Here is a 57,671-nt window from a genome sequence, read left to right on the forward strand (position 1 = left end):
TGTCCGGAATCAATGACCTGACGGTTCTGGACAGTTCAGGGCTTTCTCTCGCGTGGCGCGATCACCCGGTTCGCGAGCGCGGCAGCATTGGCGATCTCGTGCGCCAGGCTGCGGCTGTGACGCCCGGCAAGATCGCGCTTCTGTCCGACACCGGCAGGCTCACCTATGGCGAACTGGTCCTCGCCGCCAGCGCCGTTCACAGCGCGCTTCAACGCAGGGGCGCGCGGCGCGGCGACACGGTCGTCGTCCTCGGCGGTCGGAGCCTTCATCTTCCAGCCCTGCTGCTCGGCACGCTCGATGCGGGCTGCGCCTATGTACCGATTGCGCCGGACCTGCCCGCGCGCTTCATCGACAGCGTCATCTCGGCCGCGCGGCCGCGCTTCATTCTTGTCGCGCCGGGCGATGCTGCCCGCGTGCCGCACGGCTGGCAGGACCGCGTCATCGCCCTTGATGAGGAGGCGCCGCACCTGCCGCCTGTGCCGACAGGTCCGGTCGATCTCGCCTACATCATCTTCACCTCCGGCTCGACCGGTGCGCCGAAGGGTGTCGCGGTCCGCCACGGCAACGTAACCCGCCTGATGGTCGCGCCCGGATACGCCACCATCACCGCAGGCAGCGTCGCGCTGGCGCTCTCGACACCGACCTTTGATGCTTCGGTCTTCGATCTCTGGCCCTTCCTGGCCAATGGCGCGACGGTCGCCATCCATCCGGGCGAGACGCCGACGCCCGATAGCATTGCCGGCGCGGTGACACGCCACGGGGTCACCACCGCCTTTGTCACCACCGGCCTGTTCAACCGCATTGCCGAGGATCGCCCGGACGCCCTTCGGGGCGTCGAGGTGTTGACCGGCGGCGAGCGGGGGCTGGCGGCCAATGCCCGCCGCATGCTGGAGGCCGGCGCCCGGGCGATCGTCCATTGCTACGGCCCGACCGAGACCGCGGTCTTCGCCACCGCCGCGCGCTTCACCGCACGGGACGCCATCGACGACACTTTCCCGGTCGGCGGGCCGATTGCCGGCACCGCCTGCTATGTCCTCGATGCCGAGCGCCGCCCCGTACCCATCGGCGGGCATGGCGAGCTCTGGATCGGCGGCGAAGCCGTGGCCCAAGGCTACGCCAACGATGACGCGCTGACGGCGGAGCGGTTCCTGCCCGATCCGTTCAGGCCCGAAGGGCGCTTCTATCGCAGCGGCGATCTCGTCGTGATGGACGAGCATGGCGCCCTGACCTTCCTTGACCGGCTGGACGACCAGATCAAGATCCGGGGCCATCGCGTCGAGCCCGGCGCCATCGCGCGGGCGCTGGAATCCATCGCCCCGGTGCGCCAGGCCATCGTGCTGGCGAGCGAGCCGGCGCCGGGCGAGCGTCGGCTTCACGCCGTCGTCGAGGCGCCCGCCGCACCGCCCGGTTTCGGCGAGACCTTGCGCCGGCGCCTTCAGGACGCCTTTCCGCCAGCCCTCGTTCCAGCCCGCATCGTGGTCGTTCCGGCCTTTCCGCTGGCCCCCAATGGCAAGACCGACCGCAAGGCGCTCGAGGCCCTGCTGGTCGAGCAGAAGACGGAGGCCAGTCACTGGGCGGATGAAGGCCAGAAGCGGATCGCCACGCTCTTTCACGCGATCCTCGGCCTTGTCCCGCAGGGGCCGGATGAGGACTTCTTCGACCTCGGCGGCGACTCGCTGCTCGCCATGCGCCTCGTCAGGGACCTGCGCTCCGAGCTCGGCATCAGTGTCGCCCTGCGCGACCTCTACCAGGACGCAACCATTGCCGGCCTGGCAGCCCGCAGCGTCGATGTCCTGCCGGAGTTCGAGGCTGGGACATTGTGACCCCGGCAGATCCCGTCGACTTTCTGCTGCAGGATCTGCGCGCCGCCGGCATCCGGCTGTTTCTGGATGGCCAGATCTTGCGCTTCGAGGCCCCGCCCGGTGCACTCACGCCGGATCTGCGCAGCCGGATCGCCTTGGCGCGGCCAGTCCTGATCGAGCACCTCGGTTCTTTGGCGGCGGCACCGGCCGTGTCGCCGCGCCAGTCCCGTCTCTGGTTCGCCTGCCGGCTGGCACCGGAGGAAGCGCCCTACAATGTCGCGGCGGCCTTCCGCCTTTCGGGGCCGCTCGACATCGCCGCGCTTGAGGCGGCACTTGGCGACGTGATCGCCGGCCATCCCGCCTTGCGCACCGGCTTTCGCGAGCAGGACGGCGAGCCCCAGGCCTTCCTCCGGCCAGAGGCGCCCTTCCGCCTCGAGAGGATCGATGCCGGTCATGTCGAGCCGGGAGAGCGGGATGCCTTTGGCAGGGCTCTGGCCGAGCGTTTGTCGCGCGAGCCGATCGCGCTGGACGCCCCGCCCCTTCTGCGCGAGACGCTGGTCCGCTTCGCCCCCGACGATCATCTGCTGATCCATGTGATCCACCACATCGTCACCGATGGCTGGTCGCACGGCCTGTTCTGCCGTGACCTCTCCGATGCCTATCGGCAGCGGCTGTCTGGCAAGGCCTGGCGGAACCATGCGCGATCGACGTCGCCCGCGCGAACCATCGGGAGCCAGCCATCGGGCGGCGCGCGCGCGCCGGTGAAGCCAGCGCCCCTGCCACATGATGTCGCGATCACCGGTGGCCGCCGCTATGATGGGGCGACCCTCTCGATGCGCCTGCCACCCGCCATTCGCGATCAGGTCGCGGCCATGGCACGGCGCGAGCGCACCAGTCCGGCGGCGGTGCTGCTGGCCGTGCAATTGCTGTTCGTCGCCCGTCTCGCCGGGACCGCCAGCCCGGTCGTGGCAGTCCCGGCGGCGGCGGGCCGCACCTCTGCCAATGCCGATGAGATCGGCTATTTCGTCGATACCGTGACGGTGCCGGTGGATCGGGTGGACAGCGATACGTTCCAGTCCTTCCTGGCGCGGGTCCATCTCACCTTCACCGGCACGCTGGACGCGGCATCGCGCGGCAGCTCCGATGAGGTCGGCCCGGCGGCCTTGCAAGACCCGGCCTTGCAAGACCCGGGCTTGAACGATCCAGCGCTGACAAGCTTCGCCTATCAGGCGACGCCGGATGCGGCCCTCGACCTCGACGGGGTCGCCGCGACAGCCCTCGGCTTCGAGCGCGGCACGACGCGGTTCGATCTGGAACTGCACGTCTGGCCGCAGTCCGGGCACGCGACATCGGCGCTGCTCGAACCGCCGCCCGAGAGCGAAGTTCCCTATCCCGGCGCTCCGGATCTTGCGACGGGCCCGGCCGCAGGCTTCCGGCTGATGCTCGCCTATCGGCGTACCAGCTTCGAGCCGGCGACCGCCGCGCGCTTCCTGCGCCAATTCTCCACACTGCTCTCCGCCTGTCTCGCCTCGCCGGATGTCGCGGTGGACGATCTGGCCCTGATCCCTGAAGCCGAGTCGGCGGATCTCGCGCGCCTGCTGGAACGCCCGCGCCCCTGCCCTGCCGGGGGACGCTCGGTCGCGGACCTGTTCGAGGAGACAGCCCGCCGTTTCGCCGGCCGGCCGGCGCTGGAGACGAGCGACGGCTCCAGCTTGACCTATGCCGACCTCGACCGCGCGAGCGCCGCGCTGGCCGCCCGTCTGACCGGCCTTGGCCTGCGTCCGGGCGCCATTGTTGGTGTGCTGATGGAGCGCTCCGAAGCCGCGATCATCGCGCTTCTGGCCGTCATCCGGGCCGGCGGCGCCTATCTGCCGCTCGACCCCGCTTTGCCGGACGAGCGCCTGGCCCTGATGATCGCCGATGCCGGCGTGGCCCATCTGGTGACGACACCGGCGCTCGGCCATCGGATCGCCGCCGGTCCGGCCGTGCTGCTCGTCGACGGCCTGACCGGCGCGCCTCTGGGCGATGGCCCCTCGGCCCCCCTGCCTGCACCCGACACGCTCGGCCCCGACAGCCCGGCCTATGTCAACTTCACCTCCGGCTCCACCGGCAGGCCCAAGGGCATTCTGGTGCCCCATGGCGCCATCGCCAATCTGGTGCTCGACACTGACTACGCGGCACTTGGCCCCGCCGACCGGATCGCCCAGGCCGCCACCCTCTCCTTCGATGCCGCGACCTTCGAGATCTGGGGCGCCCTGCTCAACGGCGCCTGCCTCGTGCCGCTCGCCCGCGAGACCCTGCTCGATACCGCCGCGCTGACCGATGCGCTGGCAACCCGCCGCATCTCCACGATGTTCCTGACTACCGCGCTGTTCAACCAGATGGCGCAGGCGCAACCGGCGGGGTTCTCATCCCTCAGGCTCGTCCTGTTCGGCGGCGAGGCGGTCAACCCTGACCGTGTCCGCCAGGTCAGGGCCGCCTGCCCCGGCCTGCAACTGACCCATGTCTATGGCCCGACCGAGACGACCACGTTTGCGACCTTTCACCCGGTCGAGACCGTCCCTGAGGCCGCCGCCACCGTGCCCATCGGCCGCCCCTTGGCCGGCGTCATCTGCCGCATCCTCGATGTGGGACTTCGGCCCGTGCCGCCCGGCGCCACCGGCGAATTGTATCTTGGCGGGCGCGGCCTCGCGCTCGGCTATCTCGGCCAGCCGGAGGCAACGGCCGCGCGCTTCATCACGCGGGCCGGTGAACGGCTCTACCGCACCGGCGATCTCGTCCGCCTCGGCCCCGGCAATGCCATCGAGTTCGTCGGCCGCGCCGACAACCAGGTGAAGATCCGCGGCCATCGCATCGAACCCGAGGAGATCGAGATCGCGCTCGCCGCCCACCCGGCGGTGACCGAAGCCGCCGTCATCGTCCGTGGCACCGACCAGGACCGCCGCCTCCATGCCTTCGTCGCGGTGGGCGAAGCCGGCGCGGCGGCGGACATCGCCCCGTGGCTGCGCCAGCGCCTGCCCGATTACATGGTCCCGGCGCGGATCGAGGCCCTGCCGCACCTGCCGATGACCAGCCATGGCAAGGTCGACCGCGCAGCGCTCCGCGCGCTGGCCGAGAAGGCCGCGCCGGAGCCCGTCGTGACGGAGCCTGCGGCGAGCGATCTGGAGCGGCAGGTCATGGCCATCTGGTCCGACCTGCTTCAGACGGCAGTTGGGCCGGACAGCGACTTTTTCGACATTGGCGGACATTCCCTGCTGGCAACCCGCGTGGCGGCACGTCTCCTCCAGGCAACCGGCCTTGCCGTGCCGCTCCGCCTGCTGTTCGAGCAGCGCACGCCGCGCGACCTCGCCCTGGCGCTGTCGGCTCTTGAGCGGCCGGCGGCCGACGAGGCCGAGCCGCCTCTGGTGGTGCGCGCGCCCGGCGGGCCGACCGCGCTCTCCTTCGCCCAGCAGCGGCTCTGGTTCCTCGAACGGCTCGACCCGGGAACCGCCGGGTACAATGTCCCGCTGGCCTATGAGCTCGACGGCCGGATCGACATGGCCGCGCTGCAGAAGGCGCTCGACCGGCTGATCGAGCGTCATGACACCCTGCGCAGCCGCATCTTCGACCGGGATGGGCAGTCCTGGCAGGAGCCCCTGGCGCCGATGGCCTGCCCGCTCGCGCTTGTCGATCTCGGCCATCTGCCGATCGGCATCGGCACGGAGCGCGCCCGCGACCTGATCCGCGCAGCAGCCCTGGCGCCGTTCGATCTGGCGCGGCCGCCGCTGATCCGCGCACATCTGTTCCGCCTGTCAGAAGATCGCTCGATCCTGCTGCTGGTCCTGCACCACATTGCCAGCGACGGCTGGTCGCTGACCGTTCTGGCGCGTGACCTCTCGCTGCTTGTTGCCAATCGGACGGCAAAGCCGCTGCCCATCCGATATGCCGATTTCGCCCTGTGGCAGCGCGACTGGTTCCAGGGCGAACGGGCACAGCAACAGCTGGCGGCCTGGACCGAACGGCTCACCGACCTGCCCGACCTGCGCCTGCCCACCGACAGGCGCAGGCCGCAACGCCAGTCCTATCGCGGCGGCACCGTGCCGATCGCCATCAGCGGCGCCGAGACCGAAGCGCTGCGTGCGCTAGCGGCCGCCTGCAATGCCACCCCCTTCATGGTGCTCCTGGCGATCTTCGGCGCCACGATCGGCCGCGCTGCGGCGCAGATGGATTTCGCCATTGCCTGCCCGGTCGCCAACCGTCATCGGCCGGAGACCGAGGGGCTCATCGGCTTCTTCGTCAACACGCTGGCCATGCGCCTCGATCGGAGTGGGGGACCGTCGCTGCGCCAACTCATCGGCCGCATCCGTGCCGTCGCGCTCGATGCGTTCCAGAACCAGGACCTGCCATTCGAGCAGGTGGTGGAGACGCTGCATCCCGACCGCGATCCCGCCCGCAACCCACTGGTGCAGGTGGCATTCGCCCTGCAGAACGCGACGGACGAACGCCTTGACATCCCAGGCATCGTCACGCGCCTCTACGCCCCCGACATCCGCACGACCCGCTTCGATCTCGAAATGCACCTGTTCGAGCGTGGTACCGGCATCGAGGGCATTCTGGTCTTCGCAACCGACCTGTTCGAGCCGGCGACCGCCGAGAGGCTGGCGGGCCAGTTCTCCACACTGCTCTCCGCCTGCCTCACCTCGCCGGATGTCGCGGTGGACGATCTGGCCCTGATCCCTGAAGCCGAGTCGGCGGATCTCGCGCGCCTGCTGGAACGCCCGCGCCCCTGCCCTGCCGGGGGACGCTCGGTCGCGGACCTGTTCGAGGAGACAGCCCGCCGTTTCGCCGACCGACCGGCGCTGGAGGCGGCCGACGGCTCCAGCCTGACCTATGCCGACCTCGACCGCGCGAGCGCCGCGCTGACCGCCCGTCTGACCGGCCTTGGCCTGCGTCCGGGCGCCATTGTTGGTGTGCTGATGGAGCGCTCCGAAGCCGCGATCATCGCGCTTCTGGCCGTCATCCGGGCCGGCGGCGCCTATCTGCCGCTCGACCCCGCTTTGCCGGACGAGCGCCTGGCCCTGATGATCGCCGATGCCGGCGTGGCCCATCTGGTGACGACACCGGCGCTCGGCCATCGGATCGCCGCCGGTCCGGCCGTGCTGCTCGTCGACGGCCTGACCGGCGCGCCTCTGGGCGATGGCCCCGCGGCCCCCCTGCCTGCACCCGACACGCTCGGCCCCGACAGCCCGGCCTATGTCAACTTCACCTCCGGCTCCACCGGCAGGCCCAAGGGCATTCTGGTGCCCCATGGCGCCATCGCCAATCTGGTGCTCGACACTGACTACGCGGCACTTGGCCCCGCCGACCGGATCGCCCAGGCCGCCACCCTCTCCTTCGATGCCGCGACCTTCGAGATCTGGGGCGCCCTGCTCAACGGCGCCTGCCTGGTGCCGCTCGCCCGCGAGACCCTGCTCGATACCGCCGCGCTGACCGATGCGCTGGCAACCCGCCGCATCTCTACGATGTTCCTGACCACCGCGCTGTTCAACCAGGTCGCCCAGGCACAACCAGCAGGCTTCGCACCCCTCAGGCTCGTCCTGTTCGGCGGCGAGGCGGTCAACCCTGACCGTGTCCGCCAGGTCAGGGCCGCCTGCCCCGGCCTGCAACTGACCCATGTCTATGGCCCGACCGAGACGACCACGTTTGCGACCTTTCACCCGGTCGAGACCGTCCCTGAGGCCGCCGCCACCGTGCCCATCGGCCGCCCCTTGGCCGGCGTCATCTGCCGCATCCTCGATGTGGGACTTCGGCCCGTGCCGCCCGGCGCCACCGGCGAATTGTATCTTGGCGGGCGCGGCCTCGCGCTCGGCTATCTCGGCCAGCCGGAGGCGACGGCCGCGCGCTTCATCGCCCGTGCAGGTGAACGGCTCTACCGCACCGGCGATCTCGTCCGCCTCGGCCCCGGCAATGCCATCGAGTTCGTCGGCCGCGCCGACAACCAGGTGAAGATCCGCGGCCATCGCATCGAACCCGAGGAGATCGAGATCGCGCTCGCCGCCCACCCGGCGGTGACCGAAGCCGCCGTCATCGTCCGTGGCACCGACCAGGACCGCCGCCTCCATGCCTTCGTCGCGGTGGGCGACAGCAACGCCGCGCTGTCGGGCCGTGACAGCCAGGCCTTCGTCGCGGACTGGCTTGAGCTCTACGAGGACACCTACAAGGGCGATGGCGCCGGGACGGATGCCGATCTCGCCGGCTGGAACGACAGCTATACCGGCCAGCCTCTGCCGGTGGCCGAAATGCGCGAGTGGCAGGAGGCGACGGTTGCGGCGCTGCTGGCCGGAAAGCCCCGCCACGTGCTGGAGATCGGCTGCGGCACCGGGCTCCTGCTGAAGCGGCTGGCCGATGCCGTCGAAAGCTATCGCGGCACTGACTTCTCGCCCTCGGCTGTCGCCCGCACGGGCGCCCTCGCGCGGCGGGCCGGCTGGTCCCACGTGTCCATCGAGCACCGCCAGGGCGACGACGCCGAGGGCCTGCCCCGGCATGCCTTCGACCTCATCGTCCTCAATTCCGTCATCCAGTATTTCCCGGGCGAGGACTATCTCCGCCGGGTGATCCGCAACGCCTTCGACTGCCTGGCGCCCGGCGGGCGGCTGTTCATCGGCGACATCCGGTCGCTGCCGCTGCAGCGCATGTTCGCCGCCTCGGTCGAGGCGCGAAGGGGCACGGCCGACCGCGCCGTCCTGGAGCGCGCCGTGGCGACCCGGATCCGTCTCGACAAGGAACTGGTGCTCGACCCCGCCTTCTTCCTGCATGTGGCGCGAGACCACGCGCCGGACGCGCGCGTCGAGATCGCAATGAAGCGCGGCTGGGCGATCAACGAACTGACCAAATACCGCTACGACGTCATGATCGAGACCGGCGGCGGCGAGCGCCCCGCCACCCGCATGATCCGGTTGTCCGACCGGCCGGACGAGCGCCCCACGGTGGAGGCTCTCGTCGCCATGGCGCATGCAGGCGCCGAGCCGCTCTGCATCGTCGGTCTGCCGGACGCGCGATTGGCGCGGGACCTTCGCATTCTCGCCGAGCTGGACGCAGCTGACGGTCCGGCCATTGTGGCACCAGCGCCGCATCCCGAGGAGATCGCGTCATCGCTCGAAGCCGCCGGTTTCTGCGTGTCATTCGCGGTGCCCGAGCGCCCCGAGGAGGGCCGCTTCGACCTCCTCGTCCATCGCCGCGGGTCACCAAGGCCCGCATCCCCCCTGGAGGCGTCGGTCCTCGCGGCCACGCCAGCCCGCCCGCTCGCCAACAATCCGCTGCGGGCCATTGCCGGACGGAACCTCATCCCGGACATCAAGGCCCACCTCGCCCGCCATCTGCCGGACTACATGGTGCCCTCGAGCATTTCCGTGCTGGAGCGGCTGCCGATGAACCGCAGCGGCAAGATCGATCGCCGCGCCCTGGTCCCCGACAATCTGGCCGAGACCGTTGCGCCGGACACCCTGCCTGTGGGCAAGGCGGAGGCGGCGGTGCAACAGATCTGGTGTGATCTCCTCCAAGTAGACATGATGGGCCGGACGACCAATTTCTTCGATGCCGGCGGACATTCCCTGCTGCTCGTGCAGTTGCTGCACAGGATCAATGCCCGCTTCGGCTGCCAGCTGAGCCTTATCGACATGTTCAGGGCTACGACCATCGCGGCGCAGGCGGAGATGGCGACGGCGAGGCAGGCACCGCCAGCGGCGCCCGATATTGCCGATCGCGCCGATCGCGCCCGCCACGCGCTCGCCGGACGACGGGATGCGCGGCGATGACGGGGCCTGTGGAAGGCGGGCCGGACCGGAGCGATCTGCTGACAAGGCTCGACATTGGCGCGGGCGAGGTGAAGGCGCGGGTGCGCGAGTTCTATTCCGCTCTCAACAGCTATCTCGCGAAGACCGCGCTCGACGATTACGTTCAGTTCTTCAACTGGGGCTACCAGCCGCTTCCCGGCCGCCCGGATGACTGGGCTGGCACCCTTCCCGCCGCGATGATCGACCGCGACGCCGTGCGGCTGGTTCTGGAACTGATCGGCCCGCTGGCCGTCGACGGACGGGACATTCTCGACGTCGGCTGCGGCCGGGGCGGCACGCTCTCAACCCTTGCCAGCCGGTTCGCCCCGCGCAAGCTGGTGGGGGTCGATCTCAATCCCCAGAGCATCGCCCATTGCCGCGGAAGCCAGAGCGATCCCCGCGTCCAGTTCTTCCAGGGCGATGCCGAGGATCTGGCCTTCGGCGATGCCTCATTCGACATCGTCACCAATATCGAGTCCTCGAATGCCTATCCCGCCATCGACCGGTTCTACCGTGAGGTGAACCGGGTTCTGCGAGTGGGCGGCGCCTTTGCCTATACCGACCTCCTGCGTCCGGACCAGTTCGACCACGCCCGCCGGTTCCTCACAGCGAACGGGTTTGCCCTCGACAGCGACCGTGACATCACCGCCAACGTTCTCGCCGCGCGCCGCCAGAGCGCCGACACCCAGTTACGCGCCTTCAATGCGGCGGACGGCGCGCAGGCAGACGCAACCCATGATGCCCTGATGGCCTATTTCCTGGCGCCCGAAGGCTCGGCCTTCTTCGACAGCGTCCAGGAGGGCCGCTTCGAATATCGCATCCTGCGGTTCCGCAAGACCTCCGACTGCAGCGAGCTTTGACGTCGATGAGCGCCCCCGACGATCAGGCCTATGACCTGCCGGACAAGGCAACCGATCCCGGCGGCTTCAAGACCCGCATCCAGCGCTTCTACGGCTTCTGGAACCGGCGGATCGGCAGCTCGGACTTCGCCGAACTCTCGCTGTTCATGAACTGGGGCTATCTGCCGGGTCTCTCGGACGAAGCCGTGCTCGCCCCGCGCCCGGACGCGATCAATGCGAGTTCCGTCCGGCTCATCCTCGAACTTGTCGGGCCAAGCGCCATTGCCGGCGCCGACATTCTCGATGTCGGCTGCGGCCGGGGCGGCACCGTCGATACGCTGCTCGGCTATTACCAACCGCGCCACGTCACTGGCCTAGACCTGACACCGGAAAACATCGCGTTCTGCCAGAGCGCCGTGCGCTCGGAGCGATGCCGGTTCCTCGAGGGTGACGCCGAGAACCTGCCGTTCGACGATGCCCGCTTCGATATCGTCACCAATGTCGAGAGCTCGCATTGCTATCCCGATATCCGCCGGTTCTACCGGCAGGTGGCGCGGGTCCTGAAGCCCGGCGGGCTGTTCCTCTACACCGATGTCTTCGACACCGCCGACGTGGCCCAGCGGATGATCGATCTCGCCGATTGCGGACTGGATATCCTAAGCGATCGCGACATCACGCCCAATGTGCTGATGGCGCGCGAGGCGGAGGGCGATCCGCAACTGGTCGAGATGGACAAGGCGGCCGGGACCGGCTCGCCCGACGACGCCGACGAGCGCGTGCTCGATCTGGTCGTCGCCCGGCCAGGCTCCCAGATGCATGTCGCCATGCAGGCGGGCCGGCTCAGCTATCGCATCCTGCGTGCCCGCAAGCGCATGGCCACCGGCGCCACGGGGCTTGGCCGCATCGCCGCGCGCGCCCAGGCACGGCGCGGGACCTGAGGCGAGCCGTCAGGCAAGCAGCGCGGCGGCCTCTCTGCGGTGGAGCGCGATCGCTCCGCCATCGCCCTCGACGGCGAGCGACCAGACGCCGCCGTCGATCTCGCCACCCGCGAGATGCCACGTTCCAGGCAAGCCGCCGATCTCCGCCCTGGGGAGGCTCTCCTCGGCGAGCGCGATATGGGCAAGACTGAGCGACTGAAGAGCCCGGCGCGTGATGCCTTCGCCTGTCGCTTTCAGGATCGCCTCCTTGAGGGTCCAGTACCGCAGGAACAGCGCCTCGCGGCGGGTCGGATCGACAGCGTCGAGAGTGATGCGCTCGGCCGGGCTGAGAACGCTCGAAAGCAGGCTTGAATCCTGTGCGAGATCGCGTGGCCGCTCGACATCGATGCCCACCACCACGCCCCGTCCAACCGCCACTGCCACGACGTCGCGCGAATGGCTGAGCGAGATGCCGAACCCCTCCGGCGCACCGGCAAGGAAGGGCTGGCCACCGGGGCGGTAGGCGAGACGGATATCGGCGGCGGCAAGGCCCGTCACCCCCGAGATCAGGCGCCGCAGCAGGCCATGCGCCATGGCATAGGCTGCGCGGTCGTCGGCGCGCATCAGCCGGGCGATCCGCTCATACTCGAAGGGTTCGAGGTCGTGCCAGTCTGTTGGCAAGCGATCGACCGCAGCGACGGCGATGTCGACCTGGCCTGCCGAGCTCACGACCGCCCCCGGCTGCTGCCGAGCACGCAGCCCGCCTGCAGGACACGGCTCGGCGCACCCTCGTCCGGCGCGATCTCCACCTTGGTCAGCCGCACCAGCCCGTCGCCGGCCACCACGTCGGCGCCCCGTTCGGACAGGCCGACAACCTGGCCAGGCGGAAGCCCTGATGGCCGAGGCCCGGCCCTTTCCGCTCGCCAGACCAGCACGGGGACCCCACCATCGATCCAGCTGCGTGCCGGCAGGAACGGGCTGAGCGCCCGCACGCGGCGCAGGATGGCCTCGGCCGGCAGCGCCCAGTCGAGCACGTGATCGGCAGGGGTCAGCGCGGGAAAGTAGCGCGAAGGACCGTCGCCCGGCTTGCCGGCCTCACCCGCCAGCACCGACAGGATGGCCGATGCATAGAAAGCCGCCGCGCCATCGCGCAGCCGCTCCTCCACGGCGTCGCGATAGGGATCGTCGTCGATAGGGACCGCGCGCGTCGCGATGATCGGCCCGTCATCGAGCCGCACCGACATCCGGTGGACCGTCTGGGTGATCGTCGGCCACCCTTCGACCATCGCACCGAACACGGGTTCGAGCCCGCGGGCGCCGGGAATGGCGCCGGGATGCAGGTTGAGAACGCCGAGGCGCGCCGCAGCCAGCACCGCTGCGACGAAGCGTTCTCCATGGCCCCAGTTGACGAAGAGATCGCAGCCAAGCGCTGCCAGGCGGCGAATGGTCTCAGCGTCATTGATCGAACCACCGACTTCCAGCAAGGGCAGGCCGGCCGACGCGGAACGGCGCTGAATACCGGAGCCGATGGGGCCGCGCGGCGGGACCATCGCGCCGATATCGGCGCCCGCGGACAACAGCCGCTCCGCAAGCTCGAAACAGGCGACCGATGCCCCGAGAATGGCGATCCTGGGTCGGGACACGGCGGCGAGCTCCACATGTCGGAAAGGGTCCGCGCGGCGTCAGCCCCGCCGCTTGATCGAGACTTACCTCTGCAATGGCCGCTCGCGGCTGACAAGCCGGGAAACACCGGCCTTTCACCGCGAGCCGACAAGCAACGCGCTGGCTCCCAAGGGTTTCTTAGCATTGTGATGGAATGCTTGGCCCTCGATGAACCCCAGCGACCTTGCGGCACAGATGAAGCGGATGTTGCAGTTCCGGTCCACCTCACTGGCGCGCGGGATCGCGCTTGGCATCTCGGCTCTGGTCCTCACTGCGCTCGCCGTACTGGCGATTGACGTCCGCGGCCTCGCCGAAACCGTCGATGTACGGGCCAGCGAGCGGGAGACCAGCGACGTCCGGCACGGGCTGTTCGTTCTGGCCGAGGCGACTGTTGCCGAACATCTTGTCTTTGCCGGCTCGTCGGAAGCCTCCGCGCTGGTGCGCTCCGGCTTCGACAATGCCGCGACCCGCAACAGGTTCTGGGACAATGTCATCCTCGATCCGGCCGAGCATGCCTATGTCCTGGATTCTCGCGGCGAGACGATCCTCTCCGAAAGCAGCGCGCCCGACCTCCCGAACTCTGCCCGCCTGACAGACCTTCGCTCCATTGCGCCGGTCATCGCCCGGTTGCGCGAACGGCATCGGGCCGCCAGCGACGAGACCGCCGGCAGGGCCATCTTTCCGGGCGCCTATGTCCACGAGGTCGCGGGGGTCGCGGGCAAGCCGTCACTGGTATCGGCCATCGCGATCGCCCCGTCGCATGCGGCCGGAAGCAACGAACAGCCGCCGGTTCTCGTTCATGTGACGCCACTGGACCGCCGTGTTATCGGCCAGCTCGCCAATATCGCGCGTCTGCCCGATCTTGCCCTGTCGGAGACCGCCAGTCCCGGCGCCGCAACCGCGCGGATGGCACTCGCCGGATCCGACGGGCGAGTGCTCGCCCATCTCACATGGGTCACCGCCCGTCCCGGCTGGACGGTGCTCGGCGCGCTGCTGCCGATCGTCCTCCTGTCGGCCATGGTCGTCGGCATGCAGGGGCTGGCCACCGCCCGCTCGCTGTCGCGCTCCGCGGCAAGGCTCGCAGCCAGCGAGGCCGAAGCGCTGCGCCAGTCGCGCAGCGACGCCTCCACCGGTCTTGCCAATCGGGTGTGGTTCGAGGCCTGCTTTGCCGAACAGACCCGAGCCCTGGCCGATCAGAACTTCGGACTGGTCCTGATCGATCTCGACTTCTTCAAGTCGATCAACGACACGCTTGGACACGGAGCTGGCGATGCCGTCATTGCGGCCGTCGCCGAGCGCCTCAAGGCCTTGCCTTTGCCCGCCACCTTCGTCGCCGCGCGGCTGGGCGGCGACGAATTCGCCGTCATGACATCGGCCCTCCAGGACGGCGAGGATCTCAGCAGCATCTGCGGGGCGATCCTTGCGTCAATCATGGCGCCTGTCGTCTTCGAGACAACGACGATTCCGGTCAGTGCCAGCATCGGGGCCGCGCTCTGGCCAGTCGACGGCAGGGACCTGTCCTCTCTGATGAAGTCCGCCGACCTTGCCCTCTACCGGTCGAAGCGGGAGGGCCGGGGGCGTTTCCACATCCACGACCTCGCCGAGGATTGCGCAGGCTCATTGCGTCTGGCGGCGGCCGGGCATCTGGCTGGCGGAACGCCGCCGCGTGCCGTCAGGGGTCAAGCGCGCTCGGCCTGACTGGCCCAAGCGCGCATTCCGGGAGGCCGCACCCGTTCGGCAACTCAGGATGCGCCCTTGAACGGTGGACCAAAGCCGCACTAAGCTCCTCCCAATGATAAAAATATGGGGAGGAATGAACATGGAGCGGTCCTGGCTCAAGAACTATCCCGCTGGCGTGCCCGCGGATGTCGACATCCAGCAATATCCCTCGGTCGTCGCCCTTTTGGAGGAAAGCTTCCAGAAGTACCGCGACGACAAGGCCTATATCTGCATGGACAAGGCGATGACCTTTGGCGAGGTCGACCGCATGTCGGTGGCGCTCGGCGCCTACCTGCAGGGCAAGGGCCTGAAGAAGGGCGACCGCGTCGCCATCATGATGCCCAACGTCCTGCAATATCCGGTGGCGGTGGCTGCCGTGATGCGGGCGGGCTTCATCGTGGTCAACGTCAACCCGCTCTACACGCCGCGCGAGCTGGAGCACCAGCTCAAGGATTCCGGCGCCCAGGCCATCATCATCCTGGAGAATTTCGCCAACACCCTTGAGCAGGTCCTGCCCGCGACGCCAATCAAGCACATCGTGCTGGCCTCTGTGGGCGACCTCCTCGGCTTCCCCAAGGGCGTGATCGTCAATTTCGTGCTGCGCAGCGTCAAGAAGGCGATCCCCGCCTTCTCGCTGCCATCAGCCGTGCGTTTCAACCAGGCCATATCCGAGGGCCGCGGCCTGACGCTGACCAGGCCGGACATCACCCCTCAGGATGTCGCCGTGCTCCAATATACCGGCGGCACGACCGGCGTCTCCAAGGGCGCGACGCTGCTGCACCAGACGATCATCGCCAATCTCCTGGCCTCCGAAGCCTGGTGCAAGCCGGGGCTGCGCAAGGAGATCGAGGGCCAGCCGGTCTTCATCTGCGCGCTGCCGCTCTATCACGTCTTCGCCTTCATCTCCTGCGGCCTGCTCGCCATGCGGATGGGCGGCGTGAACGTGCTGATCCCCAACCCGCGCGACATCCCGGGTCTGGTCAAGGAGATGGGCAAGTACAAGTTCAACATCATGCCGGGCGTCAACACACTGTTCAACGCGCTGACCAACAACCCGGATTTCGCCAAGCTCGACTTCTCTAACCTGATGATCGCCAATGGCGGTGGCATGGCGGTGCAGGAGGCGGTGGCCCGCAAATGGCTCGCCATCACCAATTGCCCGATCGTCGAGGGCTATGGCCTGTCGGAAACCTCGTCCGGCATCACCTGCAACCCGACCAACTCGACCGCCTATACCGGCACGATCGGCCTGCCCATGCCCAATGTCGAGGTGCGCATCCTCGACGATGACGGCCGCGACGTGCCGCTCGGCACACCGGGCGAGATCGCCATCAAGGGCCCGCAGGTGATGGCCGGCTATTGGCAGCGCCCCGACGAGACCGCCAAGGTCATGACCCCGGACGGCTTCTTCAAGTCGGGCGATGTCGGCGTGATGGATGATCGCGGCTATATCAAGATCGTCGACCGGAAGAAGGACATGATCCTGGTCTCCGGCTTCAACGTCTATCCGAACGAGGTCGAGGCGGTGGCGGTCGAGCATCCGGGCGTTCTCGAATGCGCCGTGGTGGGCGTGCCCGACAAGAATTCCGGCGAGGCCGTGATGATGTACGTCGTCCGCAAGGACCCGAACCTCACCAAGGACGAGCTGATGGAGTTCTGCGCCAAGAACCTCACCGGTTACAAGAAGCCCAAATATATCGAGTTCCGGACCGATCTGCCGCGCACCAATGTCGGCAAGATCCTGCGCCGCGAACTGCGTGACGAGGCCGTGAGAGACATGAGCAAGGCGGCCTGAGGCCGCCCACTCACGCCCTTTCCGCATCACGCACCCGAACAGGGAGATGGACCATGGCCGGAACCACCCGCCGCAGCACCACCGACGGCGCCGCTGAACCTGCCGCGAAATCGCTGACCGACCAGATCGCGGAGGAGGCCTCGCAGAACACGCTGGCGCTCAATCCGCTGGTCGGCATGCGCTCGGAAGACCTCCTGTCGGCGGCGGGCACCGTGATCAGCGCGCTGGCCTCCCACCCCCAGGTGGTCGCCCAGAGCTGGGTCGGCTTCATGGGGGAAATGGGCCGGATCCTGACCGGCAAATCCGATATCGGCGCCGATGCCAAGGACAAGCGTTTTGCCCATCCGGCGTGGAGCGAGAGCGCTCTGCATCGCGGCCTGATGCAGTCCTACACGGCCTGGGCGAAGGCCGTGACCGATGCCGTCGGCAAGACCGAACTGTCCGACAAGGACTCAGCCCGCGCCCGGCTCGTGACCTCGATCTTCGTCGATGCCATGGCACCGTCGAACAACCTCATCGCCAACCCGCTGGCCTTGAAACAGGCGGTCGACACCAAGGGACAGAGCCTCGTCGAGGGCTTCAAGAACTTCATCGGCGACATGACCAAGAATGGCGGCCTGCCGAGCCAGGTCGACATGACAAAATTCAAGGTCGGCGAGAACCTCGCCAACACCCCGGGTACGGTGGTGTTCCGCAACGACGTGCTGGAACTGATCCTCTACACGCCGACAACCGAGAAGGTGTTCAAGCGCCCGCTGCTGATCGTGCCGCCGCAGATCAACAAATACTATGCGGTCGACATGTCGCCCTCGAAGAGCATGATCCGCTTCCTGCTCTCGCAGGGCATCCAGCCCTTCTGCATTTCCTGGCGCAATCCGACCGAGAAGCAGCGCGACTGGGGCCTCGACACCTATATCGCCGCCCTCGACGAGGCGGTGGATGCGGCGCTCGAGATCACCGGATCGAAGAGCCTGAACGTCATGGGCTCCTGCTCAGGCGGCATCACGGTCTCCACCTATGCCGGCTGGCTCGCGGGCCAGGGCCTGACCAAGCTCAACGGCATCATCCTCGCCGTCTGCGTGATCGATACCGAAGCCTCCACCGACACCGATTTCGCGGCGCTGGTGACTCCGGAATCGGTGCTGGCGGCCAAGCAGATGTCGGCGATGCGCGGCGTGCTCGACGGGCAGGACATGGCCAAGATGTTCGCGTGGATGCGGCCGAACGACCTGATCTGGAACTATTGGGTCAACAATTACCTGATGGGCAACCAGCCGCCGGCCTTCGACATCCTCTACTGGAATGCCGACACGACGCGCCTGCCGGCCCGCCTGCACGGCGATTTCCTCGACCTGATCTTCACCAATCCCTTCGTCAATGCCGGCAAGATGGTGATCCATGGCACGCCGATCGACATGGGCAAGGTCAAGGCCGACACCTATGTGATCGGCGGCACCACCGACCACATCACGCCCTGGAAGGCGGTCTACCAGACCGCCCGCATCTATGGCCCGGAGACGACCTTCGTCCTCTCCAATTCCGGCCACCTGCAGAGCCTCCTGAACCCGCCCGGCAACCCCAAGGCCTGGTATGTCACCGCCAAGGCCAAGCCCGCCGATGCCGACCAATGGGCCGCCACCGGCAAGAAGCATGAGGGCTCGTGGTGGACCGACTGGGCCGCCTGGATCAAGGAGCGCGGCGACAAGCAGGTCGCCGCCCCCAAGGCTGCCGGCAGCAAGAAGCACCCGCCGCTCGGCGCGGCGCCAGGAACCTATGTGTTCGAGCCGTGAGGGGCCGCGTCTCGGCCCCTCTCCGCCACTGACCCGCAACCGCTATCGCGTTCGCTTGATCGTGATCTCGGCCGTGCCGGAATTGTTCCGGTAGAACAGGTCATAGAGCCCCGGAATAGCGATCACGGCGTCGTTGACGTAGAAGAACAGCTCGCCGTTCAGCTTGGGCACGATCGGCACTTCCAGCGTCCGTTCATTGATCGTGGCGGGCAGGTCCGGATCCGGGTCATAGAAGGCTTCCTCGCCGCCCGTTTCCCCATAACGTCCGACAAGCCGCATCCACGGCCTGATCCACACGCGCCGCAGCGGCGTGCCCAGCATCAGTGCCGCGCCCTGCCACCATGTTGGCGCATCAAGCGTGTGCAACCCGTCCACGCCGGTTGGAATGCCGCCATCAAGCCAGAGATCCTTCTCCTTGATGGTGACCACGTAGCGGCGGCCCCGTTGCAGGAACACACCGCTGGCCTGACAAAGCGAGCGTGTCTCGAAGGTAAAGACCTGGCTCTCGCCGACGTTCAGAACACGCTGGGGCGGCGCGGGTGTCGATGAGCAGGTGAGCCCGGCCGTGTCCTGCCAGATGAAGACGACGTGATTGACCAACGCGATCGCCAGATACAGGAACAGCGCCGCGAACAGGCCCGGCGCAACCCGGAACTTCAGGACGCGCAGCGTGGCTTGATAGAGGCGCGCTGTGCGCAGGTTCATCACGAGACGGTCGAGCCAGCCCAAAGGCTTCGGTGTCGTCCGCCCATCCGTCCAGATGCCCACCATCCGGCTGGCAATTGCCGACGCCAGCGCCGAGCCGATCAGCAGCAGCACGACGACTAGGCCGGCGCTGATCAGGAATTGACCCGGACTGCGGGCATAGCCATTGACCCAGGTATCGGCGAAGGATGGCAGGAACGCTCCGACGATCCGGATCAGGTCCGACACCCAGCGCAACACGTTCGAATATTCATCCGAGCGCGGCCGTGCAGCCAGAAGCGGATAGATCAGCAGCATCAGCGTTGCGGCCACAGTGGCGAAATAGACCACACGCCTCCACCAGACGAGATTCCATATCCCCTCGGTCCGGGCCACCCGCACTCTGGCCTCCACGGGTTTCTCGTAAGGGTTGGCCTGAGGCGGCAGGATCTCCCCCTTGTCGTTGACCACCGCATAGGTGGCAGGCAGGCCCAGCGGGCCATAGGCCTGGGCCTTGTTCGTGATCCGCCGCAGCACGCTCTCATGGACCTTGGGCAGGGGGATGAAGACGTCGCTCCCCTTGGTCCCGGGACGTGTGTCATTGCACAAGTGCTCCAGCCGGCGCGGTCCATAGCGGTAATACCCGCCTAGACCTGACCGTGAATCGTAGATCCGGCCATCCTTGTCCCGCGCGGTCTCGGCCATCAGCACGCTGTCGGGTTCCGCACCTGGGGCGGTCTTGAAGACCAGCCCGCATGCCTCCGCCTCCTTCAGGATCCAGTAGAATGGCAGATGGGCCAGCGAATCCTCGGGATAGCCGCCCCCGACATTGGAATGAACGCCGGCGAACCAGACCTGGCTGATCCGTTCGTTCTTGGTCAGCAACCGCCCTTCACCGTCCGGCTGAACAGGCGCCTCGTTCCGCTCGTTCCAGAGCACGGGATGAAAGGTCGTCCGTTCGTCGTCGAGCGACAGAGCATGACAGGCGCGCTGAACGCGTGAGCTCAGATCATGATCGGGCAGGGCCAGGGGCCAGAGCCACTTGCTCACGCCCTGCGTCATCTCGTCGATCGGCAACCCATAGGCGGCGACCGTGTCCCAAAGACCGAGGAAACGGATATTCTCGACCTGCCGGTTGCGCGTCTTGGAATAGGTGGGCTTCGAGCGATGCAGAAGCCGCAGCCCGATATCCCTTATCCCTCGAAAAAGGGACTCGATACCCGTCACTGTGTGGAATTTCTCCGCCCTGTACGCCCGATAGGCCGCCCGTGCGAGCCGCTCCAGTTCGCTCTCGCTGTCGGCTTTGACCAGCCCCTGGTTGAGGATCAGGCCGTTGACGATACGGATCGTGAAGGCGCCGCGGCTGAAGCCGAAGGCGAAGATCTCGTCCTCAGGCCCGGAATAGTTGCGGCAGGCGAACTTGTAGAGGTCAAGCACGTTGCGTTTGAGGCCATAGCCAAAGGCGCCGCCGAGAACGGCGAGCGGCTTGAAGGCCGAAGTGCCCACGCCGTCATCGTAGATGGCCACCTGGTCATTGCCGCGCAGGTCGAGCGCCTCGAATGTGCGCCACACATTGGTCCGCCAGACCTTGGCCGACGAGTTGCCGGTGCCATCCGACAAGAGAACAATTCGCTTTGACATTTCGCGCCCCCACACGATGGGCGGCCGCCTGGAGCGGCTTCTGCCCGCCAGCCATAGTGGCGAAGACAGATGGTTAAATCAACCCTAGGTAGCTACAACTTGAATAACTGATCATATGGTTGCACCTCTTGCCACGCCTTCGAGCGCCTCTGCTAAGCTGCCAGCAAAGCCGGCGAGGAATCACCGGGCCTCGAAGGAGCCTCGACAATGACAAGCATCGCCGCCGCTTCCCGCTCCACAGCGCTTGATGTCCGCATGATCGACATCGGCGGACAGATGCTGCGTGTCGGCATCAAGCCCGGCTCGGCCGACCGCCCGCCACTCCTGATGTTCAACGGAATCGGCGCCAATCTCGAACTGGCGGCGCCGTTCTTCGAGGCGCTGGGCGATACCGAGGCGGTGATCTTCGATGTCCCCGGCATTGGCGGATCGCCCGCGCCGACGCTCCCCTATCGTCCCTCGACGCTCGCCAAGCTCGCCCATGACCTGATGCGCCAGCTCGGATATGACGGCCAGATCGATGTCTCAGGCGTCTCCTGGGGCGGTGGGGCCGCGCAGCAATTCGCCTTTCAATATCCAAAGGTCTGCCGACGGCTCATTCTGGTCGCCACCACCGCCGGGACGATCATGGTCCCGGGCGGCGCCAGCGTCTTGATGAAGATGGCGAGCCCCAAGCGCTATGTCGACAAGGGCTACATGCGCTCCATCGCCGCCGAGATCTATGGCGGTGCGTTCCGCGCCGACCCGACCCTCATCGAGAAACATGCCGCCGCCATGCGCGGCTCCACTCAATATGGCTACACCCTGCAGCTCCTCGCCATGCTCGGCTGGACCAGCCTGCCCTGGCTCTGGATGCTGCAGCAGCCAACCCTGATCCTGTCCGGCACGGACGACCCGCTGATTCCGGTGATCAATGCCAAGGTGCTGGAAAAGATGATCCCGAAATCGACCCTGGAACTGGTCGATGATGGCCACCTCTTCGTGGTGACCAATCCCGTGCCCCATGCCGCCCGCGTCGAGGCGTTCCTCTCCGAGGGCTGACGGACCGGCCTGTTCCCAATGATCACCCAAAGATCAGGGGCTATGGCGCGCTATAACCGCCGCTGAAACAGAGGTGATATGGCGCGCAACAATTGATCGAACTCATCCAAATAATTGATCGATCAAAGACGAACCTTTCCAATCGCGAATGAGACCCATGGTCGAACCCGGCTGATCGGCATGTCGCCGCCCTGTCGACCCTCATCCGAATGGAGACCACCATGACCACCCTGACCACGTCCGCCTTCCCGGCCACTCTCGATGCGGGCAAGGCCTCGCCCTCTCTGACCAAGGCCATTTCCGCCATCGTCGGCCCCATCGCCGCCTACATGCGGACGCGCCGCAACCTGCGCGAACTGGAAGGCCTGAGCGAGGAAGCCCTGAAGGATATCGGCCTCAGCCGGTCCGATCTGCCCCGCGTGGCCCGCTGGGGCCACTGACACGCTACGGGCGCGCCGTCACTCGGCGGCGTGCCCGCGGGCGGCCGCGATGTCCTCGCGCTCGGCCTCAGCCTGCAGGGCGAGGATCCGGTCGGCCAGGGAGAGATCGGCCTTGCGGCGCGGCTTGCCCCCGGCCGCGGTACGCTGGGCATAATCCGCGAGGATCGCATCGATCCGCGAGCCCGGCCCGTCCAGCAGCATGGCGACCTTGGCGACATCCAGCGCCACGTCGTCGATCCGCTGGCGCAATTTCAGCTGCTCCTTGCCATCGCGCCCATCAGCGCTGGCGGCGCTGCGCTTCAGGCCGGCGATCTCGCGCTGGATCGCGTCGCGCTCCTCGCGCGCATGAGCCAGGGCTCCTTCCGCCATTCCCTTGTCGGCGCGCAATGTCTCGACCTCCGCCTGCAATGCACGCTGCGTCTCCGCCGCCTGCTCCTTGAGCCTGGCGAGTTCGGCGCGCGCCTTGTCGCGCTCGGTCTCGCGCTTGGCAGTGGCCTTCTCCGCCACATCGCGCGAGGCCTGTTCGCGGCTGGTCTTCTCGGCTTCCTCGGCGAGGCGCACGTTGAGCGCGGACATCTCGTCACGCAGCCGGGCAGTGGTTGCGGTCTCGTTGGCCAGACGCTCTTCCAGCCGCTCGATGTCGCCGGACAGCCCGGCGGCCCGGCGCCGCTCGTCCGACAGAAGCGTCGAGGTCTCGGCAAAGGAGAGCCGGTGGCCGGCCAGATCCCGCTGGGCCTCCTCCAGGTCGCGCGACAGCTGCGTGGTCAGCGACTTCAGATTGTCGATCTGTGTGCGCAGCGCCACGCTCTCGACGCGCAGGCTGTCATTGTCGACCTTCTGGCCCGCCAGTTCGTGGTCCAGCGCGGCGAATTCCTCTTCCTTCTGCCGCAGAACCTCGGCCCCGACCCGCAGATCGGTCTCGCGGTCGGCAAGGTCGGTCCGCAGCTTGCCAAGCACGTCCTCAAGGCCGGCCTTGTCGGCCTCCAGCGATCCGATCCGCGCGACATGGCCTGCGATCTCGCTGCGCAGGTCGCGCATGGTCTCGTGGCCCTGCGCGAGCGCGATCGCCTGCCCATTGACCTTGTCGGCGAGGCCTTCGGCGCGAACCTCGAGCCTGCGGGCAACAACCGCATGTTCGGCGCGCAACTGGTCCTTCTCGGCCTTGATCTCGGCCATCGACATCGGCACGGAATTCTCGACGCGCCGGGTGGTCAGGCGCACCGCGCGCTTCCAGACAGCCCCCATCAACGCCAGCGACATGAGTGCCGCAGCCAGAAATCCCAGTACGAAGACCATTGCGGTCTCAATCGTCACGGGCGGTTGCCTCCGTTGCCGATTCCCGGGATGCAACGCCCCGGGAGCCGGACTTCTTTTGCCATGTGGCAACGGCCGCGCAAAGGGGCACGGCCGTTCAATTCATCATGTGCCGCCTGTAGTGAGGCACAAGGCCCCTCGGTTCAGAAGGGGTTCCAGGTCGCCGACGGCGTGAACTTGAGATAGCCGCCATTGACACCCAGGCGCGCGCCGACGCCGGTCCGGATCGGCACGATCAGCATGTTGTCGGCGCCAAGCGCCGTCATGCCGAGGCCGCCGACCAGATAGGCCGAGCCGTCGATCCCGACAAACCGGCGATAGAGGTCGCGCGGCCCGCGGACCCGGTAGGCCAGCATCATGGTGCGAGCACCGTCGCCGCCGAAATCGAAGCCAAGCGACGGGCCTTGCCAGAACACTTTCGTGTCACCGCCGTCCTTGGTGTAGAGCATGCCCTCGCCATAGCGCAGGCCGGCCACGAAGGCACCGCTGCCCTCCTGCCCCAGGATATAGGCGGTCGGGTGGCCCCATTGCTGGGTTGCACGCTCCACAAGGTTCGCCAGACCCCGGCTCGTCGTACCGAAAAAGCGGTGTCCGGCGGTCACGACTTCGTTGGGGGAGAAGGTGCGCGGCGATTCCCGGTTGTAGCTCTGGGCGGCCGCCGGACCGGCCAGGCCGACGAGGCCGGCGGCACCGAGGCCGGCAAGGACGTCACGACGATTGGGGACGATGGGACGGTTCATTCTCACCTCGAACGTGGTAACAGCGCGGTTTACGGCGGGCTCGTATGGTCAAGAGAGCTTAAGCTGCGAAGGTAACCATTTGGTCACCAGCGCGAGATTTAGGCCGGTCTGGTAAGATTCTGGTCACCCTCTCTTGCCAAGGTTCCGCCACGCGACGGCGGCAAGATTCGGGGAAGAACATGTCGGTGATGAGGCAATTCGTGCGCCCTCTTGCCTGGACTCTGGCAGTGACCGCTCTTTACGCAGGGGTCGCCGTGGGCATTTCGCTGCTCGGCGGCGAGACCACCAGCCGGGCCGCCACCACCGAGCGGATCGTGACCGACCGGCTGACCGGGCTCGCCCTCTATGGCTTCGACCCCGTCGCCTATTTCACCGATCGCGGGCCGCGTGAGGGCATTTCCACCTATGAGCTCCCCTGGGCCGGCGTGACCTGGCGCTTCGTCAATGAAGGCAACCGCGACGCCTTCATGCAGAACCCCGACGTCTATGAACCGCGCTTCGGCGGTTATGATCCGATGGCGGTCAGCGAAGGCCTGCCGGCAACCGGCCATCCCTCGGTCTGGGCTATCCACCACGACCGGCTCTATGTGTTCCATTCGGAAGCCAACCGCGCCCGCTTCCTGACCGACCCCGACGCGGCGATCCGCAATGCCGACCGGCGCTGGCCGCAGGTGCGTTCGGCCCTGGTACCCTGATCGTCTAGCGGCTCTTGTCGCGGAAGAACGCCCAGATTTCCTCGGCTGCGTCGATGTCCCGGTTCTGGCGGCCAAGCGCCGGTCCGCGCAAGCTCAGCGGCGGCTGCTCCACGAGCCCCGGCACCCGGTGGCCGCCGCCCTCGATATGGTAGAGCCGGAGAGACACCCTGCAGCCGGCGCCCTCCATCACCACCACCTTCGATCCGTCCTCGGCCGTCCGGTCGGGCACGGCACGCCCCTCCGCGCCCCGGCAGGAATGCCGCTCGCGAAAAAAGGCGAAGGTCGCTTCGCTTGAGAGAGTTGCCCCCTCGCCGCCCTGCCGGCCGGGATTGCCGCCCCAGGGCGACAGCGGATCTTCCGTTCCGGCCATGATCATGAGGGGCACCGGCGCCCCCCGGCAGTCGCGGACAAGGCTTGCGGGAAGCGTGGCGAGGAGGGCGGCAGCAGCACCGAACACGTCACCTGCATCGCAGGCCAGCCGGTAGACCAGCCGCCCGCCCTGGCCGACACCCGCGACATAGACCCGCCGGCGGTCAACCTTGCCCTGCGCCACGAGATCGCCGACCAGCCGGCGCAGAAAGGCGATGTCGTCAGCCCGGGCGCCGGATGCCACGATGGCACCGTCCGGCCTGGCGTCGTTCCAGACCTGTCTGAGGCCCTGCGGATAGGCGACGATCAGGCCGTCGCGCGCCGCAATTGCATCCCAGGTCATCGAGCGGCGGACCAGTTCCGAGCTTCCCAGCGCATCATGCAGCACAATGACGAGAGGCGCCGGCCGGCCGCGGCCATGATCCGTCACGAGCATCGTGCGGTTGCCGTCGGCCGTCTGGAACGAGGCGGTCGAAGTCTGAGCGCCTGACGGCGTGATCGGCATGACAAGGCTGGCCATGGTCAGTGCCATGGCCCCGAGCATCGTCGCGGGGGTTCCCCTGTGCCGATGTCCCATCAAGCAGCCGCCTCAGATCACGCCATTGACCAGGTCCTCGCCACGCTGCAGGCGGCCGATATTCTCGATCAGGAAATCGATGATCCGCCGCTCATAGGAGGCCGTCTCGCCACCGGTATGCGGCGTGATCAGCACGTTCTCGAAGTCCCACAGCGGGGATGACGCCGGCAGCGGCTCCTCGCGGGTCACGTCGAGGCCGGCTCCCGCAATGCCGCCAGCTCTCAGCGTGGCGATCAGCGCGTCCTCGTCCACCACCTTGCCTCTGGCGCAATTGATCAGCAGCGCCGACGGTTTCATCGCAGCCAGGCGCTCGGCATTGATCAGGTTCTCGGTCTCCGGCGTCAGCGGGCAGGTCAGCGCCACGATATCGGCCGAGCCCAGGGCCTTGGTCAGCTGGTCCGGCGACACAAGGCCATCCACGCCCGCGATTGCCTGGGAGACATCGCGCTTGACGCCGATCACCGTCATCTCGAAGGCCTTGGCGAAGCGCGCAAGCTTGAGCCCGATACCGCCAAGCCCAACGATCAGCATGGTCTTGCCGGCAAGCTCGTCCTCACGCTCGGCAGGATCGCCGATCATGCCGCGCCAGACCTTCTTGGCCTGGTTGTCCCTGGCCGTATGGATCTTGCGGGCGAGCGCCAGCACCAGACCGATCGCATGTTCGGCAACCGCGGTCGCATTGGCGCCCTTGGCGCTGGCGAGCCGGATGCCGCGGGCCTTCATCGCTGCGAGATCGTAGACATCGATGCCCGCGCTGATCGACTGGACGAATTTCAGCTTTCCGGCCTTCTCCAGCGGGACCCCGCGCCACATGCCCGACACGACGGCAATGTCGGCCTCGCCGATGCGGGCATGAAACGCCGCCGTCTCGCGCTCCTCGAAGAACCGGATGCCGGTGTTGCGGCGGGCGAATTCCTCGCCCAGACGATAGGCGGAATGGCCGAAGGCGATGGTCAGGTCGGAGGAAGCGGGGAGCACGCTGGTCATTGTCTGTCCGGATGGAGGAGGATTCGTCGCGCCCGATCATGGCGAGACCTGCGCGGAAGGCAATCCGCCGCAAGCGCTGAGGCGCCCTGCCCGCGGCATGCCGCTTGCGTCCGAACCTTGCTCCCGACAAGGGTAGCCACCTCCTTCTCATTGCCGGACCGTCCATGCCGAACACCCCGACCGCCGCCCTGCCCACCCATGGCCGCTACGCCTATTCGCCCATTCGCGGCCGGCCCACCTACGACTGGCCGGACGGCAAGCGGCTAGCCGTCTATCTCGGCGTCAATCTGGAGCATTTCGCCTTCGGGACCGGGCTTGGCGCCGAACTGGCCCCCGGCGGTCCGCAGCCGGACATCCTCAATTTCGCCTGGCGCGACTATGGCAACCGGGTCGGCATCTGGCGGATGATGGACCTGTTCGACCAGCTGGGCTTTCCAGCCTCGGTGCTGGTCAATTCCTCCATCTACGACTATTGCCCCGAGGTGATGGACGCGGTGCGCGCGCGCGGCGACGAGGTGCTGGGCCATGGTCGCACCAATTCGGAGCGGCAGGGCACGCTCGCCGAAGCCGAGGAACGCGAGTTGATCGCCCAATCGACGGCGGCAATCGTGAAGGCAGAAGGCAAACAGCCCAGGGGCTGGCTCGGGCCCTGGATATCGGAGAGCACGGTGACGCCCGACTTGCTGAAGGAAGCGGGCTATACCTATCTTCTCGACTGGTGCCAGGACGACCAGCCGATCTGGTTCAAGACGCGCGATGGTGAGCGGATCCTCTCGCTGCCCTATCCGCAGGAGCTGAACGACATTCCCTCGATCGTCGGGCGCAAGGATTCAGCCAGCCAGTTCGCCGACATGATCGTCGACCAGTTCGACGAGATGCTGGAGCAGTCGGCCGCGGGGCCGCTGGTGATGGGGATCGCGCTCCATCCCTATCTCGTCGGCCAGCCCTACCGCCTGCGGCAGTTGCGCCGCGCGCTCGCCCACATCGCCGCTCACCGCGACGCCATCTGGATCACAACGGCCGGCGCCATCGCCGAGCATGTGGCGGCCCTGCCGGAAGGGATCGTGCCGGGAAGTTGAGGCTTATCGCGGCAAGTTTCGCCAACAGCGTGACAGACTGACAAGAATGCGTGTCCGGACGCGCCGGAAGCGCGCACTCACCTCTCCCCGCGTGCGGCGAGAGGTCGACCGAGGCAAAGCCGAGGGAGGGTTAGGGGCAAGGTGCCGATGGATCGAGGCCCCTCACCCGTCGTCGTCACGGACGCCGACCTCTCCGCGCAGGCGGGGAGAGGTGAACGAAGACCATTCCGCTGACGTGGAACCGCGATTCCTCAGCTCATCTTGTAGCTGAGCTCGCGCTCGGCCCGCGCCGGCAGGAACGACCGGTTGAAGATCTCCGACGGCGCCGGCGTGCGGGTCAGCTCGTAACCGGTCACCACCATGCCGATGGAGCGGGCAAGACGGGCGTCCTTCACGTCGCCCGAGCCGATCTCCTTCAGCTCCGGCGAGACGATCAGCTTGTCGAAGGCATATTGCAGGCGGCGCTTCTCGACCGGCACGTTGACCAGGCCGTCATATTTCGCGACCGAGGCCATCGCCATGGTCTGGTCGGCGGCGACATCGAGGCTCGCCTTGTTCACCGCCTTGACCAGGCCGGCAACGGCTGCCGGATTGTCGCGGATCATCTTCTGCGACACCATCATGCCGTTCGAGTAGAGATCGAGGCCGTGATCGCCGAACGACAGCCAGACGAAGTCCTTGTCGGGATCCTGGCGGTTCAGCACGAGGTTGAAATAGCTGGTGATATTGAACACCAGGGCCGCATCGATCTGGCCCTGGATCAGCATGGGCTCCTGCAGGTTCGGCGCCATGCTGGTGAGCTTCAGCTTGGCCATGTCCAGATTGTTGATCTTGGCGAAGACTGGCAGGAGACGCGTGGTCGGCGTGCCCGGCGCGCCGCCGAGCGTCCGGCCCTCCAGATCCTTGATGGTCTTGATACCGCTCGAGGCCTTCGCGACGATGGCGAAGGGCGGCTGGTTCCACATCTGGTAGACCATGGCCGGCGTGTCGGCAGGCCGGGTCGCTGCGTTCTGGATGATCGCATTGATGTCGCCGAAGCCTGCATCATAGGCACCGCCCATGATGCGCGTGACGGTTGCGCCCGAGCCTTCGCCCTGGTCGATCGTGACATCCAGGCCCGCCTCGCGGAAATAGCCCTTGTCATTGGCGACGAAGAACGGCGCGTCCGAGCCCTGCGTCTTCCACCCGAGGGTGAATTTGACGGCCGTGCGGCTCTGGGCGTGCACGGCGGGGGCAAAAAGCGTCATTCCGAGAGCGGCAGTGACGGCGCGGCGCGAGATCATGGCATGGGCTCCTTCTGGGGGCACACCGTCGGAGCGGCTGCCTGAGACGAAGGAGAGGAAGGCAAGAACTCTGCCAGCGCGGCCGCGATCAGGTAGCGACGGGGTGGACGACCAACCGGCGATAGAGATGCCAGGTCGCATGGCCCCAGAGCGGCAGGACGAACAAGAGGCCGGCAAAGGCCGGCAACATGGCGACGAAGATCACGACCGCCGTCACCAGTCCCCATCCGAGCATGACCTCAGGGCTCTCGCGCACCACCCTGAGGCTGGTGATCATCGCTGTGATCCAGTCGACATCGCGGTCGAGCAGCAACGGGAAGGACACGAGCGTGATCGAGAACGTGACCAGTGCCAGGATCGCGCCGACGCAGGTGCCGATGCCGAGAAAGATCAGCCCGTCCGCAGTGGTGAAGAGCTGCTGGACGAACAGCAGCGGATCGAGGCTCGCAAAGCCGAAGAACAGGGCATAGAGCAGCCGCACCTGATACATCCAGATCAGGAAGATGAAGAGCGTGACGAACGCCATCCAGGACAGCTCGCGCCCACCCTGCCGCCAGACCGCCTGCAGCACGAGAGGCCAGGTGAGCGGCTCGCCCGTCTCGCGCCGCCGACTGACCTCATAGAGCCCGACCGCGACGAAGGGGCCGATCAACGCAAAGCCTGCCGCGAGCGGAAACACCGCCCAGACATAGCCGAAATAGCCCGGCAGGGTCAGCAGCATCAGCCCGCCGAGCCAGTAGATCGCGCCGAAAAACAAGCCGAAGACCGGCGCGGCCATGAAATCGCGCATGCCCGCTTCGAAGGCAGCCCTGATATCGGCAACCGACGCCGCGCGCACAGCGGGTTCAAGGGTGCGCACGCCCCCGGCAGGCAGGTCTGGATGGGTCATGGTGGCGCTTCCCCGCGGCTGTGATCGTCGCCGCCCGCGTCGAGGCGGTGCGGCGTTCGGGGGTGCCGTCAGGATGGCCTAACCGACGGCGGCGTCAAGCCGGTCGGAGGACCGCCTCAGCGCATCGGCCAGGTGCCGACAGCCGCCAGCGCAGTCTTGGCTTCGGCATATTCGCGCTTGAGCCGCGCCACCAGTTCACCCGCGCCAACCACTTCATGGATTGCGCCGATGCCCTGGCCCGAGCCCCAGACGTCGCGCCAGGCCTTGGCCTTGGACGTGCCGCCCGAGCCGAAGCTCATGGTCGAGGGATCGCTCTCGGGGAGGTTGTCGGGATCAAGCCCGGCGCTGACGATGGACGAGCGCAGGTAATTGCCATGCACGCCGGTGAACAGGCTGGAATAGACGATGTCGCCGGCCGTGCTGTCGACGATCGCCTGCTTGTAGGCTTCGGCGGCATTGGCCTCCTTCGTCGCGATGAAGGCAGAACCGATATAGGCGACATCGGCGCCCATCGCCTGTGCCGCGAGAATGGCGCGGCCCGTGGCGATGGAGCCCGACAGCGCCAGCGGCCCGTTGAAGAACGACCGGATCTCCTGGATCAACGCGATCGGCGACAGCGTGCCGGCATGGCCGCCAGCACCGGCGGCAACGGCGATCAGGCCGTCGGCACCCTTTTCCAGGGCCTTCTTGGCATGATTGATGTTGATGACATCGTGCAGCACGATGCCGCCATAGGAATGGATCGCCTCGTTGAGCTCAGGCCGCGCGCCGAGTGAGGTGATCACCACCGGCACCTTGTATTTCACGCACATCTCGACGTCGTGCATGAGCCGGTCGTTCGATTTGTGGACGATCTGGTTGACGGCAAAGGGCGCCGAAAGTGCGCCGGGATTGGCCGCATCGTGGGCACCGAGTTCGTCGATGATGCGCTTCAACCAATCCTCAAGGACCGGACCCGGACGGGCATTCAGCGCGGGAAACGATCCGACGATACCGGCCTTGCACTGCGCGATCACGAGGTCCGGATTGGAGACGATGAACAGCGGCGAAGCGATGGCCGGCAATTGAAGGCGGCTGGAAAGCGAGGCGGGGAGCGTCATGGCTGTTTCTGCGTTCCGTGCGGGGTGACGTGTAGGAGCACGACGCATCAAAGCCGATCGCATGGTGCGGCGGAAGCCCCGCCTGTCGGCGGATGGGGCTCAAAGGTCGAGCGTCAGCTGATCGCGCGTCTTGGCAACGGCCGGCTGGGACGCGCCGAGCGTGTCAATAAAGGCGTGGGCCTCGTCGAGGATCTGCTGACGCCTCGCCGGATCCATGGCCTCAAGCGTGCGATAGGGCATGGCCATGCGCGGGTTGCCGCGCAGCCGCCCGGCATTCTCCGCGAGGAAATTCCAGTAGAGCAGATTGAACGGGCAGGCCCCCTTGCCGACCTTTATCTTCGGATCATAGGCGCAAGCCCCGCAATAATCGGACATCCGGTCGATATAGGCACCCGACGCCGCATAGGGCTTGGAGGCCAGCAGCCCGTCATCGGCAAACATCACCATGCCATGGACATTGGGCAGTTCCACCCAGTCGAAGGCATCGATGTAGACGGCGAGATACCAGGCCTCGATCTCGGCCGGGCGGATGCCGGCGAGCAGCGCGAAGTTGCCCGTCACCATCAGCCGCTGGATATGATGGGCATAGGCGTGGCGCCTGGTATCCCCGACCACCTCGGCGATGCAGGCGAGATCGGTCTCCCCCGACCAGTAGAACCAGGGCAGCGGCCGCGTCGCGTCCAGCGCATTGGTCTCGGCATAGGCCGGCATCTCGCGCCAGTAGATGCCACGCACATATTCGCGCCATCCGAGAACCTGGCGGATGAACCCTTCGGCCGCGTTGAGCGGGACCTTGCCGCGCCGATAGGCCGTCTCGGCGGCAAGGCAGACCTCGCGTGGGGTGAGCAAACCGACATTGAGATAGGGAGAGATCAGCCCGTGATAGAGGAAGGGCTCGCCCCGCTTCATGGCGTCCTGCACGTCGCCGAACGAGGGCAGCCCATCAGCGATGAAATGGTCGAGCGCGCGCAATGCATCGACCCGGGTCACCGCCCAGCCGAACGGCGCGAGATCGCCGAAATTATCGGGAAACCGTTGCCGAATGAGCTCCATCACCTCGGCGGTGATCGCATCGGGTGCGAAGCGCTGCCGGGGCGGCAGCACCCTGTCCTTCGACAAGGTCTTCCGATTGTCGGCATCATAGTTCCACTGGCCGCCCTCGGGCTTGTCACCCTGCATCAGAAGGCCAGTCTCGCGCCGCATCTCGCGGTAGAAGAACTCCATGCGGAAGGCCTTCCGCCCCTCGGCCCAGCGCGCGAACCGGCCGCGCGAGCAGAAGAAGCGATCATCCTCGCGGATGTCCACCGGCAGGCCTGAAGCGGCGGCCCATGCGTCCATCATGGCCCGCACGCGCCATTCGCCGGGCTCGGTGACCACGATCCGGTCGACCGCGTGGCGTGACAGCGCGCGCGTGAGTTCGCCAGTGAAGCTCCCGCTAGTCGACGGATCGTCCAGGCGGACATAGTCGACGGCGATGCCTTCGGACCTCAGCTCTTCGGCAAAGTGCCGCATGGCCGAGAGGATGAAGACGAGCTTCTGCTTGTGGTGAGGCACATAGCCGGCTTCCTCGGCGACCTCGGCCATGAGCACCACGTCGTGCTCGCGGTCGAGGCCATCGAGAGCGGCAACATCGCGCGACAGATGATCGCCAAGGATCAGCCGCAGCGCGCCGCGGGACCGCGTCATGGTCACACGCGCACGTCGCGCGGTGCCCTTTTCGACAGCATGCGCTGCAAGGTGCGGCGGTGCATGTTCAGCCGGCGCGCGGTCTCCGACAGGTTCTGGTCGGAGAGCTCGAACACCCGCTGGATGTGCTCCCACTTCACCTGGTCGACCGACATCGGCTTTTCCGGCGGAACGGCCTTCTCGCCCGACTGAAGCAGCGCCGCCTCGATCTCGTCGACATCGGCAGGCTTCGACAGATAATCGACGGCGCCAGCCTTCACCGCGATCACGGCGGAGGCAATGTTGCCATAGCCGGTCAGAACGATGGCGCGGGCTTCCGGCCGGATGGACCTGAGCGACCGGACAACCTGAAGGCCGTCGCCATCCTCCAGCCGCAGGTCCACCACGGCGAAGGCCGGCGGATGAGCCTTCACTGCCTCCGATGCCGCGGCCACGCTTTCGGCGCAGGTCGTGACAAAGCCCCGTTTTTGCATCGCACGCGCCAGACGTTCGCCGAAGGCACGATCGTCATCGACGATCAGCAGCGAGGGATCGGGCAGGACGGGCATTGGGGCAGCGTCAGGCATCGTGGCCACGGGGTTCTCGGGATGGATTGACGTCCGAGATACGTAGCCAGGGTTGCAGTTGGATCAATTGCCGCACTGCACGCGTCCGAGCCGCCCATCCGGTCGGACAGACCGGACGTATCCAACCTGCACCGAAACCGAGGATCCGCCCGAATCCATGCGCAGGAAAGCCGACCTCCCGACCAAGATCTGCGCGACCTGCGGGCGGCCCTTCGCATGGCGCAAGAAGTGGGCGCGTGCCTGGGACGAGGTGCGCTATTGCTCTGACCGTTGCCGGGCCGAACGCAGCACGCCGCGACAGCCGCCCGATCGTCAGCCGTAGCGCTGCTCGTAGCGCGCTTCGCCCTGCGGCGGCGGCGGAATGGCCAGGCCCTCATCGGCATATTGGTTCAGCTTGTTGCGCAGCGTGCGGATCGAGATGCCGAGAATATTCGCGGCATGGGTCCGGTTGCCGAGCGTATGGCCGAGCGTGTCGAGGATCAGGTCGCGCTCGACATCGGCAACTGTGCGGCCGACCAGGCTGCGGGTCATCGCCTCAGCGATGTCGGCGGCCTGCGCAGCAACGGCATCGGAACCGCGGCGCTCGTCGAGACGGCCGCCATCGGGGGTGCGGATCGCGTCGACGCCGATCTCCGGGCCAGAGGACAGCAGGACCGCGCGATGGATCGTGTTCTCCAGCTCGCGGACATTGCCCGGCCAGCGCGCGACGGTCAGCTGGCGGCGCGCATCGGCCGACAGCTGGCGCGGCGCCATGCCGTTCGCCTCGGAATATTTGCGGGCGAAATGGGCGGCGAGCTCCAGCACATCGGCGGGCCGGTCGCGCAGCGGCGGCAGCTTGAGGTTCACGACGTTCAGCCGGTAGAGCAGATCCTCGCGGAACGTGCCCTTGCGCACCTCTTCCGCCAGCGTGCGGTTGGAGGTCGCGAGAATGCGGATGTCCACCGGCACAGGCCGGGTACCGCCGACACGGTCGATGATCCGCTCCTGGATGGCGCGCAACAGCTTCGACTGCAGGCGGATATCCATCTCCGAGATTTCGTCGAGCAGCAGCGTTCCGCCGTTGGCTTCCTCGAACTTGCCGATGCGCCGCGCCACCGCGCCGGTGAAGGCGCCCTTCTCATGGCCGAACAGTTCGCTCTCCAGCAGGTTGTCGGGGATCGCCGCGCAATTGACCGCGATGAACGGCTGGTTGGCGCGGTTCGACTTGCCGTGGAGGTAGCGCGCGAGCACTTCCTTGCCGGTGCCGCTTTCACCAGTGATCAGGATCGACGCATCGGAGGGCGCGACCTGGTTCGCCAACTGGACGACGCGGGCCATCGCCTCGTCGCGATAGATCATCTGCTTGGCGTCATTGGCGACCGCCGCCAGCACGGCTGCGATCAGCTCCGGATCCGGCGGCAGCGGGATATATTCCTTGGCGCCGGCATGGATGGCGGCGACCGCCGCCCGGGCATCATTGGAGGTGCCGCAGGCCACCACCGGCACGGCGATCATCTCGTCGGCGAAGGCTTTGACCAGCCCGCGCACGTCGATCGCGACATCCACCATCACGAGATCGGCGCCCTTGGCCCGCATGACCCTGAGCGCGGTCTCGATGTCTTCCGCGTTGGTGACGGCAGCCCCCTTGTCGACCGCCATCTTGGTGGCGATCGAGAGCTGGCCCTTGAGTGTTCCGACGATCAGGAGGCGCATCGCGTTGAATCCTTCAGCGCTCGGTCTTGATGATTTCAGTCATGGTCACGCCAAGCTTGTCCTCGACGAGGACCACTTCGCCGCGGGCGACAAGGCGATCGTTGACATAGATGTCGATGGCCTCGCCGACCTTCCGGTCGAGTTCCAGCACGGCGCCTGGTCCAAGCTTCAGAAGATCGCCCACATCCATGCGCGAACGGCCAAGCACCGCCGAGACATGAACGGGCACGTCGAACACGGCCTCGAGTGTCGCGGCATTCTTCGCCTCGTCATCGGGCATCAATGTCGCCAGCGAGCCATCGGCTTCCGCGATATCGATGCCTTCGGCGTCAAGGTCGGGCAGCGGCATTCCGTTTTCGGGAGTCGTCATGGCGTGCCCTCGGCGCTGTCGGTCCGCCCGGGAGCGAGATAGCGCTCGGTGGCCTCAGCGATGCGTAGTGAAATCTCTTCGCGATCCAGCACGATGCCGCCGGTCGACCACTCGATCCGGCAGTCGCCGAGACCGATCACCGGCTCGGCGAGAATGACAAGCCGCCCCTCGAACCCGCGCTCATGGGCAAGCCTTGTCAGCTCGGTGCGGGCGTCTTCGAGAAGGTCGTCGTGGACCCGCACAACCAGATGCGGCACGCCGCGCAGATTGGCGAAGCAATCGCCAACAAGCTGGCGGACCTCCGCCATCGGCTCGCGGGCGATCAGGCCTGTCGTCAGCTTGGAGGCGACGGCCACCGCGATGTCGACCACCTCGGTCTCCAGCCGGCTCTCCAGCGCATGGAGGGCGGCGGCGGCATCGTTCATCCGGGCGCCCACCATCTTGAGGGCTTCGGCGCGCTGACGGGCAATCGCGGCATTGGCCTCGGCATCGCCGGCCGCGAAGCCGGCGGCATAGCCCTCCTGGCGCGCCAGCGCGAGAAGCGCGTGGTGCTCGTTGAGCGTCACCTTGGGTTCGGCCGCCTTCTTCGCCTCGGCGGCGAATTCGGTGTCGAACATGAATTTGACCGGCCTTGCCATTGTGCCCTCAGAAGACCAGTTCATCATCAGCCCGGTTCTTGGAAATCATGATCTCGCCCTTGGCAGCGAGATCCTTGGCGAGGTTGACCAGGGTGCCCTGGGCCTCATCGACATCCTTGAGACGCATGGGCCCGAGCGCCTGCATGTCGTCCTGCATCATCTTTGCCGCGCGGGTCGACATCTGCGACAGGAAGAAGTCGCGCATGGTCTGCGAGGCGCCCTTGAGGGCGATGGCCAGCTTGTCCTTGTCGACCTGGCGCACCAGCGTCTGCGCCGAGCCTGCATCGAGCTTGGCGAGGTCGTCGAAGGTGAACATCAGGTTCTTGATACGGTCGGCGGAGTCGCGGTTCTGCTCTTCCAGCGCCGTGATGAAGCGCGTCTCGGTCTGGCGGTCGAACGAGTTGAAGATTTCCGCCATGGCCTCATGGCTGTCGCGCCGCGAGGTCTGCGACAGGTTCGACATGAACTCGGTACGCAGCGTCTGCTCGATGCGCTCCAGCACGTCCTTCTGGATCGCTTCCATCTTCAGCATGCGGCCCACGACATCGAGCGCGAATTCCTCCGGCAGGATGGCGAGCACGCGACCGGCATGTTCCGGCTTGATCTTCGACAGGACGACGGCGACCGTCTGCGGATATTCGTTCTTCAGATAGTTGGCGAGCACCTGCTCCTGCACGTTGGAGAGCTTCTCCCACATGTTGCGGCCAGCAGGTCCGCGGATTTCTTCCATCAGGAGCGCGACCCGCTCCGGCGGCATGAACTGCCCGAGCAGCCGCTCGGTCGCATCGAAATTGCCCATCAGGCCGCCGGCCGAGGACAGGCGGCCGATGAATTCCAGCATGAGGCTTTCGGCAGTCTCTGGCTCGACATTGCCGAGCTGCGACATGGCGATCGACAGCTGGCGGATCTCGTCGTCATCCAGCATCTTCCAGATGCGCGCCGACACCTTGTCGCCGAGCGTCAGCATGAGGATGGCCGCGCGCTGCTGACCCGTCAGCTTCTTGGCGGCGTCGGTCGATACCCGGCCATTGCCTGACAGGGTGGCGAGCGCCGCAGCGAACTCCATTTCACGTGCGTTGGTGCCGCTCATTTCGGCTCCGCGTCATGCAGCCACTGGCGAATGATCGCCACGGTCTCGTGGGGATTCTTCTCGACGAGTTCGCCGACCTTGGCGAGGGACGCCGAGTGCAGCTCGCCCTTCAGTTGCGCCATCTCGATCATCTTCATCGTGGCATTTTCCATGCCCGGCGCGAGCGGCGGCGCGGCGGCCGACGGCAAGCCTGACCCGCCAGCCTCGCCGCCCTCGTGACCGCCGCCGGCGCCGGCTCCGGCAGCGCCCGAATGACCCGATCCGCTATGGCCGCCGGCCGGCAGAGCGGCCTGGCGCACCTCTTCCGGCGCGACGATGCGGCGGAGCAGCGGGCGAACGACGAACAGCAGGACGAGGATCGAAACGATCAACAGGACGCCAAGCTCGATGGCGTAGCGGATGTCTTCCTTGGTGATCTCGTAGACCATCCACCAGGGCTTCGGCCCTTCGGCGCCCGCCAGCTGGGGCGCTTCGGCAAACCGCAGGTTGACGATCTCGACCTGGTCGCCGCGGCGCTGGTCGAAGCCGATCGATGAACGGACGAGCGCTCCGATGCGCTCCAGTTCCTCGGCAGGCCTCGGCTGGTAGTTCACATTGCCCTGTGCGTCACGGGCATAGAGACCGTCCACCAGAACAGCGACCGAAACCCGCTTCACCCGGCCACCCTCGATGACCTCGGTGCGCTGGGTGCGGGCGATCTCGTAATTGACCGTTTCCTCTGTCTTCTTGCTGGCTTCGCGGGTGTTATTGCCCTGGCCTGCCGTGTTGTTGGCGCCCGGCAGTTCGTTGCCGACTGTCACCTGGTTCTCGCGGCCTTCGGCCGAATTGGACTGCTCTTCGCGGGTCTGGGTCGAGCGGACGACCCTGCGCTCCGGATCGAAATCGTCGGATGTCTGGGTGATCCGGTTGAAGTCCATGTCGGCAGTGACCTGAACGCGGGCGCGCCCCGGTCCGACCACCGAGGCAATGATGCTCTCGACCTGCTCGCGCAGGCGCTTCTCCTGGCTGATCCGCCGCTCGTCGATCGACGAGCCGGCCATGCCCGCCGCATCACCCGCGCCATCGGCCAGCAGCCGGCCACCCTCGTCGACGATCGACACGCGCTGCGGCGACAGACCGCGAACGGCGGATGCGACGAGATGACGGATCGCCCGGATCTGGGGGGGCTCCAGGCCGCCGCGCATGCGCAGCACAATGGAGGCTGACGGCTCGACGCGCTCACGGGAAAACAGTGGCCGCTCCGGCATGACCAGGTGGACGCGCGCCGACTGCACGCGTTCGATGCCACGGATCGTCCGCGACAGCTCGCCTTCCAGGGCGCGCAATTGGTTGATGTTCTGGACGAAGGAGGTGGAGGACAGGGCATCACCCTTGTCGAACAGCTCGTAGCCGACACCACCGCCGCGCGGCAGGCCACCTTCGGCAAGCTGCATGCGCACTCGCGCCACCTGCTCCTGCGGGACGTAGATCTGGCCGCCGTCGTTGCGCAGCTGGAACTTGACCTGGCGGCGCTCCAGTTCCTTCACGACCTGCGCCGAGTCCTCCAGCGTCAGATCGGAGAACAGGAGCGACATGTTGGGCTGGCTCATCCTGAGGATGACATAGACGAAGAAGCCCATCAGCCCGAGCGCGACGGCACCCATCGCGCCGACCCGTGCCGCGCCGAGATTCTTCAGAAAATCCAGAATGCCATTCACGAGGTGAAAGCCCTTCAAGCCCGACGCGAAGCGGCTCAAGCCGGGTCGCTGGGCAAGAATTGCCGGGTGGGTGGTTACCAGAAGGTTAACGAGGTGTCAGGTTTCCGGCTGGCGGCCGCTCGGGCCAGGCGATTTCGGTGCTGGCGGCTGCTGAGGCGAGCGCTGAAGAGGCCACAGGGGGGGGCGCGTCCAGGCGCCCCAGAACCGCAGAACGCGGGAAGACCTGTCTCGTTTGAGACAGTTCCCGAAGGAAACATTCACGCCATCGGCGACTTTTCTAAGCCCCATTCCGGACCAACCGCAGTCCACGAGAATCGTCTGCGAATTCTTCGGTATTCCGGTGTTTCATGCCGAGATCACCGCCATCATAGACGCATCGTCCCGTCTCAATCCCAAGGCTTTGCTGGGCAGCGACTACGGAGCCGGCACGATCCTGGAGATGATCCCGCGCGAGGCGGGCTCTCCCGACCCGGTGCCTGCGCGGGCGCGCATGCTCAAGGGCTGCGAAATCTACATCAAATGGCGCGCCCTGCCCCATGTGCATGAGCGCGATCTACTGGTCGCGCATAGACCACGTCTATTTCGCGGCAAGCCTCAAGGACACGAGCGCCATCGGGTTCGACGATGCCTTCCAGTACGAGGATTTCGCCAAGCCGTGGGCCGAGCGGCGCATCGCGGTCTCCGAGAACTTCGAACGGGAAACCGGCCTCAAAGCCTATGAGGCGTGGATGAAGAAGCAGGATCGGCACCCCTATTGAGGTGATCCTACGGCCCGGTCGCGCCTCGCGCGGCGATCCGGGCCGCCCTCACCATCGGTCGAGGGACCAAACTTAACCCGTCATTAACCACGTACCCGGCAAATCTTGCCCAGAGCCGTTCATCCCCCGAGCGGCCTGAGGGATTCGCATGACGGACGTGCCAGCGAGGACGACGACGACAGGCCCCTTCCCGGGCTCGGGCTTCTCGTTTGGCACCATGACGGCCTGGCTGAAGCGGCCAGATCTCTGGATGGCCTCGGGCATCATCGGCATCCTGGTCATTCTGATCTTCCCGATGCCGTCGCTGCTGCTCGACGTCATGCTGGCGGTGTCGATCATCTCCTCGGTCATGATCCTCATGACCAGCCTGTTCATTCACCGGCCCCTGGAGTTCTCGTCCTTCCCGACGATCCTCCTGATCACCACCATGCTCAGGCTGTCGCTGAATCTGGCTTCGACGCGCCTCATCCTGGCCCATGGCCATGAAGGCACTGCCGCTGCCGGACACGTGATCGAAGCCTTCGGCAATTTCGTGATGGGCGGGTCGTTCATCATCGGCATCATCGTGTTCGCGATCCTCATCATCGTGAACTTCGTCGTCATCACCAAGGGCTCCGGCCGCATCGCGGAAGTGGCGGCCCGCTTCTCCCTCGACGCCATGCCCGGCAAGCAGATGGCGATCGATGCCGACCTGTCGGCAGGCCTGATTGATGAGAAATCAGCCAAGAGCCGGCGCAAGGATCTCGAAGACGAAAGCGCCTTCTACGGTGCGATGGACGGCGCCTCCAAGTTCGTCAAGGGCGACGCGATCGCCGGCCTGCTGATCACCTTCATCAACGTGATCGGTGGCTTGATCATTGGCGTCACCCAGCAGGGGATGCCGTTTGGCGAAGCCGCCCGCACCTACACGCTGCTGACGGTCGGCGACGGACTGGTCAGCCAGATCCCGGCCCTGATCATCTCGACCGCCGCCGGCCTGCTGGTGTCCAAGGCCGGCGTCAGCGGCTCGGCCGACCAGGCCATGATCCGCCAGATGACCGGCTACCCGAAGGCGCTCGGCCTGTCGGCCGGCGTCATGGGCTGCATGGCGCTTCTGCCCGGCATTCCGTTCATCCCGTTCTTCGGTCTCGCGGCGCTTTCCGGTTACGGCGCCTATATGCTCGGCCAGCACGCCAAGCGGCTGGCTCACGAAACCTCCGTTGCCGAAGCCAAGGAGGAAGCGGTCGCCTCGGCACCGCCGGCCGAGGAGCCGATCGCCTCGATCCTCAAGATCGACGACCTGAAGATCGAGCTCGGCTATGGCCTCTTGCCACTGGTCCAGTCGGAGGGCGGTTCGGACCGCCTGACCGACCAGATCAAGGCGCTGCGCCGCCAGCTTGCCGCCGACATGGGCTTCGTCATGCCCTCGGTGCGCATCCTGGACAATGTCCAGCTGCAGCCGAACCAGTACATCATCCGCGTCAAGGAGGTGGATGCGGGCCAGGGCCAGGTCTGGCCGGCGCAGTACATGGTCATGGACCCGATGGGTGGCCAGGTCGACCTGCCCGGCGTTCACACGACCGAGCCGACCTTCGGCCTGCCCGCCACCTGGGTGGATGCCAACCTGCGCGAAGAGGCGAGCGTCCGAGGCTATACGGTGGTCGATGCCTCGACCGTGCTGTCGACCCATCTCACCGAGATCCTGAAGGCCAACGTCTCCGACCTGCTCAGCTATTCCGAGGTCCAGAAGCTGCTCAAGGAAATGCCGAAGGAGCAGGCCGAACTGCTCAAGGACCTGGTGCCGAGCCAGATCACGGTCTCAGGCATCCAGCGCGTGCTGCAGACCCTGCTCAACGAGCGCGTCTCGATCCGCGATCTGCCGGCCGTTCTCGAAGGCATTGCCGAGGCCGTGTCCTTCACCCGCAACCCCATGCAGATTGCCGAACATGTCCGCGCCCGCCTGTCGCGCCAGATCTGCGCGCAATATGCCGGACCGGACGGCACGCTCGCCCTCATCGCCCTGTCGCCGCGCTGGGAACAGGACTTCGCCGATTCCATCGTCGGCCAGGGCGACGATCGCCAGCTCGCCATGCAGCCCTCCAAGCTCTCGGAATTCATCACTCTGGTCCGCGAGGGCTATGAGGATGCCGCTCGCATGGGCGAGGCGCCGGTGCTTCTGACCAGCCCGGGCATCCGGCCCTTCGTGCGCTCGATCATCGAGCGCTTCCGCTCACAGACGCCAGTGATCAGCCAGGCCGAGATCCATCCCCGGGCCAAACTCAAGACGGTCGGCGGCATCTGATCGCGCATCGTCGCGGCGCGCTCCATTCTATCCAAAACAGATAAACTGACGCGCAATTTGCGCCGATTGTCTCTGAAACAGGAAAAGCCAAATCTCGGGATGAGCCGTCGATCGATGGCCGCCATCTCACGGAGGAGCTTTCCATGCCGATCATCCAGATCACCTATTCCACGCCCGCGCCGTCCGTCGACCTTCCGGCCCGCATCGCTAAGGACATCGTGGCAATCACCACGCGCGTCCTGCGCAAGAAGCCGGAACTCACCGCTGTGACGATCGCGCAGCGCGATGCCGCACACTGGTTCGTCGGAGGACCGTCGCTCGCCGAACAGGGGCTGGCCTCGTTCTTCCTCGACATCAAGGTGGTCGACGGCACGAACACGAAAGACGAGAAGGCGGCCTATGTCGCGACGATCTTTGACGCTTTCGGCCAGCTGCTCGGCCCGGTTCATCCCGAAAGCTACGTCTACATCCACGACGTCAAGGCGGAGGCCTATGGGTTCGGCGGCCTGACGCAGGAACACCGCTACATCGCGGGAAGGTTGCCTCACGCTGCCTGACATGTCGGCGAGTGGTCCTCGGCGGGACTTCGGATTAACCCTTCCTTCATCCTCTGGTCGACGCGGCAGTCGGCTTCAGACAGGATCGCGCCGTCTTCCCGAGCCCCCATCAGGAAGGAGACACGATGAGGTTCCGCATGTCCCCGACCCAGGCCGTCGCCTTGACGCTCACCGGCAATTTCGTCGTGTGGGGTCTGATCATCGCCGTTGGCGTCCACTATCTGAGCTGACGCCGGCTTCGACACGTTTTCCGCCACAGGCCTCGACGGCTCCCGTCGAGGCCTTTCGTTTGGCCTTAAGCTTGGTCGCTGCGCCCGCCGCGCGGCCGGTCCGGAACTCCTGCCGACAGTCCCGATGCAATGGCCTTGGCCTGCCCGATCCAGTCCTCGCGCTCGATCCGGCCAGGAAAGGCGAGATAGCCGCCAACCCAGAGCGCTTCCTTCTCGGTCCAGGCGGCGATCTGGTCGAAGTGCCAGATGCCGAGCGCATGAAGCCTGGCTTCGTTCTGCGGGCCGACGCCCACAATGAGCTTGAGGTCATCGGCTCCGCCGTCCCTCGCCTCGGCAAGCCCCTGGGGCTTGGTTCCCTGGGCCATGGCATCGGCCGCCGCAGCGGCTCCGGTGAGGGTTTTGGCGGCAGCTTCCAGAACCGCCATGGGCTCGACGGCCGGAGCGGGAGTGGCGATGGCGGCGACCGGCTCGTCCCGCGCCTCGGTCTTGCGCAGGAGACCGCCCAACACGCACCCGGCGCCATAGGCGAGCACGAACAGGAGTGCCGTATCGAGCCAGAGGCCGGGGCGCCCCGGCAACCATTTCAGCACCGAAGCGACACCGGCGGCCACGATCGCGATCGCGAGGACATCGACGAGCCGGACTGTCCCGCGCGTCGGCGGACGGGACGGCGAGAACAGCCCCCAGGCAATCCCCCCGACCAGGGTCAATGCCAAGGGGAGCCAGAACGTCTGGGCAAGGTAGATCATCGACGCATCTCCTCAGCGGCCGGTCAGGTCGGTGATGTCGACACGGCGGTTCTGCGCCATGTGTTCTTCAGTGTCGTTGGGCACGATCGGCCGCGTGGCCGCATAGCCGACCGCGATCAGGATCGCCGGATCGACGCCGCGCCTGATCAGTTCGTCGCGCACGGCGCGGGCCCGCAATTCCGAGAGGATCTGGTTGGAATTGGAGACATTGCGGATATCGGCATGGCCCGAGACCTCGATCTTCGTCGGCGGGCGGCAGCCGCGCATGGCGGCCGCCAGACGGTCGAAGGCCGGCGCTGCCTCGCTTCTGGGATCGGACTTCCAATAGTCGAACAGCAAGCGGTCGGCACCAATGGCCGCCGCGATCCGGGGGCCACAATCGATCGCGCCGGGAGCGGCGACGGCGGCGACAGGAGCCGGCGAGCCCGCAGGTGGCGTTGCAGGATTTGCCGCGACCGGCGGAACCGCACCTGGCGGAACGGCGCCGGGAGCGGCCGCGATGGGAGCGGCTGGGGCTGCAGCTGAAGGGACTGCAGCCGGAGCAATTGCGGCCACCGGCCCCGGCACGGAAGGCGGTGCGGGCGGCACAAGGCTGATATCGGTGGTGACGGTCAGCGGTGCACCGAGCAAGGCGAGGCCCGCGCGGATCGCATCGGCTGTCGCGGCATCCGGCGCGCGTCCGGTGACTGCCACGCGCGAGCCCGAAATCTCGACGCTGCCGTCGCTGAGGCGCGCGAGAGCCGCAACCAGCGCGCCGGTGACCTTGCCGTAGTCGATACCAGGCAAGAGCCCGGTCGCAACGCGCATCTCGTCAACCACACGCAGGCCACCGGCGGCCGCTTCCGTCAGCACTGCGATCCGCTCGTTGGACGACGGCGCGAGCCCGTCCAGCATCAGCATGTTGTCCCGCTTGCGGGCGCGCCACGAGAACAATTCGACGCGTGGCGGCGTGATCTCGACGGCGCCGAGGCTGAATCCCTCGATCGGGCGAAGCGGCGTGACGCTCAGCCGGGCATAGCCATCGGGATCCGAGGCTTGGCCCGACAGTGACACCGCCTTGTCGGAGATCGTTGCCTGCGCGGCTGTCAGATCCGCCATCTGGCGCAGAATTGCGATGGCCTGGGCCTCGGCGGCCGGCGCCACATTGGCGGCAACCGTCATGCCATCGGTAATCCGCCCCGCAGTGGCCGCGCGCGCAGCGGCAAGAATGCGCCGCCTCGCGTCTTCGGAGGCGATCGATCCGCCCAGCACGACGCCGGTTCCGGACTTCGTTGCCGTCCATGCCGTCAGCGGTGCCGCTGTGGTTGTTGGGGCGGACGCCGTCTGGGAAGTCGCAGGGGCCTGCACGGAAGGCGCGGGAGCAGCAGATCCAGGCGCCGGCGGCACCGTTGGCGGCGGATCGGGCTGGTCGATCACGACCCGGCTGGGCGATGCTCCCTGTGGCAGCCCGGCGACCACCGACGAGATTGCGGCCTGCGTCGCCGCGTCGGCGCCGCCGCCGGTAATCCTCAGGGTCGATCCGGCGAGAGATACCGATCCGTTCGCCAGACGGCCAAGCTGGGCGAGCGCGACGACGGCCGTCTCGGCCGCAGAGGGGGGCACATTGCGAGCGGAGATCATCTGGTCGACGATCTCGCCGCCCGGCAGGGCCTGCCGCGCCGCCTCCACGATCCTGGCGCGCGATCCGTCCGTCGCGACAAAGCCTGAAAGACTGATTTTCTGCCCGTCCCGCCGCGCTGACCAGCCGAACGGATTGGCCTCGGGCAGGAGTCCGGCCGGGACACGCGCCAGCCTGACCCCGAATGTGCCTTCGGCAAGGGTTTCCGAGCGCGACAGGTCGAGATCGGCAGGTGCCTGGCCTGCAATGGTCACGTCCCGTCCGACGACGGTGACATTGGCCCACGGCTTGCCATCGACCATCGGCGAGACAGCCGCGATCGCCCGGCTGGTGCGCTCCGAGAGATCGCGCTCGATATCGGCCTGCTTCCACCACAAGGCACCGCCGGCAACCAGTGCGACGGGCAGGAGACCTTGCAGCCAGAGATGGGGTTGAAGCAGCATGAACAGACCCTTGCTCGAAACCCGCTATCGGGCATCGCAGCCATTCTTGCAGCTTCCAAACCTTCCTCCCCCAGAGTCAAGCCAGCCGTTGCAATGCACAGCGCTATTTGACCAAAGAGCCGTGCTGCAGGACTTTCCGAGCCGCTGGTGTCATGCTCGTATCCTTGATCCCCCCGAGGCAACGCGGAGCGCCCGATGAGCGTAGAACCCGTCAAGCCTGCGGCGGCTATCACGCCCGCCGACAACAACCAGATCCGCACGCTGCTGCAGGCGCTGGGGCTGAAGGCCGGCGACACCGTTTCGGCGAAGGTCACGGCCATGCTTGCCAACGATGTCGCCCGCCTGACCATTGGCGACAGCACTCTCGATGTCAGTACGCCGGAGCCTCTGACCGTCGGCGCGGCGCTCACCATGAAGGTGGAGCAGAAGGGGCAGGCGCTGCTTCTGATGACCGAACTGCCGCAGGCAACTGCAGTGCCCGCGGGCTCACAACCGCCGCCGGCCGCCGCCAGCGGCCCGCACCTCGCGTCCCCGGCGCAGGCCATGGCCACCATCGTCGCGGCCTTCGTCGACCTGGTCGGCCGCGAAGGCGCCAAGGCTACGGGCGCCGGCATCGTGGACGGCGGACAAGTCGCGGTCGCGGCAAGAGGATCGACCGATCTCGCCCGCGCGGGCGAGGCCAATGCCAACGGCGTGGCAGGCCCCAAACCCGCCGCCACGCCCCGCGAGGCGCTTATGGAGGCCGTCCGCAGTGCTGCCGTGCGCCAGGATGGGCTTGGGCCATTGTTCGCCGATGCGACGGCGATCCTGGGGCGCCAGGCGGCGGGCACCATGGCCCCGCTGCCGCAACCGGTCGCGCAGGCCTTGGCGAGCCTCCTCGGCTTCCAGATGCCGGCGGAAGGTGCCGCGTCCCCGGCAGCTCTGCAGCGCGCCGTGGCGCAGTCGGGAATATTCCTGGAGGCGACGCTCGCCAATGCCCAGGGCGCTCCGCCGCCGCCCGACCTGAAGGCGACGCTCGCCAGCCTGCGCCAGGCTCTCGGCAGCTGGATGAACGATCTCGGAATGCCGATGGAGGATGCCCCCGAGCGCGGCCTCGACCACGCTCGCCCGCCGCTGCGCGGAGCCTTGCCGCAAGGCCAGCAGCCGGCCGGCCCCTCCATTCCGGCGGGATCGACCTTGGCCGAGATCGCGCAACGGCTTGGCGACAAGACCGAAGCCGCCCTCGCCCGGCTGACCCTGCTGCAGGCGGCTTCGCTCCCCGACCAGGGGGACAGCCAGCGGCCCGAGATCGCCGCGCAGGTCACCACCGAGATCCCCGTGCGGTTCGGTCCGGAGACGGCGATCATGCAGTTCCAGATCACCCGCGAGCAGGATCAGGAAAGCGCCGGACAGCCCGGCGCGAAGCCGCGGCGCGACTGGACCCTGCGCTTCTCGATGGATGCCGAGCCTCTCGGGCCCGTACACGCGGCGATCCGCTTGCGCGATGGCCATGTCGGCGTCAGGCTCTGGGCCGAGCGGGAGACCATCGCGGCGCGGCTGCAATCATCGAGCCGCGATCTCACCCAGGCGCTGGAGGCATCGGCCTTTTCCATCGACCAGGTGACCATCGCCGCCGGAAAGCCGGCCGACCCCCGGCTGGAGCCCCATGCCGTCACCCGTCCCCACCTGCTGGATCGGACGACATGAGCACGGAAGACACGCCGAAAAAGCCCGCGATCGCCGTCGCACTCGAATATGAGCACGGCCAGTCGGCAGTCCCGAAGGTCATCGCGACAGGCCGCGGCATCATCGCCGAGAAGATCATCCAGACAGCCCGGGAGAATGGCATCGCGATCGAAGGCAACCCGCTTCTGGCGGAGGCCCTGGCCGGCGTCGGCCTCGAAGAGGAAATCCCCGAGGAACTCTACCGCGCTGTTGCCGAAGTGATCGGCTTCGTCCTGCGGGCCGCGGGCAAGCTGCGCTGACATGTCACGATGCCGGGTGCTGGTTTGTTCCCGCAGTTCCGCCACGATATGCCGCTTGAGGGATTTGCCGAAGGCCTTCAGGCGGCTAAGGGGTAGTCCGCGATATCTCTGAGCCGGAGGTCACCATGACCACGACTGCTGATGCCCCGAAGCGCCCCTGGACGAAATTCTACCCGGTGGGTGTCCGCCATACGATCGACGAGCCTCCGTTCCCGTCGCTTGCCGCCATGGTCCGGTCGATCGCGCGCACCTATGACCAGCGCCCAGCCTTCTCGGTCTGCCTGCCCAATGGCATGGCCGGCATGCTCACTTTCGCCGAGGTCGACCGCTTGTCGGACGCTTTCGCGCTCTATCTGCGCGAGGTCCTGAAGCTGAAGCCCGGCGCGCGCGTTGCGCTCCAGACGCCGAACGCGCTGGCTTTCCCGGTTGTCGCCTTCGGTGTTTTCAAGGCCGGCCTTGTGTTGATCAACGTCAACCCGCTCTACACCGCCGAGGAGATGGGCCACGTGTTCGCCGACGGCGAGCCCGACTGTCTCGTCATCATCGACATGTTCGCCGACAAGCTGCCGCGCGCCTTCGCCAGCAAGGCGGTGCCGCATGTGGTGGTATCGAGCATCACCGATTTCATGCCCTGGCTGCCGGCGACACTGGTTGGACTGGTGCAGCGCTACAAGGACAAGTCGGTCAAGCCGGTGCCGGTTGCCCATACGACGTTCAAGGCGGCGCTGAAGCAGGGCGAGGCCATGCGGTCCAGCCGTGATCCGGCTTCCCTCGAGCAGGGCGTCGGTCCGGATACGCTGGCGGTGCTTCAATATACCGGCGGCACGACAGGCGTCTCCAAGGGCGCCATGCTGACCCACGGCAACCTGCTCATGAACATGGCGCAGTCGATCGAGATGCTCGGCAGCGACATGATCAAGGGCACGGAAACCGTGCTGACCGCCTTGCCGCTCTACCATATCTTCGCCTTCACGGTGAACATGCTGGGCTTCTGGTATCTTGGCGCCCACGACGTGCTGGTGCCGAACCCGCGTCCGCTGACCAACCTGAAGAAGCCATTCGAGAAATACCCGGTGAGTGCGATCACCGGTGTGAACACCCTGTTCAATGGCCTCAACAACGAGGAATGGTTCAAGGCCAACCCGCCGCGCACCCTCAAGATCTCGTCCGCCGGCGGCATGGCGCTGCAGGAGGCCGTCGCCACGCGCTGGCAGGAGGTCACCGGTGTCGTCATCACCGAGGGCTACGGGCTGACCGAATCCTCGCCCGTCCTCAGCTTCAATCCGCTCGACAATGTCCGCTCCGGGACGATCGGCATTCCGATCCCTTCGACCGACATCAAATGCGTCGACGATGCCGGCAACGAAGTCCCGACTGGTCAGCCGGGGGAACTCGTGGCGCGCGGTCCCCAGATCATGGCGGGCTACTGGCGGCGCCCGGAGGAGACGGCGAACACCATTCGCGATGGCTGGCTCTATACCGGCGATATCGCGACCCAGGACGAGGACGGCTATTTCCGCATCGTGGATCGCAAGAAGGACATGGTGCTGATCTCGGGCTTCAACGTGTTCCCCAATGAGGTCGAGGACGTGCTGGCGAAGAACCCGGCCGTGCTGGAAGTGGCCGTGGTCGGCGTGCCGGACGGTGCGGCCGGTGAGGCGGTCAAGGCCTTCGTGGTGACCCGCCCCGGCATGGACCTGTCATCAGACGAGGTGCGCGCTTTCTGCCGCGACCATCTGACCGGCTACAAGGTGCCGAAATTCGTCGAGTTCCGCACCGATCTGCCGAAATCCAATGTCGGCAAGATCCTGCGCAAGGATCTCCGCGCCGAGGAACTCGCCCGCAAGATGAACGGCTGAGCGGTCAGCGCAGCCGGTAGACCGTCAGCGGCGAGGCCAAAGGCAGGGCGACGGGTACGAGAAAATCGGGAACGCGGCCGGCATCAAGCAGGACGCGCAGGCCCGGCGGATTCGTCTGCGCCAGCGCCAGGGGCTCGTTGAGCCCCGCGCAATTCACCACATAGCGGATGCCGTCAGCGCGCATCCGCCGCTCGGCCTCGGCCATGTCGGTTGCGGTCCACAGCGCCGCCTGTTCGACGATTGCCGCATCGAGCCGGTGATAGGGCGCGCTCAGCACATTGTGGGGCGTGTGGGCGACGATGAACGCACCGATATCCATGGGCGCCAGAACGCGGCCGGGCGCGAGTGCGGCCAGCGGCTTCAAGACCGCTCCTGTCGAACAGTCCTCCCGTGAGGGACCGCTGGCAGCAGACACCGGCGTGAAGCCGACCAGCAGGACCTGCAGCACCAGCAGGTTGCCGACGAGAACGAACAGCGCGCGAGCCATGACCTCCGAGACCAGGCGCTGCGGGCCGATCTGCGCCGCGAACAGGGCAAGCGGCACGCTCGCCAGCAAGGTCGCATAGGGCATCAGCTTGACCTGCCAGCAGGCAAGCCCGATCGCTGCCGCAACCGTTGCGGTCATCAGGATGTTGCCAGGATCAACCGGCGCCTTGCGCCAGATCGAGACCTGGACGGCCAGTGCCAACCCAAGAAAGAGCGCGGCTGCACCCGCCGCGGCGGGCGCGTTGCGACCAAACTGCAGGATGGAATTGGTCTCCATCACATTGTCCAGCCAATAGTCCTTCGTGACGGCCGAAACCGATCCGAACGGCCCGGCGAGGCAGGCCGGCTCACTCAGCAGATAGGCCGCGACGGCCGCCATCGCGAAGGGCGCAAGGACCAGCGCCCGAACTAGCCATGATGCTGACGAGAAGCACCAGGCCATCACACCGACACCAGCAGCGCCGATGCCCATGGCGAGGACCAGATTGAGCGCCAGGGAATCGCAGTGGATGGCGATCAGGCGGCCGGGCGGCACGGTTACAACCAGGGCCAGAGCGAGCGTCAGCGCCGCGCCCCCGGTCACCCGCGCAGCCAAGGCGGCATGACGGCCATCGGCCAATCCAATCAGCACGACAGTTGCGAACAGCACGCCGGCCAGCACGATCCCTTCATATCCGATCGCCAGGCCGAGACCCGCCAGTGCGCCGGCCCACCAGGCCAGCCTCGGCACGGCATAGGCCCGCATCGCCAACAGGATGGACCCCATGGCGCAGACGATCATTGCGTTGTGGTGGTCGATCCGGCCGATGGCGAACTTCTCGAGCGCGGGTATGCAGGTCGCCGTGTAGAACATGGCGAGCAGGGCCGCGATCCGGCCGCCCTGCCTCTCCGTGGTGCCAACGATGATCGCAAAGAGCGGGATCAGCAGCAGCAACGGCCATGCTGCACGCGCCAGAATCTCGGCTCGGTCCGGCTCCGCGAACAGCGAGAACAATCGGATTAATCCGCCGATCGGCGCGTCCAGCAAGCGCGACCAATGGCTCGTCATGCCATCGGCAAGGCCGAACCGCTCGGTATGCAGATCGAACCATGAGCGGCCTGCGAGCCATTCGCGCACCTGGACCAGGCGGGTCGCGTCGTCGCTTTCGCCAAGATGACGGGCGAGCTCGGAACCGCGCAGCGCGAGTTCGCGACCCATCACCATGACGACGCCGAGCGCGGCGATCACTTGCCATCCCAGATGCGCCACCAGCGGCTTGCGCTCGGCCGCACAGTCGTTTGAGATGGTCATCCGGCAACTCCACCACCGGCAAGGCGCCGGGCCAATCATGTGCATCTTCTAAAGCGAAGCTGTTGCGGGCCGGTTAAGCCACCGGAAACCCACAGATACGCACCGCGCTTCCGGGTTCTTAACGTTTGCTCGCTAGGGATGTGATCAATGGGTGAGTTCCGGGGAACTGGCGTCGATCCGCGTCCTCCGGCTTGTGTACGGGGTTAGTCATGAGTGCTGAGCATGCGTCCGACGTCTTCGTCATCGGCGCCGGGCCCGCAGGGCTGACTGCGGCCTATCTGCTCACCAAGGATGGCATATCCACCACCATCATAGAGGCCGATCCGACCTATGTCGGCGGCATCAGCCGCACCGTCGATTACAAGGGCTTCCTGTTCGACATTGGCGGTCACCGCTTCTTCTCGAAATCGCGCGAGGTCGTCGACCTCTGGAAGGAAATCCTCCCGCAGGATTTCATCGAGCGTCCACGTCTCAGCCGCATCTACTACGATGGGAAATACTATTCCTATCCGCTCAAGGCCTTCGAGGCGCTGAACAATCTCGGCTACATCGAATCCGCGCTCTGCGTGATGTCGTTCCTCTACAAGCAGTCCTTCCCGAACGAGAAGACCGAGACCTTCCACGACTGGGTCGCCAACCAGTTCGGCGAGCGGCTGTTCTCTATCTTCTTCAAGACCTACACCGAGAAGGTGTGGGGCATGTCCTGCGACGAGATTTCCGCCGACTGGGCCGCCCAGCGCATCAAGGGGTTGGACCTGTGGAGCGCGATGGCGAGCGCATTGCGCAAGTCGATCGTGCCGAACCGCGCTGCCATCGGCAAGGACGGCAAGCCGATCAAGACCCTGATCGAGAGCTTCGAATATCCCCGCAAAGGTCCCGGCATGATGTGGGACGCGGCAGCCGCCAAGGTGAAGGCCGCAGGCGGCACGATCCATATGGGCCACAAGCTGAAGTCGCTGTCGCGCGACGCGGCGACCGGAATCCATACGATCGAGGCCGAGACGGCCGACGGCACGGTGACGACCTTCACCGCCAAGCACGTCATCTCGTCGGCCCCGATTACCGAACTGACGAATGCCATCCAGCGTCCGATGGCAGCCCGTGACGCGGCGGCCCGCCTGCGCTACCGCGACTTCATCACCGTCGCCCTGGTCGTTAACAAGCCGGACCTGTTCCCGGACAATTGGATCTACATCCACGAGCCCTCGGTGAAGGTCGGCCGCATCCAGAATTTCCGCTCCTGGTCGCCGGAAATGGTGCCGGACGCCAATCTGGCTTGCCTGGGCCTCGAATATTTCTGCTTCGAGAATGACGGCCTCTGGACGACGAGCGACGAGGACCTGATCGCGCTCGCCAAGAAGGAACTGGCGGAAATCGGCCTCGCCACTGCCGAGGATTGCATCGACGGCTGCGTCGTCCGGCAGAAGAAGGCCTATCCGGTCTATGACGACAGCTACAAGCAGAACGTCGAGGCGATCCGTTCCGAGTTGGCCTTGCACTTCCCCGACCTGCATCTGGTCGGCCGGAACGGCATGCACAAGTATAACAACCAGGACCATGCGATGATGACCGCCATGCTGACGGTCAAGAACATCATGGCAGGCGAACAACTCTACGACATCTGGAACGTCAACGAGGACGCTGAGTATCACGAGGCCGGCGAATCCGGCGAGCAGAGCGCCCTGTCGAGTGTCCGCATGGTTCCGCGTCGTGTCGGCGAGCGCGCCTGATCTCGCCGTGCCCTCGCGGGCGCTCACGGGCATGTTCCGCCTTGTGGCCGCGCGCCTGCCCTGGCCGCTGATCCGGCAGGTCGGCCTCTATGGCATCGTCAGTGTGCTGGCCCTGGCGATTGATTCCGCGACCTTCCTGAAGCTTGCCGATCTCGGCCTGCGCCCCGCGATCGCCGCCTCCATCGGCTACTCGCTCGGCCTGATCGTCCACTTCATCCTGTCGTCGCGCTTCGTGTTCAACGGCGCGGCCACGGGCAAGTCGCCGCTCCGGCTGTTCCTTGAATTCGCGATGACCGGGCTGGGTGGACTGCTGATCACCGCCGTCTGCGTGACGCTGATGATCGAGGGCTTCGGAGCGAGCCCTATCGCGGCCAAGGCGGTAGCGGTTGCTCTCAGCTTCGCGGCCGTCTTCGTGGTTCGCCGCGCCTTCGTGTTCCTGCCTTCCAGTTCGCGCTGAGGCGCGCTAGCTTGGACGCCAGGACGAGGCGCCCATGCACGACGATCACGACCACCCGCACGACCACGATCATGGCCACGACCATGATCATCACCACCACGACCATGATCACGACCACAGCGACCATGATCACGACCACAGCGACCTGTCGCCCATGGATGCGCGGGTGCGCGCCCTCGAGACGATCCTGACCGAAAAGGGCTATATCGATCCGGCCGCCATCGACCGCCTGATCGAGACCTACGAGACCAAGGTTGGCCCGCATAACGGCGCGCGCGTCGTCGCCAAGGCCTGGAGCGACCCGGCCTTCCGCCAGCGGCTCTTGTCCGACGCTACAAGCGCCATTGCCGAGCTTGGCTATACCGGCCGCCAGGGCGAACACATGGTGGCGATCGAGAACACGCCGGACACCCACAACATGGTCGTCTGCACGCTGTGCTCCTGCTATCCGTGGCCGGTCCTGGGCTTGCCCCCGGTCTGGTACAAATCAGCGCCCTATCGCTCCAAAGCGGTGCGCGATCCGCGCGGGGTCCTGGCCGATTTCGGCGTCACGCTGCCGGCGGCCAAGCAGATCAAGGTCTGGGATTCGACCGCGGAAGTTCGCTACCTCGTCATTCCTGAACGCCCGGCCGGCACGGATGGATTGAGCGAGGACGAACTCGCCGCCTTGGTCTCGCGCGATTCGATGATCGGCACCGGCATCGTCGAAGGGCCATTGGCATGAGTTACCAGGCCAATGCCGACATTGGCGGCCGGGCCGACCTCGGCCCCGTGGTCCTCGAGCCGAACGAACCCTTGTTCCACGCGCCCTGGGAAAGGCGCGCGCTCGGGCTGACCCTCGCCATGGGCGCGACGGGCGCCTGGAACCTCGACATTTCGCGCTCGGCCCGCGAGCAGCTGCCGGACTACCTCTCTTCGAGCTATTACGAACTCTGGATCCGCGGGCTTGAACGCCTGCTGGCCGATGCGGGCCTGGTCAACGAGACCGAACTGGTAGCCGGCCACGCGCAGGGCACGCCAAAGCCGGTCGCCCGCATCCTGACCGCCGATGCGGTTGACGCGGCCCTCGCACGCGGCAATCCGACCACACGTGCGGTGACATCGCCTGCCCGCTTCGCCGTCGGTGACCGGGTACTGACCCGCCAGGTACCGCAGCCCACCGGCCACACGCGCCTGCCGCGCTATGTCCAGGGCAAGCCCGGCCTCGTCACCCACTGCCATGGCGCCCACGTCTTCCCCGACGCACATGCAGCCGGCCTCGGCGAACAGCCACAATGGCTCTATACCGTGCGCTTTGCCGCAACCGACCTGTTCGAGGCTGGCGCCGACCCGACCGTCACGGTCTCCGTCGATGCCTGGGAAAGCTATCTGAGCCCCGCATGACCGCCCCCTCGACGCTGCCCGACCTCTCCGCCCTGCCCCACATTCCCTGCGATGCAGAAGGGCCGGTGTTCCGCGAGCCGTGGGAGGCTCATGCCTTCGCGCTGGCCGTGACGCTCCATGGCAAGGGCCTGTTCACCTGGCCGGAATGGGCGGAACACCTGTCGCGCGAGATCAAGGCGGCGCAGGCGGCAGGCGACCCTGATACGGGTGAGACCTATTACCAGCACTGGCTGAAAGCGCTGGAGAGCCTGGTGATTGCCAAGGGTGTCACCACCGGCGACGTGATCGACCGGACGACAGACGATTGGCATGCGGCGGCCGAGGCAACTCCCCACGGAAAGCCCATCGAGCTCTCCGTCCTGAAACACCGGCACTGACGCGGCTTTCCGTCGCATGGGTGTTTCTAGCGAGTGGCAATCCGACGCCACGCGATCTAAACACCTGTCTTGGATTTCAGGCCCCCTAAAGGGCCGGAATGATCCAGCAACCTCCCCCTTTTTTGCATTGGACATCCCATGCGCGCTTTCCTTATTGCGGCTTTCGCCGCCCTTCTTCTCGCGGCTCCGGAAGCTGCCAATGCCCAGGCTCAGCAGGACTTTGTCCTGGTCAACCGCACCGGCTACACGATCGACGAGGTCTATGTCAGCGCAGCCTCGCGCAACAGCTGGGGCGACGACCTCATGGGCGATGACAGCCTCGAGGAAGGCCAGCAGCTGAACGTCCGCTTTCCGCGCGGCGCCTCGGAATGCAGCTTCGACATCAAGGTTGTCTATGACGACCAGGAGACCGCCGAGTTCCGCGGCGTGAACCTCTGCCAGGTCAGCAAGGTGACGATTTTCTACAGCCGCTCGGCCGGCACCACCCGCTTCACCGTCGAGTGAGCCGCGGACCAACCCACCGGAATATGAAAAGGGCGGCCCTAGGGCCGCCCTTTGTCATTCGATGGGGATGGTCGCGTCAGCGAACCGACGAAAAGGCCGTCGGCTGAAGGAACTGGCTCGCGACATTGGACAGGATCGGACCGTCCTTCTCGCTGTCGTTGCGCGCCGCGATCCACTCGGGATCGGCCTGGAAGGCGGACCACTTCTTTTCGCGCTCGGCCATCGATTCCCAGGCGACCAGATAGGTCAGGTCATTGTTGGATTCGCCGATCACTGTCGTCCAGAAGCCGGCCTGGCGGATGCCATGGCGCTCCCATATCTTCAGCGTGTGGTCGTTGAACCGCTTGAGCAGGTTCGGCAGCCGCCCCGGCAGGCAGCGATAGATGCGCAACTCGTAGATCATTCCTGGTTTCCCCCTTCCGGCCGATGCCCAATCAGGCGTCGACCGTCGCGTTTAGTGCGTTTTCCTGGATGAACTCGCGACGCGGCTCCACGACATCGCCCATCAGCTTGACGAAGATGTCGTCGGCGTCGGCCGTGTCCTTGATGTGGACGCGCAAGAGCGAACGCGCATTGCGGTCGAGCGTCGTCTCCCAGAGCTGGTCGGCATTCATCTCGCCGAGACCTTTGTAGCGCTGCAGCTTGATACCGGATGCGCCAGCGTCCTTGACCGCCTCAAACAGGGCAATCGGTCCGGCAACCTGGGTATCGTTGCCCTTGCGGCGGAAGATCGCCGGCTTTTCATAGGCTTCCAACAGGCTCTTGCCGTATTCGTCGAGGCGCCGCGCCTCGGCAGACGCCAGGAAGGCGGCATCAAGCTGAGCGACTTCGGTCACGCCACGAATGGTGCGGGTGAAGCTGTAGGCCTGGCCGTCGAAATGGCCTTCCCAGCCGCGCTCGACCTCGTCGGCGAGTGCGTCGAGGCGGCCCGCGATCTTCAGTGCCTTGGCCTCGGCCTGGGAAGGATCGCGGATGACATCGGCATGGAGCGCGCCGGCGATCGCCGCCTGCTCGATGACCGACCGATTGTAGCGGGAATGCAGGCTGGCAATCAGATTGCGGACCTGACGGGCTTCCTCGACCACGGCGGCGAGATCCTGGCCCGAGCGCACTTCGCCCGACGGCAGGACGAGCAGGCTCTCGTCGAGACCGCCCTCTGTCAGGTAGTCCTCAAGCGCACGCTCGTTCTTGATGTAGGTCTCGCTCTTGCCGCGCATCACCTTGAACAGCGGCGGCTGGGCGATAAAGACATGCCCCCGCTCGATGATCTCCGGCATCTGACGGAAGAAGAAGGTCAGCAGCAGCGTCCGGATATGTGACCCGTCGACGTCGGCATCCGTCATCAGGATGATCTTGTGATAGCGGAGCTTCTCGATGTTGAACTCGTCGCGGCCGATGCCGGTGCCGAGCGCCATGATCAGCGTGCCGATCATCTCGGACGACAGCATCTTGTCGAAGCGCGCGCGCTCAACGTTCAGGATCTTGCCACGCAGCGGCAGAACGGCCTGGAACGCGCGGTCGCGGCCCTGCTTGGCGGAACCGCCGGCCGAGTCACCCTCCACGATGAACAGTTCCGACTTGGCGGGATCCCGCTCCTGGCAATCGGCGAGCTTGCCCGGAAGGGATGCGACGTCGAGCGCCGTCTTGCGGCGGGTCAACTCGCGCGCCTTGCGGGCAGCTTCGCGGGCGGCGGCGGCTTCCGCCACCTTCTGCGCGATCGCCTTGGCCTCGGCCGGATGCTCCTCGAACCAGCTGCCAAGCGCCTCGTTGACGATGCTCTCGACCACCGGCCGGACTTCGGATGAGACCAGCTTGTCCTTGGTCTGCGACGAGAATTTCGGATCAGGCACCTTGACCGAAACGACGGCCGTCAGGCCCTCGCGGCAATCATCGCCGGTGAGGTCGACTTTCTCGCGCTTGGTGACGCCGGAGGATTCCGAATAGCCCGTGACCTGACGGGTGAGCGCACCACGGAAGCCGGCCAGATGGGTGCCGCCATCGCGCTGGGGGATGTTGTTGGTGAAGCAGAGGACGTTCTCGTGGTAGGAATCGTTCCACCACAGCGCTACTT

46 protein-coding genes (2 of these 46 only partly in view) are annotated in these 57,671 nt (G+C 66.5%); 24 read left to right on the top strand and 22 right to left on the bottom strand.

The features are described 5' to 3' along the window. The 4 genes in view from E8L99_RS00480 to E8L99_RS00495 are tightly spaced (at most 5 nt apart) and all read left to right on the top strand, a layout consistent with a single transcriptional unit that may run on beyond the window. Positions 1–1,823, top strand: the 3' portion of a protein-coding gene (locus E8L99_RS00480) for a non-ribosomal peptide synthetase (protein ID WP_137097714.1). The gene continues 1 nt to the left of window position 1, outside the view; the window shows 1,823 of its 1,824 coding nt (coding positions 2–1,824); only part of the start codon is in view: it crosses the left edge, with 2 bases visible at positions 1–2; it ends in the stop codon at positions 1,821–1,823. After that, positions 1,820–9,595: a non-ribosomal peptide synthetase gene (locus tag E8L99_RS00485; RefSeq protein WP_252511212.1), complete on the top strand. Its 7,776-nt coding sequence runs from the start codon at positions 1,820–1,822 to the stop codon at positions 9,593–9,595. The genes E8L99_RS00480 and E8L99_RS00485 overlap by 4 nt, the downstream gene beginning before the upstream one ends. Next, positions 9,592–10,473, top strand: coding sequence for a class I SAM-dependent methyltransferase (locus tag E8L99_RS00490; RefSeq protein ID WP_137097715.1), 882 nt, complete (start codon positions 9,592–9,594; stop codon positions 10,471–10,473). The genes E8L99_RS00485 and E8L99_RS00490 overlap by 4 nt, the downstream gene beginning before the upstream one ends. Before the next feature lie 5 nt (positions 10,474–10,478). Then, positions 10,479–11,390, top strand: a complete 912-nt coding sequence (locus tag E8L99_RS00495) for a class I SAM-dependent methyltransferase (RefSeq protein ID WP_137097716.1) — start codon at positions 10,479–10,481, stop codon at positions 11,388–11,390. A gap of 9 nt (positions 11,391–11,399) precedes the next feature. On the opposite strand, the gene E8L99_RS00500 is transcribed toward E8L99_RS00495, so the two are convergent. Together E8L99_RS00500 and E8L99_RS00505 are read right to left on the bottom strand one after the other, a co-directional pair. Further along, positions 11,400–12,098 carry a 4'-phosphopantetheinyl transferase family protein gene (locus tag E8L99_RS00500; protein ID WP_137097717.1) on the bottom strand — a complete coding sequence of 233 codons (699 nt, stop codon included), beginning with the start codon at positions 12,096–12,098 and terminating at the stop codon, positions 11,400–11,402. Next, a complete protein-coding gene (locus E8L99_RS00505; protein ID WP_137097718.1) occupies positions 12,095–13,012 on the bottom strand; it encodes a formyltransferase family protein in 918 nt (305 codons plus the stop codon). Before E8L99_RS00505 ends, E8L99_RS00500 begins: the two co-directional genes overlap by 4 nt. A 187-nt stretch (positions 13,013–13,199) precedes the next feature. Here E8L99_RS00505 and E8L99_RS00510 point away from each other — a divergent pair, with 187 nt between their 5' ends. The 3 genes from E8L99_RS00510 to E8L99_RS00520 all read left to right on the top strand — a co-directional run bounded on the left by E8L99_RS00510 (position 13,200) and on the right by E8L99_RS00520 (position 18,335). Then, positions 13,200–14,729: a GGDEF domain-containing protein gene (locus E8L99_RS00510; RefSeq protein WP_137097719.1), complete on the top strand. Its 1,530-nt coding sequence runs from the start codon at positions 13,200–13,202 to the stop codon at positions 14,727–14,729. A gap of 121 nt (positions 14,730–14,850) precedes the next feature. Next, on the top strand, positions 14,851–16,545 hold the full coding sequence (locus E8L99_RS00515) for a long-chain-fatty-acid--CoA ligase (protein WP_137097720.1): 1,695 nt from the start codon (positions 14,851–14,853) through the stop codon (positions 16,543–16,545). 53 nt (positions 16,546–16,598) lie between these two features. Continuing rightward, positions 16,599–18,335: an alpha/beta fold hydrolase gene (locus tag E8L99_RS00520; protein ID WP_137097721.1), complete on the top strand. Its 1,737-nt coding sequence runs from the start codon at positions 16,599–16,601 to the stop codon at positions 18,333–18,335. 42 nt (positions 18,336–18,377) lie between these two features. On the opposite strand, the gene E8L99_RS00525 is transcribed toward E8L99_RS00520, so the two are convergent. After that, on the bottom strand, positions 18,378–20,660 hold the full coding sequence (locus tag E8L99_RS00525; RefSeq protein ID WP_137097722.1) for a DUF2235 domain-containing protein: 2,283 nt from the start codon (positions 20,658–20,660) through the stop codon (positions 18,378–18,380). A 207-nt stretch (positions 20,661–20,867) separates the two neighbouring features. Between E8L99_RS00525 and phaZ the strand changes: the two genes are divergently transcribed. Then, positions 20,868–21,701 (top strand): poly(3-hydroxyalkanoate) depolymerase, encoded by an 834-nt coding sequence (gene phaZ / locus E8L99_RS00530; protein ID WP_137097723.1) that lies wholly within the window; start codon positions 20,868–20,870, stop codon positions 21,699–21,701. Between the two features lie 221 nt (positions 21,702–21,922). Further along, complete coding sequence (locus tag E8L99_RS23935) at positions 21,923–22,141, top strand: DUF1127 domain-containing protein (protein WP_252511213.1); 219 nt, start codon at positions 21,923–21,925, stop codon at positions 22,139–22,141. Between the two features lie 18 nt (positions 22,142–22,159). On the opposite strand, the gene E8L99_RS00540 is transcribed toward E8L99_RS23935, so the two are convergent. Beyond that, complete coding sequence (locus E8L99_RS00540) at positions 22,160–23,455, bottom strand: coiled-coil domain-containing protein (protein WP_137097724.1); 1,296 nt, start codon at positions 23,453–23,455, stop codon at positions 22,160–22,162. A 143-nt stretch (positions 23,456–23,598) separates the two neighbouring features. Continuing rightward, a complete protein-coding gene (locus E8L99_RS00545; RefSeq protein ID WP_137097725.1) occupies positions 23,599–24,195 on the bottom strand; it encodes a DUF1134 domain-containing protein in 597 nt (198 codons plus the stop codon). Positions 24,196–24,422: 227 nt separating this feature from the next. Here E8L99_RS00545 and E8L99_RS00550 point away from each other — a divergent pair, with 227 nt between their 5' ends. After that, complete coding sequence (locus tag E8L99_RS00550) at positions 24,423–24,890, top strand: YHS domain-containing (seleno)protein (protein WP_137097726.1); 468 nt, start codon at positions 24,423–24,425, stop codon at positions 24,888–24,890. A 4-nt stretch (positions 24,891–24,894) separates the two neighbouring features. On the opposite strand, the gene E8L99_RS00555 is transcribed toward E8L99_RS00550, so the two are convergent. After that, positions 24,895–25,791: an alpha/beta hydrolase family esterase gene (locus E8L99_RS00555; RefSeq protein ID WP_168201512.1), complete on the bottom strand. Its 897-nt coding sequence runs from the start codon at positions 25,789–25,791 to the stop codon at positions 24,895–24,897. A gap of 57 nt (positions 25,792–25,848) precedes the next feature. After that, entirely contained in the window at positions 25,849–26,823 is a 975-nt protein-coding gene (locus tag E8L99_RS00560; RefSeq protein WP_137097728.1) for a D-2-hydroxyacid dehydrogenase, read from the bottom strand. 164 nt (positions 26,824–26,987) lie between these two features. Between E8L99_RS00560 and E8L99_RS00565 the strand changes: the two genes are divergently transcribed. Next, on the top strand, positions 26,988–27,902 hold the full coding sequence (locus tag E8L99_RS00565; protein ID WP_137097729.1) for a polysaccharide deacetylase family protein: 915 nt from the start codon (positions 26,988–26,990) through the stop codon (positions 27,900–27,902). 251 nt (positions 27,903–28,153) lie between these two features. On the opposite strand, the gene E8L99_RS00570 is transcribed toward E8L99_RS00565, so the two are convergent. From E8L99_RS00570 to E8L99_RS00590, 5 genes are all read right to left on the bottom strand, one after another. Then, a complete protein-coding gene (locus tag E8L99_RS00570) occupies positions 28,154–29,182 on the bottom strand; it encodes an ABC transporter substrate-binding protein (RefSeq protein WP_391527507.1) in 1,029 nt (342 codons plus the stop codon). Between the two features lie 91 nt (positions 29,183–29,273). Next, positions 29,274–30,074, bottom strand: coding sequence for a DUF2189 domain-containing protein (locus E8L99_RS00575; protein ID WP_137097731.1), 801 nt, complete (start codon positions 30,072–30,074; stop codon positions 29,274–29,276). Positions 30,075–30,190: 116 nt separating this feature from the next. Continuing rightward, entirely contained in the window at positions 30,191–31,174 is a 984-nt protein-coding gene (locus E8L99_RS00580) for an NAD(P)H-dependent flavin oxidoreductase (protein ID WP_137097732.1), read from the bottom strand. Positions 31,175–31,273: 99 nt separating this feature from the next. Next, complete coding sequence (locus E8L99_RS00585) at positions 31,274–32,860, bottom strand: cryptochrome/photolyase family protein (protein ID WP_137097733.1); 1,587 nt, start codon at positions 32,858–32,860, stop codon at positions 31,274–31,276. A 2-nt stretch (positions 32,861–32,862) separates the two neighbouring features. Beyond that, positions 32,863–33,426, bottom strand: coding sequence for an ActR/PrrA/RegA family redox response regulator transcription factor (locus tag E8L99_RS00590; RefSeq protein WP_137101878.1), 564 nt, complete (start codon positions 33,424–33,426; stop codon positions 32,863–32,865). Between the two features lie 157 nt (positions 33,427–33,583). Here E8L99_RS00590 and E8L99_RS00595 point away from each other — a divergent pair, with 157 nt between their 5' ends. Beyond that, positions 33,584–33,748, top strand: a complete 165-nt coding sequence (locus E8L99_RS00595) for a DUF2256 domain-containing protein (protein ID WP_137097734.1) — start codon at positions 33,584–33,586, stop codon at positions 33,746–33,748. Here E8L99_RS00595 and flbD read toward each other — a convergent pair. From flbD to fliF, 5 genes are read right to left on the bottom strand one after another with little or no spacing between them, the layout of a single operon-like run. Then, complete coding sequence (gene flbD, locus E8L99_RS00600; RefSeq protein WP_137097735.1) at positions 33,739–35,118, bottom strand: sigma-54-dependent transcriptional regulator FlbD; 1,380 nt, start codon at positions 35,116–35,118, stop codon at positions 33,739–33,741. The two genes, E8L99_RS00595 and flbD, sit on opposite strands and share 10 nt — an antisense overlap. Before the next feature lie 13 nt (positions 35,119–35,131). Continuing rightward, the gene (fliN, locus tag E8L99_RS00605; protein ID WP_168201513.1) at positions 35,132–35,488 is read right to left on the bottom strand and encodes a flagellar motor switch protein FliN; all 357 of its coding nucleotides are present in this window, start codon (positions 35,486–35,488) and stop codon (positions 35,132–35,134) included. Next, a complete protein-coding gene (locus E8L99_RS00610) occupies positions 35,485–36,153 on the bottom strand; it encodes a FliH/SctL family protein (RefSeq protein ID WP_137097736.1) in 669 nt (222 codons plus the stop codon). The genes fliN and E8L99_RS00610 overlap by 4 nt, the downstream gene beginning before the upstream one ends. Next, positions 36,134–37,216: a flagellar motor switch protein FliG gene (gene fliG, locus E8L99_RS00615; RefSeq protein ID WP_137097737.1), complete on the bottom strand. Its 1,083-nt coding sequence runs from the start codon at positions 37,214–37,216 to the stop codon at positions 36,134–36,136. The genes E8L99_RS00610 and fliG overlap by 20 nt, the downstream gene beginning before the upstream one ends. Continuing rightward, entirely contained in the window at positions 37,213–38,913 is a 1,701-nt protein-coding gene (fliF, locus tag E8L99_RS00620; protein ID WP_137101880.1) for a flagellar basal-body MS-ring/collar protein FliF, read from the bottom strand. The genes fliG and fliF overlap by 4 nt, the downstream gene beginning before the upstream one ends. Before the next feature lie 542 nt (positions 38,914–39,455). Here fliF and E8L99_RS23940 point away from each other — a divergent pair. The 3 genes from E8L99_RS23940 (at position 39,456) to E8L99_RS00635 (ending at position 42,509) form a co-directional block, all read left to right on the top strand. Further along, positions 39,456–39,671 carry a tRNA-specific adenosine deaminase gene (locus tag E8L99_RS23940; RefSeq protein ID WP_252511214.1) on the top strand — a complete coding sequence of 72 codons (216 nt, stop codon included), beginning with the start codon at positions 39,456–39,458 and terminating at the stop codon, positions 39,669–39,671. A 148-nt stretch (positions 39,672–39,819) separates the two neighbouring features. Beyond that, positions 39,820–41,952, top strand: coding sequence for a flagellar biosynthesis protein FlhA (gene flhA / locus E8L99_RS00630; RefSeq protein WP_137097738.1), 2,133 nt, complete (start codon positions 39,820–39,822; stop codon positions 41,950–41,952). Positions 41,953–42,095: 143 nt separating this feature from the next. After that, positions 42,096–42,509 carry a tautomerase family protein gene (locus E8L99_RS00635; RefSeq protein WP_137097739.1) on the top strand — a complete coding sequence of 138 codons (414 nt, stop codon included), beginning with the start codon at positions 42,096–42,098 and terminating at the stop codon, positions 42,507–42,509. 295 nt (positions 42,510–42,804) lie between these two features. Here the strand turns inward: E8L99_RS00635 and E8L99_RS24070 are convergent, their stop codons facing one another. Then, the gene (locus tag E8L99_RS24070; RefSeq protein WP_315862563.1) at positions 42,805–43,488 is read right to left on the bottom strand and encodes a hypothetical protein; all 684 of its coding nucleotides are present in this window, start codon (positions 43,486–43,488) and stop codon (positions 42,805–42,807) included. Between the two features lie 12 nt (positions 43,489–43,500). Next, the gene (locus E8L99_RS00645; protein WP_137097740.1) at positions 43,501–45,549 is read right to left on the bottom strand and encodes an OmpA family protein; all 2,049 of its coding nucleotides are present in this window, start codon (positions 45,547–45,549) and stop codon (positions 43,501–43,503) included. A gap of 195 nt (positions 45,550–45,744) precedes the next feature. On the opposite strand from E8L99_RS00645, the gene E8L99_RS00650 reads away from it, so the two are divergent. The 3 genes from E8L99_RS00650 to E8L99_RS00660 all read left to right on the top strand — a co-directional run bounded on the left by E8L99_RS00650 (position 45,745) and on the right by E8L99_RS00660 (position 49,372). Beyond that, positions 45,745–47,235, top strand: coding sequence for a flagellar hook-length control protein FliK (locus E8L99_RS00650; protein WP_137097741.1), 1,491 nt, complete (start codon positions 45,745–45,747; stop codon positions 47,233–47,235). Continuing rightward, positions 47,232–47,513, top strand: a complete 282-nt coding sequence (locus tag E8L99_RS00655) for an EscU/YscU/HrcU family type III secretion system export apparatus switch protein (RefSeq protein WP_137097742.1) — start codon at positions 47,232–47,234, stop codon at positions 47,511–47,513. The genes E8L99_RS00650 and E8L99_RS00655 overlap by 4 nt, the downstream gene beginning before the upstream one ends. 125 nt (positions 47,514–47,638) lie before the next feature. Beyond that, positions 47,639–49,372, top strand: coding sequence for an AMP-binding protein (locus E8L99_RS00660; RefSeq protein WP_137097743.1), 1,734 nt, complete (start codon positions 47,639–47,641; stop codon positions 49,370–49,372). A 4-nt stretch (positions 49,373–49,376) separates the two neighbouring features. Here the strand turns inward: E8L99_RS00660 and E8L99_RS00665 are convergent, their stop codons facing one another. After that, a complete protein-coding gene (locus E8L99_RS00665) occupies positions 49,377–51,149 on the bottom strand; it encodes a hypothetical protein (protein ID WP_137097744.1) in 1,773 nt (590 codons plus the stop codon). Positions 51,150–51,358: 209 nt separating this feature from the next. On the opposite strand from E8L99_RS00665, the gene E8L99_RS00670 reads away from it, so the two are divergent. The 6 genes from E8L99_RS00670 (at position 51,359) to E8L99_RS00695 (ending at position 55,600) form a co-directional block, all read left to right on the top strand. Continuing rightward, the gene (locus E8L99_RS00670) at positions 51,359–52,879 is read left to right on the top strand and encodes an NAD(P)/FAD-dependent oxidoreductase (protein WP_137097745.1); all 1,521 of its coding nucleotides are present in this window, start codon (positions 51,359–51,361) and stop codon (positions 52,877–52,879) included. Then, complete coding sequence (locus E8L99_RS00675; protein ID WP_137097746.1) at positions 52,839–53,336, top strand: GtrA family protein; 498 nt, start codon at positions 52,839–52,841, stop codon at positions 53,334–53,336. The genes E8L99_RS00670 and E8L99_RS00675 overlap by 41 nt, the downstream gene beginning before the upstream one ends. Positions 53,337–53,370: 34 nt before the next feature. After that, the gene (gene nthA, locus E8L99_RS00680; protein WP_137097747.1) at positions 53,371–54,060 is read left to right on the top strand and encodes a nitrile hydratase subunit alpha; all 690 of its coding nucleotides are present in this window, start codon (positions 53,371–53,373) and stop codon (positions 54,058–54,060) included. Then, positions 54,057–54,719 carry a nitrile hydratase subunit beta gene (gene nthB / locus E8L99_RS00685; protein WP_137097748.1) on the top strand — a complete coding sequence of 221 codons (663 nt, stop codon included), beginning with the start codon at positions 54,057–54,059 and terminating at the stop codon, positions 54,717–54,719. Before nthA ends, nthB begins: the two co-directional genes overlap by 4 nt. Beyond that, complete coding sequence (locus E8L99_RS00690) at positions 54,716–55,096, top strand: nitrile hydratase accessory protein (protein ID WP_137097749.1); 381 nt, start codon at positions 54,716–54,718, stop codon at positions 55,094–55,096. The genes nthB and E8L99_RS00690 overlap by 4 nt, the downstream gene beginning before the upstream one ends. A 138-nt stretch (positions 55,097–55,234) precedes the next feature. After that, positions 55,235–55,600 carry a hypothetical protein gene (locus tag E8L99_RS00695; protein WP_137097750.1) on the top strand — a complete coding sequence of 122 codons (366 nt, stop codon included), beginning with the start codon at positions 55,235–55,237 and terminating at the stop codon, positions 55,598–55,600. A gap of 76 nt (positions 55,601–55,676) precedes the next feature. Here the strand turns inward: E8L99_RS00695 and E8L99_RS00700 are convergent, their stop codons facing one another. Then, entirely contained in the window at positions 55,677–56,003 is a 327-nt protein-coding gene (locus tag E8L99_RS00700; protein WP_137097751.1) for an NIPSNAP family protein, read from the bottom strand. Positions 56,004–56,034: 31 nt separating this feature from the next. Next, positions 56,035–57,671, bottom strand: the 3' portion of a protein-coding gene (gyrB, locus tag E8L99_RS00705; RefSeq protein ID WP_137097752.1) for a DNA topoisomerase (ATP-hydrolyzing) subunit B. Its footprint extends 790 nt past the window's final position; only the last 1,637 of its 2,427 coding nucleotides appear in the window; its start codon lies beyond the right edge, outside the window; the stop codon is at positions 56,035–56,037.

The organism is Phreatobacter aquaticus (assembly GCF_005160265.1).
GTDB lineage: Bacteria > Pseudomonadota > Alphaproteobacteria > Rhizobiales > Phreatobacteraceae > Phreatobacter > Phreatobacter aquaticus.

Bases quoted from the DNA above. Each gene is read 5' to 3' on its own strand.
- E8L99_RS00645 (WP_137097740.1), bottom strand. From the start codon at position 45,549: ATGCTGCTTCAACCCCATCTCTGGCTGCAAGGTCTCCTGCCCGTCGCA.
- E8L99_RS00700 (WP_137097751.1), bottom strand. From the start codon at position 56,003: ATGATCTACGAGTTGCGCATCTATCGCTGCCTGCCGGGGCGGCTGCCG.
- E8L99_RS00565 (WP_137097729.1), top strand. From the start codon at position 26,988: ATGCCGAACACCCCGACCGCCGCCCTGCCCACCCATGGCCGCTACGCC.
- E8L99_RS00655 (WP_137097742.1), top strand. From the start codon at position 47,232: ATGAGCACGGAAGACACGCCGAAAAAGCCCGCGATCGCCGTCGCACTC.
- E8L99_RS00665 (WP_137097744.1), bottom strand. From the start codon at position 51,149: ATGACCATCTCAAACGACTGTGCGGCCGAGCGCAAGCCGCTGGTGGCG.
- E8L99_RS00515 (WP_137097720.1), top strand. From the start codon at position 14,851: ATGGAGCGGTCCTGGCTCAAGAACTATCCCGCTGGCGTGCCCGCGGAT.
- E8L99_RS00650 (WP_137097741.1), top strand. From the start codon at position 45,745: ATGAGCGTAGAACCCGTCAAGCCTGCGGCGGCTATCACGCCCGCCGAC.
- E8L99_RS00595 (WP_137097734.1), top strand. From the start codon at position 33,584: ATGCGCAGGAAAGCCGACCTCCCGACCAAGATCTGCGCGACCTGCGGG.
- E8L99_RS00560 (WP_137097728.1), bottom strand. From the start codon at position 26,823: ATGACCAGCGTGCTCCCCGCTTCCTCCGACCTGACCATCGCCTTCGGC.
- E8L99_RS00510 (WP_137097719.1), top strand. From the start codon at position 13,200: ATGAACCCCAGCGACCTTGCGGCACAGATGAAGCGGATGTTGCAGTTC.
- fliG (WP_137097737.1), bottom strand. From the start codon at position 37,216: ATGAGCGGCACCAACGCACGTGAAATGGAGTTCGCTGCGGCGCTCGCC.
- E8L99_RS00555 (WP_168201512.1), bottom strand. From the start codon at position 25,791: ATGGCACTGACCATGGCCAGCCTTGTCATGCCGATCACGCCGTCAGGC.
- E8L99_RS23940 (WP_252511214.1), top strand. From the start codon at position 39,456: ATGAGCGCGATCTACTGGTCGCGCATAGACCACGTCTATTTCGCGGCA.
- flhA (WP_137097738.1), top strand. From the start codon at position 39,820: ATGACGGACGTGCCAGCGAGGACGACGACGACAGGCCCCTTCCCGGGC.
- E8L99_RS00580 (WP_137097732.1), bottom strand. From the start codon at position 31,174: ATGACGCTCCCCGCCTCGCTTTCCAGCCGCCTTCAATTGCCGGCCATC.
- E8L99_RS00660 (WP_137097743.1), top strand. From the start codon at position 47,639: ATGACCACGACTGCTGATGCCCCGAAGCGCCCCTGGACGAAATTCTAC.
- E8L99_RS00635 (WP_137097739.1), top strand. From the start codon at position 42,096: ATGCCGATCATCCAGATCACCTATTCCACGCCCGCGCCGTCCGTCGAC.
- E8L99_RS00610 (WP_137097736.1), bottom strand. From the start codon at position 36,153: ATGATGAACTGGTCTTCTGAGGGCACAATGGCAAGGCCGGTCAAATTC.
- E8L99_RS00695 (WP_137097750.1), top strand. From the start codon at position 55,235: ATGCGCGCTTTCCTTATTGCGGCTTTCGCCGCCCTTCTTCTCGCGGCT.
- E8L99_RS00670 (WP_137097745.1), top strand. From the start codon at position 51,359: ATGAGTGCTGAGCATGCGTCCGACGTCTTCGTCATCGGCGCCGGGCCC.
- E8L99_RS00575 (WP_137097731.1), bottom strand. From the start codon at position 30,074: ATGACCCATCCAGACCTGCCTGCCGGGGGCGTGCGCACCCTTGAACCC.
- fliN (WP_168201513.1), bottom strand. From the start codon at position 35,488: ATGACGACTCCCGAAAACGGAATGCCGCTGCCCGACCTTGACGCCGAA.
- flbD (WP_137097735.1), bottom strand. From the start codon at position 35,118: ATGCGCCTCCTGATCGTCGGAACACTCAAGGGCCAGCTCTCGATCGCC.
- E8L99_RS00520 (WP_137097721.1), top strand. From the start codon at position 16,599: ATGGCCGGAACCACCCGCCGCAGCACCACCGACGGCGCCGCTGAACCT.
- nthA (WP_137097747.1), top strand. From the start codon at position 53,371: ATGCACGACGATCACGACCACCCGCACGACCACGATCATGGCCACGAC.
- E8L99_RS00690 (WP_137097749.1), top strand. From the start codon at position 54,716: ATGACCGCCCCCTCGACGCTGCCCGACCTCTCCGCCCTGCCCCACATT.
- nthB (WP_137097748.1), top strand. From the start codon at position 54,057: ATGAGTTACCAGGCCAATGCCGACATTGGCGGCCGGGCCGACCTCGGC.
- E8L99_RS00490 (WP_137097715.1), top strand. From the start codon at position 9,592: ATGACGGGGCCTGTGGAAGGCGGGCCGGACCGGAGCGATCTGCTGACA.
- phaZ (WP_137097723.1), top strand. From the start codon at position 20,868: ATGACAAGCATCGCCGCCGCTTCCCGCTCCACAGCGCTTGATGTCCGC.
- E8L99_RS00590 (WP_137101878.1), bottom strand. From the start codon at position 33,426: ATGCCTGACGCTGCCCCAATGCCCGTCCTGCCCGATCCCTCGCTGCTG.
- E8L99_RS00495 (WP_137097716.1), top strand. From the start codon at position 10,479: ATGAGCGCCCCCGACGATCAGGCCTATGACCTGCCGGACAAGGCAACC.
- E8L99_RS00545 (WP_137097725.1), bottom strand. From the start codon at position 24,195: ATGAACCGTCCCATCGTCCCCAATCGTCGTGACGTCCTTGCCGGCCTC.
- E8L99_RS23935 (WP_252511213.1), top strand. From the start codon at position 21,923: ATGACCACCCTGACCACGTCCGCCTTCCCGGCCACTCTCGATGCGGGC.
- E8L99_RS24070 (WP_315862563.1), bottom strand. From the start codon at position 43,488: ATGATCTACCTTGCCCAGACGTTCTGGCTCCCCTTGGCATTGACCCTG.
- E8L99_RS00525 (WP_137097722.1), bottom strand. From the start codon at position 20,660: ATGTCAAAGCGAATTGTTCTCTTGTCGGATGGCACCGGCAACTCGTCG.
- E8L99_RS00585 (WP_137097733.1), bottom strand. From the start codon at position 32,860: ATGACGCGGTCCCGCGGCGCGCTGCGGCTGATCCTTGGCGATCATCTG.